Source organism: Paenibacillus dendritiformis (assembly GCF_021654795.1).
Classification (GTDB): Bacteria; Bacillota; Bacilli; order Paenibacillales; family Paenibacillaceae; genus Paenibacillus_B.
This window is the reverse complement of record NZ_AP025344.1, coordinates 4,145,768-4,203,438: the sequence shown is the minus strand read 5'-3', so window position 1 is coordinate 4,203,438 and position 57,671 is coordinate 4,145,768. Positions and strand designations below refer to the sequence as shown.

43 protein-coding genes and 3 pseudogenes (2 of these 46 running past the window's edge) are annotated in these 57,671 nt (G+C 48.9%); 37 read left to right on the top strand and 9 right to left on the bottom strand.

Annotated elements, in window-relative coordinates; translation table 11 throughout:
• Positions 1-578, bottom strand: partial view of a YqhG family protein gene (locus tag L6439_RS18565; protein WP_438822776.1) — the 5' portion only. 520 nt of this gene lie to the left of the window's left edge; the window shows 578 of its 1,098 coding nt (coding positions 1-578); the start codon lies at positions 576-578; its stop codon lies off the left edge, out of view.
• 1 nt (position 579) lies between these two features.
• Positions 580-2,457, bottom strand: coding sequence for a DEAD/DEAH box helicase (locus L6439_RS18560; RefSeq protein WP_374043229.1), 1,878 nt, complete (start codon positions 2,455-2,457; stop codon positions 580-582).
• Between the two features lie 357 nt (positions 2,458-2,814).
• On the opposite strand from L6439_RS18560, the gene L6439_RS18555 reads away from it, so the two are divergent.
• Positions 2,815-5,382 carry an adenosylcobalamin-dependent ribonucleoside-diphosphate reductase gene (locus tag L6439_RS18555; protein ID WP_213471644.1) on the top strand — a complete coding sequence of 856 codons (2,568 nt, stop codon included), beginning with the start codon at positions 2,815-2,817 and terminating at the stop codon, positions 5,380-5,382.
• A gap of 481 nt (positions 5,383-5,863) precedes the next feature.
• Here the strand turns inward: L6439_RS18555 and L6439_RS29735 are convergent.
• Positions 5,864-5,979 (bottom strand): annotated as a pseudogene (locus tag L6439_RS29735) (IS5/IS1182 family transposase); the annotation flags it as partial.
• A gap of 205 nt (positions 5,980-6,184) precedes the next feature.
• Between L6439_RS29735 and L6439_RS18550 the strand changes: the two are divergent.
• The 7 genes and pseudogenes from L6439_RS18550 to L6439_RS18520 all read left to right on the top strand — a co-directional run bounded on the left by L6439_RS18550 (position 6,185) and on the right by L6439_RS18520 (position 14,552).
• Positions 6,185-6,634, top strand: coding sequence for a hypothetical protein (locus L6439_RS18550; protein ID WP_213471645.1), 450 nt, complete (start codon positions 6,185-6,187; stop codon positions 6,632-6,634).
• A 104-nt stretch (positions 6,635-6,738) separates the two neighbouring features.
• On the top strand, positions 6,739-7,881 hold the full coding sequence (locus L6439_RS18545; protein ID WP_213471646.1) for a pentapeptide repeat-containing protein: 1,143 nt from the start codon (positions 6,739-6,741) through the stop codon (positions 7,879-7,881).
• 8 nt (positions 7,882-7,889) lie between these two features.
• Positions 7,890-8,426, top strand: a complete 537-nt coding sequence (locus L6439_RS18540) for a hypothetical protein (protein ID WP_213471647.1) — start codon at positions 7,890-7,892, stop codon at positions 8,424-8,426.
• On the top strand, positions 8,427-9,137 hold the full coding sequence (locus tag L6439_RS18535) for a DUF4280 domain-containing protein (protein WP_213471648.1): 711 nt from the start codon (positions 8,427-8,429) through the stop codon (positions 9,135-9,137).
• A 24-nt stretch (positions 9,138-9,161) separates the two neighbouring features.
• On the top strand, positions 9,162-12,404 hold the full coding sequence (locus L6439_RS18530) for an ADP-ribosyltransferase (RefSeq protein WP_213471649.1): 3,243 nt from the start codon (positions 9,162-9,164) through the stop codon (positions 12,402-12,404).
• Between the two features lie 15 nt (positions 12,405-12,419).
• Positions 12,420-13,415, top strand: coding sequence for an ADP-ribosylglycohydrolase family protein (locus L6439_RS18525; RefSeq protein ID WP_143801598.1), 996 nt, complete (start codon positions 12,420-12,422; stop codon positions 13,413-13,415).
• Positions 13,416-13,538: 123 nt separating this feature from the next.
• Positions 13,539-14,552, top strand: a pseudogene (locus L6439_RS18520) (IS630 family transposase).
• Between the two features lie 125 nt (positions 14,553-14,677).
• Here the strand turns inward: L6439_RS18520 and L6439_RS18515 are convergent.
• On the bottom strand, positions 14,678-15,046 hold the full coding sequence (locus tag L6439_RS18515) for a hypothetical protein (protein WP_006675789.1): 369 nt from the start codon (positions 15,044-15,046) through the stop codon (positions 14,678-14,680).
• A 647-nt stretch (positions 15,047-15,693) separates the two neighbouring features.
• Here L6439_RS18515 and L6439_RS18510 point away from each other — a divergent pair.
• The 18 genes and pseudogenes from L6439_RS18510 to L6439_RS18430 all read left to right on the top strand — a co-directional run bounded on the left by L6439_RS18510 (position 15,694) and on the right by L6439_RS18430 (position 40,413).
• Positions 15,694-16,476, top strand: coding sequence for a DUF1266 domain-containing protein (locus L6439_RS18510; protein ID WP_168179394.1), 783 nt, complete (start codon positions 15,694-15,696; stop codon positions 16,474-16,476).
• A gap of 504 nt (positions 16,477-16,980) precedes the next feature.
• Complete coding sequence (locus tag L6439_RS18505; RefSeq protein WP_168179393.1) at positions 16,981-17,928, top strand: carbohydrate ABC transporter permease; 948 nt, start codon at positions 16,981-16,983, stop codon at positions 17,926-17,928.
• Positions 17,929-17,945: 17 nt separating this feature from the next.
• On the top strand, positions 17,946-18,782 hold the full coding sequence (locus tag L6439_RS18500) for a carbohydrate ABC transporter permease (RefSeq protein ID WP_168179392.1): 837 nt from the start codon (positions 17,946-17,948) through the stop codon (positions 18,780-18,782).
• Between the two features lie 183 nt (positions 18,783-18,965).
• Positions 18,966-20,348, top strand: coding sequence for an ABC transporter substrate-binding protein (locus tag L6439_RS18495; protein WP_168179391.1), 1,383 nt, complete (start codon positions 18,966-18,968; stop codon positions 20,346-20,348).
• Between the two features lie 139 nt (positions 20,349-20,487).
• Positions 20,488-23,703 (top strand): polysaccharide lyase family 8 super-sandwich domain-containing protein, encoded by a 3,216-nt coding sequence (locus L6439_RS18490; protein WP_213471650.1) that lies wholly within the window; start codon positions 20,488-20,490, stop codon positions 23,701-23,703.
• 40 nt (positions 23,704-23,743) lie between these two features.
• The gene (locus tag L6439_RS18485) at positions 23,744-25,234 is read left to right on the top strand and encodes an alpha-L-fucosidase (protein ID WP_213471651.1); all 1,491 of its coding nucleotides are present in this window, start codon (positions 23,744-23,746) and stop codon (positions 25,232-25,234) included.
• Entirely contained in the window at positions 25,231-26,193 is a 963-nt protein-coding gene (locus L6439_RS18480) for a sugar kinase (RefSeq protein WP_213471652.1), read from the top strand. The genes L6439_RS18485 and L6439_RS18480 overlap by 4 nt, the downstream gene beginning before the upstream one ends.
• Before the next feature lie 64 nt (positions 26,194-26,257).
• Positions 26,258-26,923, top strand: a complete 666-nt coding sequence (locus L6439_RS18475) for a bifunctional 2-keto-4-hydroxyglutarate aldolase/2-keto-3-deoxy-6-phosphogluconate aldolase (RefSeq protein ID WP_213471653.1) — start codon at positions 26,258-26,260, stop codon at positions 26,921-26,923.
• 29 nt (positions 26,924-26,952) lie between these two features.
• Positions 26,953-29,095, top strand: a pseudogene (locus L6439_RS18470) (glycoside hydrolase family 95 protein); the annotation flags it as partial.
• 45 nt (positions 29,096-29,140) lie between these two features.
• The gene (locus L6439_RS29500; RefSeq protein WP_331253362.1) at positions 29,141-29,464 is read left to right on the top strand and encodes a glycoside hydrolase family 95-like protein; all 324 of its coding nucleotides are present in this window, start codon (positions 29,141-29,143) and stop codon (positions 29,462-29,464) included.
• Positions 29,465-29,672: 208 nt separating this feature from the next.
• Positions 29,673-30,503 carry a 5-dehydro-4-deoxy-D-glucuronate isomerase gene (gene kduI, locus L6439_RS18465; protein WP_213471663.1) on the top strand — a complete coding sequence of 277 codons (831 nt, stop codon included), beginning with the start codon at positions 29,673-29,675 and terminating at the stop codon, positions 30,501-30,503.
• Positions 30,504-30,542: 39 nt separating this feature from the next.
• Positions 30,543-31,349 carry a gluconate 5-dehydrogenase gene (locus tag L6439_RS18460; RefSeq protein WP_213471654.1) on the top strand — a complete coding sequence of 269 codons (807 nt, stop codon included), beginning with the start codon at positions 30,543-30,545 and terminating at the stop codon, positions 31,347-31,349.
• A 119-nt stretch (positions 31,350-31,468) separates the two neighbouring features.
• Complete coding sequence (locus tag L6439_RS18455; protein ID WP_237096534.1) at positions 31,469-33,286, top strand: DUF2264 domain-containing protein; 1,818 nt, start codon at positions 31,469-31,471, stop codon at positions 33,284-33,286.
• Between the two features lie 130 nt (positions 33,287-33,416).
• Positions 33,417-34,598 (top strand): glycoside hydrolase family 88 protein, encoded by a 1,182-nt coding sequence (locus L6439_RS18450; RefSeq protein WP_237096533.1) that lies wholly within the window; start codon positions 33,417-33,419, stop codon positions 34,596-34,598.
• Between the two features lie 75 nt (positions 34,599-34,673).
• Positions 34,674-36,431, top strand: coding sequence for a cache domain-containing sensor histidine kinase (locus tag L6439_RS18445; RefSeq protein WP_213471655.1), 1,758 nt, complete (start codon positions 34,674-34,676; stop codon positions 36,429-36,431).
• The gene (locus tag L6439_RS18440; protein WP_210429383.1) at positions 36,421-37,998 is read left to right on the top strand and encodes a response regulator transcription factor; all 1,578 of its coding nucleotides are present in this window, start codon (positions 36,421-36,423) and stop codon (positions 37,996-37,998) included. Before L6439_RS18445 ends, L6439_RS18440 begins: the two co-directional genes overlap by 11 nt.
• A gap of 39 nt (positions 37,999-38,037) precedes the next feature.
• Positions 38,038-38,841, top strand: coding sequence for a carbohydrate-binding protein (locus tag L6439_RS18435; protein ID WP_213471656.1), 804 nt, complete (start codon positions 38,038-38,040; stop codon positions 38,839-38,841).
• A gap of 219 nt (positions 38,842-39,060) precedes the next feature.
• Complete coding sequence (locus L6439_RS18430; protein WP_213471782.1) at positions 39,061-40,413, top strand: transposase; 1,353 nt, start codon at positions 39,061-39,063, stop codon at positions 40,411-40,413.
• Positions 40,414-40,468: 55 nt separating this feature from the next.
• On the opposite strand, the gene L6439_RS18425 is transcribed toward L6439_RS18430, so the two are convergent.
• Positions 40,469-41,188: an alpha/beta hydrolase gene (locus L6439_RS18425; protein ID WP_213471566.1), complete on the bottom strand. Its 720-nt coding sequence runs from the start codon at positions 41,186-41,188 to the stop codon at positions 40,469-40,471.
• A 344-nt stretch (positions 41,189-41,532) separates the two neighbouring features.
• Between L6439_RS18425 and gnpA the strand changes: the two genes are divergently transcribed.
• Entirely contained in the window at positions 41,533-43,704 is a 2,172-nt protein-coding gene (gnpA, locus tag L6439_RS18420; protein ID WP_213471567.1) for a 1,3-beta-galactosyl-N-acetylhexosamine phosphorylase, read from the top strand.
• A 274-nt stretch (positions 43,705-43,978) separates the two neighbouring features.
• On the opposite strand, the gene L6439_RS18415 is transcribed toward gnpA, so the two are convergent.
• From L6439_RS18415 to L6439_RS18400, 4 genes are all read right to left on the bottom strand, one after another.
• A complete protein-coding gene (locus L6439_RS18415; RefSeq protein WP_213471568.1) occupies positions 43,979-44,620 on the bottom strand; it encodes a hypothetical protein in 642 nt (213 codons plus the stop codon).
• A gap of 153 nt (positions 44,621-44,773) precedes the next feature.
• The gene (locus tag L6439_RS18410; protein WP_237096938.1) at positions 44,774-45,508 is read right to left on the bottom strand and encodes a sensor histidine kinase; all 735 of its coding nucleotides are present in this window, start codon (positions 45,506-45,508) and stop codon (positions 44,774-44,776) included.
• Positions 45,492-46,073, bottom strand: a complete 582-nt coding sequence (locus tag L6439_RS18405; protein ID WP_213471570.1) for a hypothetical protein — start codon at positions 46,071-46,073, stop codon at positions 45,492-45,494. The genes L6439_RS18410 and L6439_RS18405 overlap by 17 nt, the downstream gene beginning before the upstream one ends.
• Entirely contained in the window at positions 46,070-46,780 is a 711-nt protein-coding gene (locus L6439_RS18400; protein ID WP_168179377.1) for a LytR/AlgR family response regulator transcription factor, read from the bottom strand. The genes L6439_RS18405 and L6439_RS18400 overlap by 4 nt, the downstream gene beginning before the upstream one ends.
• 414 nt (positions 46,781-47,194) lie before the next feature.
• On the opposite strand from L6439_RS18400, the gene ahpC reads away from it, so the two are divergent.
• The 10 genes from ahpC to L6439_RS18350 all read left to right on the top strand — a co-directional run.
• Positions 47,195-47,758 (top strand): alkyl hydroperoxide reductase subunit C, encoded by a 564-nt coding sequence (ahpC, locus tag L6439_RS18395; RefSeq protein WP_168179376.1) that lies wholly within the window; start codon positions 47,195-47,197, stop codon positions 47,756-47,758.
• 11 nt (positions 47,759-47,769) lie between these two features.
• On the top strand, positions 47,770-49,299 hold the full coding sequence (gene ahpF, locus L6439_RS18390) for an alkyl hydroperoxide reductase subunit F (RefSeq protein WP_213471571.1): 1,530 nt from the start codon (positions 47,770-47,772) through the stop codon (positions 49,297-49,299).
• Positions 49,300-49,584: 285 nt separating this feature from the next.
• Complete coding sequence (locus L6439_RS18385; protein WP_237096532.1) at positions 49,585-50,091, top strand: DUF6323 family protein; 507 nt, start codon at positions 49,585-49,587, stop codon at positions 50,089-50,091.
• Positions 50,073-51,509, top strand: a complete 1,437-nt coding sequence (locus L6439_RS18380) for a DUF6179 domain-containing protein (protein WP_213471572.1) — start codon at positions 50,073-50,075, stop codon at positions 51,507-51,509. The genes L6439_RS18385 and L6439_RS18380 overlap by 19 nt, the downstream gene beginning before the upstream one ends.
• A 408-nt stretch (positions 51,510-51,917) precedes the next feature.
• Positions 51,918-52,253: a hypothetical protein gene (locus tag L6439_RS18375; RefSeq protein WP_213471573.1), complete on the top strand. Its 336-nt coding sequence runs from the start codon at positions 51,918-51,920 to the stop codon at positions 52,251-52,253.
• A 422-nt stretch (positions 52,254-52,675) separates the two neighbouring features.
• Positions 52,676-53,641: an ABC transporter permease gene (locus L6439_RS18370; RefSeq protein ID WP_213471574.1), complete on the top strand. Its 966-nt coding sequence runs from the start codon at positions 52,676-52,678 to the stop codon at positions 53,639-53,641.
• 14 nt (positions 53,642-53,655) lie between these two features.
• The gene (locus L6439_RS18365; RefSeq protein WP_168178883.1) at positions 53,656-54,543 is read left to right on the top strand and encodes a carbohydrate ABC transporter permease; all 888 of its coding nucleotides are present in this window, start codon (positions 53,656-53,658) and stop codon (positions 54,541-54,543) included.
• 51 nt (positions 54,544-54,594) lie between these two features.
• Complete coding sequence (locus L6439_RS18360; protein WP_213471575.1) at positions 54,595-56,181, top strand: extracellular solute-binding protein; 1,587 nt, start codon at positions 54,595-54,597, stop codon at positions 56,179-56,181.
• Between the two features lie 69 nt (positions 56,182-56,250).
• Complete coding sequence (locus L6439_RS18355) at positions 56,251-57,393, top strand: ROK family transcriptional regulator (protein WP_213471576.1); 1,143 nt, start codon at positions 56,251-56,253, stop codon at positions 57,391-57,393.
• A 145-nt stretch (positions 57,394-57,538) separates the two neighbouring features.
• Positions 57,539-57,671 carry the start of a MarR family winged helix-turn-helix transcriptional regulator gene (locus tag L6439_RS18350; protein WP_210429337.1) on the top strand. The gene runs 434 nt beyond the window's last position, so only the first 133 of its 567 coding nucleotides appear in the window; the start codon lies at positions 57,539-57,541; the stop codon falls past the right edge of the window.

The following is a 57,671-nucleotide window of genomic DNA, read 5'->3' as shown; positions in this document are numbered from 1 at the left end:
CATGTCTCGTATGGGGCGGATTGCTTCACGCGGCGCCCTCCGCGAACGCCGCCGGCGGCCGGCGGCTCCACGAACAGCTGTACGAACCGGCCCTCCGTATGGGCCGCCTGCATAATCTGTTCGAGGCGCTTGCTCCCGTACGTGACGTCGTCGCGCGGGATGCGCCCGGGGCCGCCCCCGCCGCCGGTGAAGGCGGGCGCCACGCCGAAGTAGCGCCCGAGCACGGACTCGCCGGGCGCCGCTTGCGGAGCGGCTCCGGCGGCGGCGATCGGGCCGGTTCCGCCAGACGGGGCGGCCGGCCCGGGGGCGGCGGGCGCAGGCGCCGATCCATAGGAGACGGCGCGCGGCGGCTCCGGCGGCATCGCGGCCGGATCGAACACGAACGTGAAGCGCATCGTCTCCGCTTCCGCTCCCGTGCGATCGATGAAGCCCCAATAATAGGGGCGGTTCGTCAGCACGCGATCGGCGCGCTCGGACAGCTTCACGGTCACATGGGCCGGCGACTTCTCGAGGATGTGGCACTCCGTCGCCTCCAAATAGCGCAGGACATAGTCGCGAACTTGCTCGGTGTTCATCATGTCAAGCCTCCGCTTCCGTACTGATCTGGTCCAGCAGTTGTCCGAACGCGGATTTCGGCTCGCCGTCCGATTCGGCCTCCACTTCCGCCCGGATGGCGTTGAGGGATTCCCCGAGATGCTCTACATGATGGCGAATCTCCTCGTCGCTCCCCGCCTCCAGCAAAATGCGGGTCAGGCTCTTTTCCAGGGAGTCTTGCTTCTCGAACCGCTCCAGGATCATATCAAGGCGGCCGATGACCATCTCGAACATATTGATTTTTTCATGCAGGAGGTTCAAAATATGCTCCTCGATCGTGCCCCGGGTCGACAAATTGTAGATGCGCACATCATTCATCTGGCCGAGGCGGTGCACCCGCCCGATTCGCTGCTCGACGCGCATCGGGTTCCAGGGCAGGTCGAAATTGATCATATGGTGGCAAAATTGCAAATTGATGCCCTCCCCGCCGGCTTCGGTCGCGATCATGACCTGGGCCCGGCCGCGGAACAGATCCATCATCCAGTCCTTCTTGCCCCGGTTCATGCCGCCGCTGTACGGCACCGCCACGATGCCGGCCTTGCGGAAGTACTGCAGCAAATATTCCTGCGTCGCCCGGTATTCGGTGAACACGATCACCTTCTCGTTCGTCTGGCGGATAATGTCCATGGCCGCCTCCGCCTTCGTGTTGGACGTAATCGCCTTGATCAGATCGACCAGATCCCAGATATGATCGCGGATCGGCGAATCCTCGGGCAGCTTCTTGGCCAGGTTGACGAGGGTCAGGAAGACCGCATCGCGGCTGGAGCACACTTCCCGCTGGAGCGTAATCAGGGAGAACATGCTGCCGATATCGCGGCCGTTCATCTGATACTGCTCCTTGATGAAGCGGGTGACCCCTTCGTACAAGGCCTGCTCGTCCGGGGACAGCGTCAAGGGCACATTGCGGACGATGCGCCGCGTGAATTGAACGCTGCCTTCGCCGCGCCGGTTGCGCACCATTACCTTGGACAGCTCGCCCTGAAGCTGGCCCTCATTCTTCGGAAGGCGCTTGTCTGCGACGAAGTTGCTGCTGAATTCGCCCTGCGCGCCAAGCTGTCCGGGCTTGAGAAGGGTGATCAGATTGTACAGCTCGTTCATATCGTTCTGGACCGGCGTGGCCGTCAGCAGCAGACAATATTTTTTGCGCAAATGCTGAATGAACTGGTAGTTGGTCGTCTTGCGGTTTTTGAGCTTATGGGCTTCGTCGACGATGAGCATGTCGTATTCCTGCTCCATCAGGATCGATTTATGCGGATCGCGCTTGGCGGTATCCATCGAGGCGACGACGATGTCGGATTGCCATTGATATTTTTTCTTCTGGGCCACCGCCGCGATGCCGAACTTGTGATGCAGCTCGCGCACCCACTGCAGCACCAGGGAGGCGGGGACGAGAATGAGCGCGCGCTTGACGAGGCCGCGTATCAAATATTCCTTCAGCACGAGTCCGGCCTCGATGGTCTTGCCCAGGCCGACCTCGTCGGCGAGAATCGCCCGGCCGCGCATCTCGTGCAGCACCTTCTTGGCGGTCTCTACTTGGTGGGGGAGCGGCTCTACATTCGTAATATGGGTCAGGCATTGCAGCTCGTCGAACGCGCGAATGCGCTTGGCCTGCTCCGCCTCATAAGCCAACTGGAACAGGGTCCAGTCATCCCAGGGGCCGTTCTTGTCGATGCGGGCCGACAGGTCCTCCAGCCAGCCGCGATCTGTCGCGATAGGCAGCGAGCCGGATGCCGCGGGCGAGGACAGCGGCCAGGAATGCGCGGCGGATCGCATAATATGGCCGCTCGCCGGGCTGACCGGGCCGGCCAGAGCCGATGGCGGCGGACCGGCCAAGCCGTCATGCGGCTGCTGATGTCTGTTCATCCTCTCGACCTCCTCTATAGAGGTAGTATGGACGTTATTCCAGGCTTTCATAACCGGGTGCAAGACGGGATCGGGGTGCCGGCAAGAGGGGCGGGACCCGGAGTGCTATGCGTTCCTCTGGAAAAAGCAAGAGACAAAATAGAGAGATTGCTAGAGAAAAACGAAGCATGGTGTTCCCCGGTTCTCATCCATTCGCTATATTTCCTTTTTTCTTATTAGAAATTCTATATGTAGTATAGTACAATGATTTTCGCACACAATATATTGTGGAAAATACATACATTGTACAATGCTTCAATTGTCGTGTGCGGTGACAATCATTCAAGTAGCGATCACTATATAGGAGGTTGTGTTCTTTTGAATACGGGGCATAAGCAGCGCTTGGAAGGCTTGAGCGAGAAAATATTTTTGGATCGGTACGCATGGAAGGATGCGGACACGAACAACGCCAAAGTAGGGGATGTCGTCCTGGTACTGACCAAAGACGATCCGAAGTTCCCGGCGAAGGAAGTAGGGGAAGTGGTAGCGCGCGACGGCCGCTTCGTCTCGGTTAAGCTGCGAAGCGGAGAGGTGGTTCAATCCACGATCGAGAAGCTGACCTTGACGATAGAGAAGACGCCGGAAGAAATGTGGGACCGGCTGGCGGCTGCGATGGCATCGGTAGAACCAACCCCGGAAAAACAACAGGAATGGACGGAGAAATTCCGTTATATATTGGATGACTGGAAGCTTGTCCCTGGAGGGCGGATCGCGGCAGGGGCCGGGGCAAGCGAGGAATTGACGCTGTTCAACTGCTACGTGATCCCATCGCCGAAGGACAGCCGCGGCGGCATTATGGAGACGCTGTCGGAGATGACCGAGATTATGGCCCGCGGCGGGGGCGTCGGCATCAACCTGTCGTCGCTTCGTCCGCGGCGCGCGATCGTCCGCGGGGTGAACGGCTCCTCCAGCGGCGCCGTCTCTTGGGGCGGCTTGTTCAGCTATACGACCGGATTGATCGAGCAGGGAGGCAGCCGCCGCGGCGCGCTTATGCTGATGATGAACGACTGGCATCCGGACGTCGTCGATTTCATTACGGTGAAGCAGACGATGGGCCAGGTGACGAACGCGAATCTGTCCGTCTGCGTCAGCAACGCCTTCATGAAGGCGGTCAAGGAAGATCTCGATTGGGATCTGGTCTTCCCGGATACGTCCGATCCGGAATATGACGAACTGTGGGACGGAGATCTGGAGACATGGAAGAAGGCCGGGAAGGCGGTTATTCCTTACCGCACCGTGAAGGCGCGGGAAATCTGGCATACGATTATCGAATCGGCGTGGAAATCGGCCGAGCCGGGCGTCGTGTTCATGGAATATTACAACCAGATGTCGAACAGCTGGTATTTCAACCCGATTATCTGCACGAATCCATGCGGGGAGCAGGGCTTGCCGGCCTGGGGCGTCTGCAACCTGTCCGCGCTCAATCTGTCCAAGTTCTATGACGAGGAGAAGCATGATGTGGCGTGGGACGAACTGTCCACCGTGACGCGCTATGCGGTGCGCTTCCTGGATAACGTAATCGACAAGACTCCATACCATTTCGAGAAAAATAAAGAGAATCAGCAGAACGAGCGCCGCGTCGGCTTGGGATCGATGGGCTTGGCCGAACTGATGATCAAGCTGGGCATCCGCTACGGCAGTCCGGAATCGCTGGAATTCCTCGACAAGCTGTTCGGCTTCATCGCGCGCGAATCGTATCTCGCGTCGGCGGATATCGCAGGCGAGAAGGGGGCGTTCCCGGCATTCGAGACGGAGCCGTACCTGCAGAGCGGCTTCATGAAGAATATGCTCGAGGTGTATCCGGAGGTCGGCGAAGCGATTCGACGTCAGGGCATGCGCAATGTGACCGTCATTACGCAGGCGCCGACGGGCAGCACCGGCACGATGGTCGGCACCTCGACCGGCATCGAGCCGTACTTCGCCTTCAAGTATTTCCGGCAGAGCCGCCTCGGCTTCGACGAGCAGTTCGTGCCGATTGCGCAGGAATGGATGGACGCGCATCCGGGCGAGGAACTGCCGGATTACTTCATTACGGCGATGGATCTGTCCGCCGAGGATCATATCCGTGCGCAGGCGGCCATTCAGCGCTGGGTGGACAGCTCGATCTCGAAGACGGCGAACTGCCCGAACGACTTCACGGTGGAAGAGACGAAGCGGCTGTATGAGCTGGCCTTCGATCTCGGCTGCAAGGGCGTGACGATCTACCGCGACGGCAGCCGCGACGTTCAGGTTCTGTCGACCGACAAAGGAGACAACAAGGAGGACGGCCGGACCGAAGAGGCGGCACCGGCGGCAGAAGCGCCGGCCGCTCCGGCGGGCGCACAGGCTGCCGCGCCGAATAACGGCGGGGGCGGCAATGTGTACAAGCGCCGTCCGCAAGTACTGCGCGGCGCGACTTATAAGGTGAATACGCCGTTCGGCATGGCTTATATTACAATTAATGATATGAACGGCATTCCGGGCGAGATTTTCCTGAACGTGGGCAAGGCCGGTTCCGATGTGTTCGCGATGGCGGAAGCGCTCGGCCGCGTCTGCTCGCTGTTCCTCCGCTACGGCGATCACGGCAACAAGGTCGAGCTGCTCATCAAGCACTTGAAGGGCATCGGCGGCTCTGGCGCGATTGGCTTCGGCGCCAACCGCGTCGAGTCGATTGCCGATGCGGTAGCCAAGGCGTTGGAGATTCATCAGCAGGAAGCGCTCGGACTCGGCGCCGAGACGGACCCGGCTCCGATCGCCGCGACGATCGAGGCCCCGGTCATCGGGCTGAAGGAGAGCGGCAGCGCATCGGCCTCGCGCGACCTGTGCCCGTCCTGCGGCACCGCCTCGCTCCTGAACGTCGAAGGCTGCAAGACCTGCGCGAACTGCGGTTACAGCCGCTGCTCGTAGAAGACGGAAGTCCCCCTGAATGGGGATATATATTGTGATTCTGCATAAAAGACGAGAATGAATTTATGCTTAATAGGTCAGAATATTTCGTCACATATATTGAAAATTAGAGTTATATACAGAATTACGAATATTTATGCAGAGATGAATGCAACTGTATGTTTATAAGCTCAAAAAAGCCTGTACCGGCAATGTTTGCCGGCTACAGGCTTTTTGAGCTTTTTTAGTAACTCGTCAATTCAACTAAGTATGAGGAAATCTTACAGTTTACGGGTACGTTATTCCGATCATACCTTTTGCATGCATTTGTTGCCTGGTGCAGCTTAGTTACTTCACACTCTATTATTTCTTGAACGGAGCATTGTTTTGGTCCCATTTTCAAAAATGAATCCTTAGGTTTTGATTTATGTTCTTTCCTTTTCACCTTTTTTGGCGTCTTACTGCCCTTTTTTACTGTTGGTAGCGTCTTATCCTGTTTATTAAGATGGAAGCGTAGCGGATTGCCAAGTCCGTCTCTACAACGGCATGAATCTTGCTGGTTAAGCCTTCGCGTGATCGTCCGATGGGTTGGAATCGCTGCCCCCTTTTGCCCCCGCGCATGTTGGTGAACACGAACGATGGAGGCATCGAGCATAACACTTTCGTCATCGGGATCGGCCGCCAGAACGTCTATACCAGATTGAGAACTCGACTACTGTAAGTTCATGGATTGTTTATTTGGAAATTTTGGGTGGAGTGTAAATAAAAATATGGTAAAAGTCGATAAGAAGGTAATAAAATTTTTTCAGCGGGTGGGGAAGGTATGTCTCTAACGACAGTCAGTTACGAGCAACTGCAGATTCAGCCATTTGAGATCCGTATCCATAAGGTTGCATTACATATGGCCGTTAACGATCATGGGAAGCTCAGCTTCGCCGGAGTGATTCCAGAAGAGAAGGAAGAACAATATGTGCGCATGGCGGATGAGAGCACTCCGGTTGAGCTGTGCTATACGGATGAAGAGGGGAAGAAGCAGCGATTATTTCACGGTGTCATTCTGAAGCTCCAGGTGAGGGTAGAGAATCAGGTGTATTGGCTTGAGGCGGAAGCGGTGTCCCATTCGCATGTCATGGATCTTCGGCGCGAGACACGCTCTTATCAGAACGCGGCCTTATTGATCCCGGACGTCATGCAGAAGATTGCCAGAATCTATCCGGACGGACAAACTCGAGATGGTGTCGGAGTCCGTGACCCTGCTTGCCAATCAGATTGACATGTCCACCAAGGGGGGAAATGGGGGCCTGACGATTGATCAGGGGCAGGTCGTCATTAAGGGAATCGAGATATTAATGAACCAGTAGGAACGCGGGGGACGGGATGATGGACCATATGGAGTTGTGGCAGCAGTTCCTGGAGCAGGAAGCGCTGCCGCTTCGCAATGCCAAAATACACGAACTGCATACCTATTATGCAGGACATAAAAGAGAGATAGTAGAGGGAATTGTCCCCTTGTTCGATGCCTTCTGTGAACAAGTGAAGTCGCAGCAGGAACGGGGGGAGCTTCAGGCATGCAGCACGCTGCACGTGTCCCTGATGCGGACCAGGTTGCAACAGGGCGATCCCGCCTATATGCTGCACGCGAGCGGCCGGAACAGTGAAGGCGATGCGGCTGACACCGGATTTTGGTATGACGCGGGCTGTATCTATCGTTATGCGGATCAATGGTTTGAGGAATGCGAGAACATCCGCAGGCGATATATGAATCGGCTTGATCGGGCCGTGTTCGAGACCTGGCGGACGGGGCAGTTATACCCTTTTCACGTCTATATGGTTCACGCTGTTCGTTATGCGATGGATGTCATTCGAGCGCTGGATTCATTTCGAGGCATCGGCAAGGATATGCAATTTGAAGTCCGCGTGGGTGAGTATCGGGACCATGAAGTGACCGAATCGGTATTCCGGATCAATGCTAACCAGCGAAGTCCTGTCACCTGCAAGGGATGGCTGGAGAAGCGGCTGCCCGATGAATACATCTATGAACACATTGCAGGAGTGAATTTGACGCAGGGAGATTATAGGGAGCTGGATTTGAATTACGCCCGATTCGAAAAAGCTGCATTAACCGGCAGCTGCATGGAGGGAGCGAGCTTGCTAGGAACCCGATTTGAACAGTGTCGATGCGAGCATGTCGATTATGGAAAGACCTTGCTGTATGATACGGACTTTCGCGGATGTGACCTAACTGGGGCCAGGTTCGACGGAGCATTGGGCGGGCGCGATACGTTCGTGGAGACGCATGGTCTGATATATGGCATGAACGGCGTTCAGTTCCAGGGAGCGAACCTGAGCCATGCAACCTTTAGATATGCGAAGATAGCCGGCGATTTCACGGGGGCGGAGCTGGAACAGGCGGATTTCACGGGAGCCGATCTGACCGGCAGCCGGATGCTTGCGCAGGATCGATTTCGGGTAGTGTTGACCCCCGAGCAGCGGGCTGCAGTGGAATGGGTGGAGGCATAGGGCGATTCATGAAGGAAAAACGGGAAACGCAATACCATGTGATTGAATACGACAGAGGACTTCCGGTGAATGGAGGCAGTCTGCAATGGCCGGAGCGCATGCTTCTGGGCTACGAATATGCTGCAGATGAAGAGATCGTCTATGTCAAGCAGAGTCAGCCTTTTGCCTTCCCCTGTATTCTGGCGCAGCCTCCGGTGCTGCTGCTTGGCGAAGAACTGTCCAAAGTCATCTTGAAAGCCGCGCCTGATACTGCCCGCAAAAGAGTCGCAATCATGAACCTGGAGCAGCAAAGGCATTCGTTCTATAACTGGGTGAATCTGCCGAAGGCGATGTGTACGAATCCTGAACGGGCTTTGATCCAGGGGGGACAAATTATGGGGATGACGGCTGATCTTCGCGGGTTGGAAGAGGCTCCGGTATTTAGCATTTCCTATTTCCCTGCCCAACTGGTGATTGTCCGTCTTGATATTGCCGAAGCTCTGCTGAGGGCGGGCATATATGGGCTGACTGTAAGACCAATTCAGATCACCGAAGGAGAAATGTAGATGGGAGTTACAGATACGATATTATCCAAAGATACGCTGAACAAGCTGCTCACCTCTCCCTGGAGGAGTGAAGATACATATGTAACGGCAGGAGCCTACATGCACTGTTCATTCGGAACACATGAGGAGGTGCTCAACAAGCTTGAGCCGAACGGGGTGTACATTAACGGGAAACCGATGCTGACGGTGGAGGATTGCGTACCTTCGACTTCGGAGCCGGGGACGATATACGGTATTCCCTATCAGAAAATGGGAAGGGAAATCGACGGGAACTTCTATTCTTTCGGTTTTTGCCGGAGTGAGCTGCATCCGATGAAACAGGCTGAACGTATAGCGGGCCCGTATTCCGATCCATCGTACATCATTGACCCCGATCCAACGGAGCCGACCTTTCAGCAAGCCATTTATCCGTGTGCGCCGCAAATCATGCCCACGGTATCGGCCGTATCGGCATCGGCGCCTGCGAAGGCTCCTTCTGCAGCCCAGGGGACGGCTCAACAAAGCGCATTAAGCATCATGCCTATGTTGGGCTCCTTGCTTGGCGCGTTGGCCGGAGCGAAGCTGCAGTGGACGAACGGAAGCCCCAATGTATCCATTCAGGGGGTACCTGCGCTCACCAGCAAGTCCTGCCTGTTCTGTGCGTGTGGCGGGCAGCTTCGTTTGTTGACCAATGGCATGGATCCGGCTCCCCCGGAATTCGCCGCCAGGTAGCCGCCCAGGGGGGAGATGTAGATAATGAATGTGATCTATCAGGGGGATGGATTTGAGCTGCAGTGGCCTTACCAGATCAAGGACCTCCGCAGCTTCCGGGTTGAGCGGACTTTTAATGCGCATGCACGATGCGTATTTACAGCCCGGATGAGTGAAGAGGAGGCCGAGCAGTGCCTTCTTCACAGCAGCTTCAACGACAGTCTGGTACTGCAAATGAGAACGGAATCCAGACCCGAGAGCTGGTTCGCCGGGGGGATTGCCAAAGTGGATATCCAGATGGAGGATGGAATTCCTCTGGTAGAAGTCCATGCGCTCTCACGGACTCACATCATGGATATGAAGCCGAAGAGCCGGTCGTACCAGAACAAGCACCTCACCTACACCGATGCGATTCGGCAGCTCGCCAAGGACTATCCCGGAGGGGATGCCCAGAACATGGCGACCCGTGACGAGGCATCGACTGGAGCCCTGCTGGTCCAATATGAAGAGACGGATTGGCAGTTCCTGAAGCGGCTGGCTTCCCGGGTCGGCACAGTTATTTTACCGGATGTCGCAATGGATGCTCCCCGTGTCTACTTCGGCGTGCCGGATTTATCCTGGGGCAAGGAACTGCATGCCCGTCGATACACGGTGATCAAGGACCGGGCGCTCTATCAGGAGTTCAAGGCCCTTGCGGAGGGCGAGGATGCTAACAAGCTCGTCGAATCCGATTTTGTAAGCTACCGGGTAACCAGCGAGCAGTATTTTCATGTCGGAGAAGACGTATCGTTCAAGAACCGGATATGGGTGGTCTCCGAGTCTGTCATCAGCTATGCCTCCGGCGGCTTGTTGCAGTACGAGTATCTGCTGGTCCAGCGCCAGAGCTTGCGCCGTAAATCCCGCCGCAACGATAAGCTTCAGGGCAGGTCTCTGGAAGGACGCGTAGTCAAACGGGCCAACAATATGGTGAAAGTGCACCTGGACATCGATGATCAACATGATGAGCAGGGCAATTGGTGGTTCCCGTATTCGGGGGAAGGCAACAATATTTTTCACTGTTTGCCGGATGAGGGGGCACGAATTAAGGTCTACTTCCCTAACGGCACGGAGAAGCAGGCAATCGCCATCAACTCCGTTCGTGGCGGCGGCGAGGAGATGAGGAGCCGGACCGTATTCCAGAAGCCCGCGACGAAGGTATTCGAAATGCCGGGCGAGGCCAGAATGCAGCTTGGCGAGGACGGGGTGCTGTTCGAGAAGGGAACGGTCCGTCTGCATCTGGATGAAGGGAATATTACCCTGAATGCCAGCGAGGATCTGCTCGTTGTCGCGGGCAACCAGATTGAAGCAGGCAGCGGAAGCGAGCAGGGGATTCTGGAAAGCTTCCGCATTCGCGCTGAGGAGCAGATCGTGCTTCAGACCAATACGGACCAGTATGTTGTACTGAACGGCAATCGGGTGGGAATTCAGAGCGCCCATGTCGATTTCCAGAAGGTCGAAGTGGACTTTATGGAGCTGCTGACCGAAAAAGAGCTGGAAGAGTTGTATCTGGATACGCTGGCTCAGGGAGAAATCATGAAACAGGAGATTGAATTGTCGTTACAATTAAAGGCGGCAGTTCAGTTAACGGATAGTCAACGAGCCGACATTCGCAGCAAGGTTGCCGAGGAGGCAAAGAACGATCCCGGTCTGGCAGAAAAGGCGCGGAACTGGATGAGCAGCAAATCGCCGGACGAACAGAAGACGATCTACCAGCAGAAATATGTGAAACCACCCGCAGTCGAGCCTGAGAAGAAGAGCAAAAAGGAGAAACAAGCGGAACTGGAAAAGGAGCAGCAGGCCTATGACCAGATGGACCGGGATCGAACGGCTATCTATGAGTGGCAGCAACGCTCGAAGCAAGTCATGGCACAAGGGGTAGCTGCCGGCAAGTCGCAGTCCGAAATTCAGGTAATGTTACCGGCTCCTCCGGTATTGGGCGGTCAGGGCTCATCCCATCAGGGGACCTCAAGCGGGAAACCTGGACTGATCGAGCGATTCGTAGAGTCCACCGGTATAAGGGATACGCTGCAGCAGATCAGCCCTTGGCTAGAACAAATGGAACTCGAATATATCATTCCGCAAAAACCAAATTATGTGAGCAAGCAAAGTCAAAAAACGGTATACTTATCCCGATACACATTCCAGGTTCTTATTATAGACCCGCAAATACTGGTTGCCGAATTTAACATTCTCTTTGGCGTAGTGGCTATCATTGCTGCGATTCCGACGCAGGGAGCCTCCCTGTATTTACTGGCCGTGGCCGATGCGGCCCTTGGAACGTCCATGATTATCGTGAACATGGAGAAGCTGTCGGATCTGAAGAACGGGAATGCGTATACCAATCCGAAGTTCCTGGGAATGGACCAGGAGCGGCTGGATCAGTTGGGAACCGCTCTGATGGTAGTGAACCTGTCTATGTTGGCCAAGCACGGGTTGTATAAGGCAGCGGACAAGCTGGCAAACAGCAAGACCATGTCGGCGATGGGTGATTCATGGGCAGCGTGGAAGAAGCAGGTTGAACATGAGCTGGGTACGGCGAGGGTGAAGCCTCTCAAGGGTAAAGGAGAAGCACCGCCACAGATTGAAGGTACGGCGAGGGTGAATCCTCTCAAGAGTAAAGGAGAGGTAGCGCCACGGACTGAGGGGATGGGGGAAGGTAAAAAAGGAGTTAGTGAAGAAAAACTCCCCCTTAATAATCTTGAACAAGCCGATCAATGGGGAAGCAAATATTATGATAGCTGGCTTGAATCATTAACTGTGAACGAAATAAAAGCTATTAATCAGTATACAGGGGATGATTATAGTAAAATAAATGCCTATCTGAGAGGATATAGCGATTCTTTAGATGGTGTAGAACTACAAGTGATTAAGGATATCGAAAGTGGACTGCGTAAAGCGAAAGTCCCACATGATATGCAAGTATATAGAGGAACAGATCTTAAACCCTTTGAAAATTTACTTGAAATAGATAAGAATGGGAAAATTGATTATAATTCACTAGTAGGGAAGATATTCAAAGATGATGCGTTTGTTAGTACTGCAATTGTAAAAGAGTCTTCATTTGATTTTATGACAGTCGCGTGGGATATAAATGTTCCAAAAGGAGCTAATGCCGCTTATATTGGAAAGATTAGTAACTATTCTGATGAAGCAGAGTTGCTTTTTAATGCTGGACAAAAAATGATAATAAAAAGTGTAAAAGTGGTGCGTGACGATAAACTACATGTTGTTTTAGATTTGATACTATAAAAGCAGGTGGAATAAATGACAGGTAAAAGAATGGTAGACAGATGGGAAGAGGATAATAAGATGTTTCATGCCCTCAATATAAAAAAACGAATACTCCCTACTATATATGGTGGTATTATTGGAGACTTAATGGGCGTACCTGTTGAATTTAGGCAAAGAGGTACATTTCACATACAAGATATAGTCGGATACGGCACATATAATCAACCTCCTGGAACATGGTCTGATGATACTTCGTTGACATTATGCTTGATAGAAAATTTAATGAATAAAGAAACTGTCGCAAATTTAATGGAGAAGTTTGTTAAATATCAAGATGAAGGATACTGGACTCCTTTTGGAAAAATGTTTGACATTGGTAGAACTACAGCTGAAGCAATAACTAGATTTAAAGAAGGGAATCTACCGAAAAATTGCGGCGGTCAGTATGAGAATGATAATGGCAATGGTGCCATTATGAGAATTTCACCATTGGCATTTATGTTATTTAATGAGTTTGATTTTATAAGAAAGACAGAAATAATTAAGCAATATACAGAAATTACTCATGCACATCCTCGTGCAATAGTAGGCTCCATTATTTACATTGAGTTTTTAATTAGGCTATATCATAATAATTCTTTTGAAAAGTCAATAAAAGAGATACATGAACTTTTCAACGAAAATTTCGGAGAAGAGCATGAGTATCGAAAGGAATTAAGATATTACAACAGAATTTTTAAAGAGAATTTTTTTGAAGTGCCGCAAGATGAAATTTTATCAGATGGATATGTTGTTCATACTTTAGAAGCAGCAATTTGGTGTTTAGGGAATACAACTTCATTCAAAGAAGCTGTATTAAAAGCAGTGAATCTAGGTGGAGATGCGGACACCGTGGCTTCGATAACGGGATCATTAGCGGGGATGTTTTATAAAATGGATGAAATTCCTGAGGAATGGTTGAGGAAAATAGTTAGAAAACAAGATATTGATGAATTGATAAAAAAATTCTATGAATTTTGTTCTATATAGATTGAACCATTGAACTTCCATACCAGAAGGTTTTAACCTATCTCTGTCGAATTTAGAAAGGATCTAGATGAGGCGGTGATTGGGACGCATAACAAGCAAGCGCTGGGAATGATTGAAGAATGAATGAGAGCGATGAAGGATCGCCGTATGTACGAGCGACTTCAAACAGTACGTTTACGATTAGTGGGTATGTCTGTACGCGAGATTGCCACGATTATCTGTCGTTCGGAGAAAACCATTCGCCTCTACATCCGCGCCTATGAAAAAGAAGGTTTGTCGGGTCCGGTCATGCGTTTCTCACCCGAGCGCTCCCCACGACTAACGAAAGAGAGCAAGACGCTTTAAAGCAAGTGATTGTGAATCAGGTGCCAGCGGACGTTGGATTCACTGCCAAATTCAATTGCAACTGATTGCAGACTACATTAAGCGTACGTATGGATATAGCTATTTACCGCGCGGCCTGTCGAAACGTAGGGGCCTGAGCTACATGAAACCGACGTATACGCTTGCCGCTGCAGACCCTGTTAAACAAGAACAGTTTGGGTCGAAGAAACGTTTCCGGATCTAAAAAGGGGTTGAAAATGGCGGAATTCGTCATCTTTTGTTTGAAGATGAAAGCATGATCCGTGCCCTCCAACTAACGTGGTTTGAGAAGGGGGAAACACGGGTGATTCGGACAACCGGTAAACATCGCGGCGTAAAGCTGCTCCCCACCGTCGATTATTGCACCGGAAAATTGTCTGGCATGAAGACGAAGAGTACACAGCAGAAACGTTTCTCAAATTCTCGAACAAAGTGCTTGAAGCGTATCCTTCGGGAACCATTACCATGATTCTGGATAACGCGCGAATCCATCACGCCAAGCTGCTCGAGTCGTTTCTGAAGGAAACAAGCGACTGACCTCTATCTTTCTTCCACCGTACAGTCCACAACTCAATATTGTGGAGGGACTCTGGAAGTGGATCAAAGCTGACGAAGTGAAAAACGTCTTCTATCACACTGTAGATGAGATACGGAAGAATGTCTGCTCTTTCATGAATGTAGTGTGTTGAACAACCTCAAGCAATCATTGACCGTCTCTGTGTGCGAATGGAGTCTGATGGCTTGTCACCCAACCAATATCGGCGAGTTGTATAACGATAAGAAAACCCTCAGTTCTGTTCAATTGAACTGAGGGAAATAGGCTAATGTTTTGTTTTTCCCCTGTCTGCTTGGCAGGGGCACTTCACTGACCGCTAGGGGGGCTTATTTGACGTTTACCTTTACACCATACCGCCCGCATCTTCAATAATTCTCATGGCTTTGTCAAAAGATTCCTCCTCCACTACAACAGTCAGCAAAATATCCCTTCCGGTGGGTCCGCCCTGCCCCCCGTCACTCATTCCGCTTGCCGATACATTTGTAGCAGCTAGAACGTTGGTGGAATCACCTCCGAGCGTGTCCCCGAAGGTCACGGAGGTTAAACTGCCCATGCTGCCAGTTAGATTCGGCGAACCGTATGAATCACTGGCTGGATACATGCTGAAACGATCAATTGACATGTCCACGACATGCAGCGCCTGCAGCTTTTTGGACACACTTTCGGCTTCTTCCGGACTTTTAAAATAGGCCAAAATATTTTTTTCTGCCATAACCTTCACCTGCCTGTGTTCATGGTCTGTTTTCTCAACCAGTAAAATAGGCTTTTCATGCCTTTCATTAGATTCTGCCTAACCCGGAATGAATATGCGCATACGTCGGGAAAAAGCAGCCGTCCGGGTTCAAAACCGGGACGAACCTCGATCCGGGCAACGCCGACTTGAATCTGAAGGGACTCGGTTGCTTCGATTCGGCCAGCGGCAGCAACTGGACGAAATGTAACAGGGGCTTGCTTTTCGGAGTAACCAGCCAATTCCCCAAAAGGAACCATCCAAACGGCAACAACCGGGCGAGGAGTTCGCATGCTATTTTCATTCCCAAAGGGGCAGTACTTTTTGAGGCAGGTTCAACACGAAAATATTGATTGAAGTTTCCGGAACAAACCTCTATTAAAATATGATTTATCTTTTTTAGCCTTCTTTCAGTCCAGAACCATAATTCCTCAAATCTCGTTATGAGGTTATGAATAGCACAATATTCATCGACCTTCCTCCGGCTAGGTAATTCAGGGAACAAGAAATCGAAGAAAATGTTTTCTGAGTTGGTAGTTGAAACCAAAAATTATTGTGTTACAATATCATGAGGTATTTTTTTAATCATTTCAGGCGGCCAAATAAAACAGCGAGAGGAACGTGGTGATTTGAAGACGATTCTACTGATTGTGGGAATTATTGCGGCGATTGTGATTTTACTTATCGTGGGTTTGGTTACAGCGAGCAAGCGAATGGAGAAAAAGAATAAAAAAGCGCGAGCAGAAATGGAGATGGCCAACTCGTTACCGAAGGAGAAACAGCATTTGCTTGCCTACGGCGCCAATCTCTCTCTGTATCGGTCTGAGTCGCCACGGATACTGCCGGTGAAGGTAGATCATGAAATTTTGAAAGAAGGCCTTTCTTCAGCCTGGGACGTTCGTAATCCGGAGGAGGCTGTACAAACCCTGGAATGGCTGCTTACGGAAGGGCATCGTGCGAAGTATGACCAGCTTCTTATGGCGTTGCAAGCAGGCCAGACTTTTACCGAGGAGGAAGTGGGGAAATCGCAGGAATGCTATGAGTCCGCCCAAGATGCGATGATGAAGAAGCTTTCCTTTGCGACATCCGATTTTGACCGGGTGAACACCATTGCTGCCTGGGATTTTGACCGCGCTGTAAATATTGCAAGATGGAGCTGCATACTTGGCTATCTCACCGAAGAACAGGCATGGGGGTATATCGAGAGAGCTGCTGATGCCGCCAGCCATACGTTCCAATCCTGGAAGGATTATTTTATTTCCTTTGCATTTGGCCGAGCCATTGCTTACGAGGGTGACATTTACGATATCCTTTGGAATGGCAAAGAATTGCTGACAGAACAGGACTCGATCTGGAATGAATTTAGCATTAAGCGCTCCGGAACAGGAAATGTTGCATTTGCCAAGGTCTGAGAGAGTGTCTGCTTGCTGTACATAAGACCCTCCAACCATGGGAGCCGTGTGGCCCCCGGGGTTAGATGCTGGTAGATTAGCAGATTGGCTTTTTCGAGCAATTGCTCCATCCCGATTTAAGCTTGTAGCGGCAACGTTTGCCAGCTACAGGCTTTTTCATGTTTCGAGTGAGAGGATCAAGCAAAAGAGATTCTACAAGCTAGTTCCACACGATTTTGTCTACTTCCGAGCGTGATCAATGTGAATATATCTAACACCCTCGTTTCTTTCATCAGCTGCCTTTTCGAGTGATCCAGATCTCTCCATGTCCGACTTATCCCATCAAGGCATTCATCTAAACGATAGCGCCTATATCACTCCTCTTTAGTCAACCCGATTCCATGTTTCATTACCACGACAAAGGTCAAAATTTTACCCGCACAAGGTCATAATCCATCCTTTGTTCTCTCTTGTCTGCCGCTTATGATGAAGTCAACAAATTATTAAGCTGAGGTGACATCCTAAGTGGAAGAGACAAAATCAAGTTATCAGCTCCCAAAGCAGCAAGCGGAGCGCGTAGGGAAGAAATTTTGGTCGCCGCGGAGAAAGGAAGCATTGGTTGGCTGGCTGTTTTTAATGCCGGAAATTGTGGGCATGTTGATGCTTAATGTATTTGCCCTTGGGTTTTCGTTGTATTTAAGTTTTACAGATTGGGATTTATTGTCTGGGGTATCAGGGATTAAATTCGCCGGTTTGCAAAACTACATTCATTTATTTCAAGACCCGACGATATGGAAGGCATTATACAACAACCTGGTGTATACGGTGTTAACCGTGCCATTGCCGATTGCGATTGCGCTTGTGCTGGCGGTTGTTATTCATAGTAAAGTCTACTTCAAAGATTACTTTAAGGTCGTATTCTTCATCCCTTACATTTCCTCGATTATCGCTGTGGCAGCCGTGTGGAGCATTTTATTCCACCCTTCGCTAGGCCCTGTCAATCAATTTCTAATGGATCTGGGTGTATCGAATCCCCCGAAATGGCTCGTTGATCCGAAAACATCACTCATCTCGGTCGCCATTATTAGTGCGTGGGCCGGGCTCGGTTATACGATTATTATTTACATGGCGGGACTGTCCAATATTTCCGAAGAATTGTATGAAGCGGCAGAAATTGATGGGGCGACGGGGATGAAGAAATTTTTCAATATCACGGTCCCGATGCTCCGGCCAACGACGTTTTTCTTGCTTATTACGATGCTAATCGGCTCATTTAAAGTGTTCGATATTATTTCGTACTTGACCGAAGGCGGCCCTGATAATTCATCAACGGTAATCGTATTCCGCATCTATCAAGAAGGTTTTGTCAACTACAATATGGGCTATGCATCTGCAATATCTTGGCTGTTATTTGCGATTATCGGTCTGATTACAGCGGCAACGTGGAAGATGCGTCAAGAAGAATCATTTTAATGGAAAGGGAGAGTAGGATGCTAACCTTACGCAATAAGATTTCTAAAATTACCGCTACCGTGTTCATGGGGATATTGTCCATTTTCTTTATCTTTCCGTTATTATGGATGGTATCGTCGGCATTCAAATTTGAAAAAGACGTGATGCGCTTTCCGATTGAGTGGATTCCATCTTCCATCAATGTTGTCAATAACTTCAAGGCCGTATGGATGGAAAGGGTACCGTTTGGTCAAATTTATATGAACTCTCTGAAAGTGGCGATTATCGTTACTTTACTTTCGCTGCTTATATCAACGATGGCAGCCTATTCATTTACGAAGCTGAAATTTCGCGGTCGAAACCTCGTATTTGCCATGTTGCTAGCAATGATGATTATTCCTGATCAAGCGACGCTCATTCCTCGCTTCATGCTTATTCGCTGGCTGGGATTATACGATACCCATGCGGCACTAATTTTGATGGGTATGTTTTCGATTTATTTTACATTCTTGTTGCGTCAATTTATGGCCGGCGTGAGTGATGAAATTTTGGAAGCGGCTAGAATTGACGGTGCAGGGCATCTGCGTACCTTCACTTCGATTATGCTTCCGCTCTGTCGTCCTGTCATAGCGACGGTGGCGATTATTAAGTTCATCTGGTCGTGGAATGATTATCAAAATCCGTTAATCTTCCTGCAATCGAAATCATTGTATACCGTTCCGCTAGGCATGACATTGTTCAGGGATGATTACACGACCAACGATGCGATTATGATGATGGCGGCATTGTCAGCGATTATTCCTCTGCTGATTGTGTTTATTGTTTTGCAGAAACAAGTTATCAGCGGGATTGCCCTTGGTGGCGTGAAAGGGTAAGCCAATACGGACACACGATCAATCCGTAGATATCTTTAGCGTCTTCTAATAGGTCAAAATCGTTATCGCACAAGCACAAAATTATACACGCAAGCAAGTTGCAAACGTTATATACTGGCTGCAAGCGCTAACAAGAAACTTTATTACAACAATACGATAATTAATTTTAGGAGGAAGCTGCACATGGCAAGTAAAAGAAAACGCTATTTTCTTATTTCCACATGCATACTGCTGGCATTCATGATGTTTACAAGCGCTTGTGGAAGCAAAGCTGCTGACGAATCAGCACAATCGAACGATTCTGCAGGTACGGGGGCGAAGGAAGTGACGCTCAAGTACTATAACTGGGATAATGAGGCCCAAGAAGGGGCTACAGACGCAATGCTGCGTGAGTTTGAAGCAGCCAACCCTGGCATTAAAGTTGAACATGTCGTGCTCGTCCCGGGTAATTCATTAGAAATGTTGAAGAAATTAGACTTTCTTATTTCGTCAGGAGATGAAGTTGACGTCGTTCAATTACCAAGTTCATCAGCAGTCGTGGAAAGAGCGGTTCGCAGCGCATTTATGCCACTCAATGAATTCTATGATAAAGAAGGTTTGAAAGCGGAAGATGAGTATTATGTAAATCCGCAAGTAGACGGCAAATATTACGGGATGCAATATACATCAGGTTATACCTATGTAATGCTCAATAAGGATGCGTTGGATGAAGCGGGACTGCCTGTTCCCAAATTCGGCTGGACATGGGATGACTATCGCGACTATGCGAAGAAGCTGACAAAAGGCGAAGGCGTAGATAAACGGTATGGGACATACTTCCATACATGGGAGTTGTATATGAATGCGCCAGCGCAAACGGTAATGAAAGATCCGTTCCGCTATGACGATGGCAGTACAATTCTGTCTGACCCAACCTATCCGTACTTTTTCCAACTGCGCAAAGACATGGAGAGTGTTGATAAGTCAGCGAAAACATACGCGGATGTATTAGCGGCTAAGCTTAACTATCGCAGTGAATTTTTCGGCGGGAGTGCTGCGATGATCATGTCAGGCAGCTTCACGATTCCTGATCCAGGCAATCTTGAACAGTACCCGCATGATTTTGTGACTGCTTTCGCGCCAGTTCCTTTGCCTCCGCAGAATGCTTTGCCTAAAGACTATGAGGGCGGTAAATACTTTGTTGGCGGTTCACAATTAGCAATGGGTGCAACAACGAAGCACAAGGAAGAGGCATATAAGCTGATGCGCTTTATGTCTACCGCAGATTCAACCAATAGACAAGAGTTTTCCGGTTGGAAGAAAGCAGATCAAACAGCACTTCTGGAGCGTATGATCGGTAAAAACACGGACAAGTACGATGTAGAGTCGTTAAAGTACACGCTGTTCGGCGACGATATTAAGTATTTGGATGCTTCCAAGGTGCTTACCGTTTCGAGTGCTGACTTAACAAAAGTTATTGCCGATGGCTTCAGCAAATTTATGCTTAGCAACGAGCCAATTGACAAAGTACAAGCATGGATGGTTGAAGAAGCAACGAAGATTATTAATGAGAAAGAGAATAAGTAACGATTAGTAAGTAACCTAATAAATAGCAATCCGCTGCAACAGGGCGTCTCTATCTTCCATGCTATAGAAAGAGTAAATAGTGGGAAGAGGGGCGCCTTTGCAGTCAGGTGCTGAGGGATGGAGGGAGGAGTGATGAAAAATGAAAAGGATACTGCGTTTGTTACTAATAGTTGCGATAGCAGTGACGTTGTTGCCTGTTGGCACAGGTGTGGCGATGTCATCGGATGCTGATAATTTAGTACCGAATGGTGATTTCGAAATGACAGCGGCGCCGAGCGGTACTTGGATTCAATATACGGATACGAATCCTGTACCTGTTCATTGGGACACGTGGATTCCAGCAGGTTCTGGCAAGCCCGCTAAAAAAACAGTAAATGTAACGGTCGACACCTCTGCTTATTATAGCGGCCGGCAATCGATGCTGATTGATGCTTCCCGCACAAGCCGCGTATCTATTCATGCCAAGGCGCCTGTTGAATCAGGGAAATCGTACCGCTTGCAAGTGTGGTATAAAACCGAAAATATTGCAGGCGGCAGCGGCGCTTATTTTCGCACTTCTGTGCTGAATGCTTCTAACACAAAATTAATAGATGGACCTGGTTCAACTAAGGTGTATGGTACGAACGGTTGGAGAATGCAGCAAGTCTTTATAACGGTGCCAGCTGGCGGTGCCAAATTTTTGGTCGAATTGTTTTTGGAAAATGGCACCGGCAAAGTGTGGTTTGATAACATTCGGCTGGAGGAGTATGACGGCATAACGATGTTGACGCTTGAACCGGCGGCAATGACGATGACGGTGGGGGAGACGAAGCCGCTTACCTTAACCCGCACTCCACAGGACTTACTATCTCCCAAAGTAATATGGAGCACTAGCGATGAGCATGTAGCTACGGTTGATAACGTTGGTAATGTAACCGCAGTTGCTGCGGGTGCGGCAACAGTCACTGCTGCAACAGATGACCAGATGATAAAGGCGCAAAGCAACATTGAGGTAGAATCCGCAGAAACAGCAGCTGCCTACAAAAAATTGCGTGAACGCTGGAAGCAGAAGTTAGTTGGAGCTGCAGACACTTCCCTCGCTGATGACCCCGTTATTCAGGCACTGGTAACTGAGATGGATAACCGTGTATCCAATGCCGCTAAGACGGGTTATCTCGATACACTTCGCGCTGATGATGGCAGCCGCCGATACTTATGGTCAGATCTTGTCGATAACGCCGATACGAAGGAGCAGCATGCCAACAATATAGTGAGTGAGTTTACGCGGATTAAAACGTTGGCAACCGCTTACAACACAGAATCCTCCCGTTTCTATCACAATCAAGAGTTGCGGGATGCAATTCTTGGCGCACTGGATTGGATGTACGCTAAGCGCTATAACGAGCGTCTATCCTACGGCAGCGCCAGCAGCTGGTGGGGATTTGAAATCGGTGCGCCGCAGCTGTTAAATGATTGTTTGATTCTTATGTATGATGAGTTGAACGATCAACAAATAGGCAACTTTATGCGGACAATTGATAAATATTGTCCGAACCCAACCAAGAGGGTGCAAAATAGCTCCGTTATCGAGACGGGCGGCAATTTGCTGGACAAAGCGTTTGTCGTCACTTTGCGCGGCGTAATTGGCAAAAATAGCGATAAAATTACGCAAGGACGGGATTCGATTGGTTCAGAATTTAACTATGTCACGAATGGCGATGGTGTCTATGAAGATGGTTCACTGGTGCAGCATGCGAATATCGCCTACACTGCTGGCTATGGCGCAGTGTGGCTCAGCCGCACGGCGGACATCACGTATTTGCTCAACAACTCACCATGGCCTGTGACCGACCCGCGTGTGGCTAACATTTATAAGTGGGTAAGTGATGCATTCGAACCGGTTATTTACAAAGGGCTGTACATGGATATGGTGAACGGCCGGGGGATTTCGAGAGACGGATCGGGTACGGCTCGCGGCACGATTGTAGCGTTAGCCATGTTAGCCGAGGGCGCGCCGCCGGAAATAAGCGCGAATATTCGCAGTATGGTGAAGGAATGGGTAAGCAAGGACACAACCTTTGATGATTACTATAAAGGCTTGCCGATTTATAGTGTGATGTTGCTGAAGCAAATAATGAACGATGATCGTGTTGCAGCGCGCGGCGAGTTAACGCGCAGTTATATGCTCAACGGTATGGCTCGTGTTGCGCATCATCGTCCGGACTACGCTTTTGGTCTCAGTATGTTCTCAGACCGCATCTCTGCCTTTGAAATGGGCAATAAAGAAAATTTAAAAGGTTGGGATACCGGTCTTGGCATGACCTATATCTATAACGAAGACTTATTGCAATATCGCGACGGATTTTGGGCAACGGTGAATAGTTTCCGCTTGCCAGGCACGACGACAGACGGCTCTGGAGAAGGAAAGATGCCGGGCGAATGGGCGTACTATTACAATACGAAAAGTCATGTTGGCGGTGCAACACTAGATCATTTGTATAGCGCAAGCGGCATGGATTTCTCATTAACGAAAGTAACGGGCAGTAATTTAAGCGGCAAGAAATCATGGTTTATGTTCGATGATGAAATTGTTGCCCTCGGTACAGCTATTCGTAAAACATCTGCCGCCACAAAAACGGTGGAAACGATTGTTGATAACCGCAAGTTGAATAGCAACGGTGATAACGCATTTTTGATTAACGGTGAACAGGTGCCTGCAGCATTGGATTACGCAGCGGAGATTAAGGATGTAAACTGGGCGCACCTGGCAGGCAATCGTGCGGGTTCTGGCGCGGATATGGGCTATTACTTCCCAACTGGGCCTACATTATATGTCGTACGTGAGGCCAGAACAGGCTCTTGGTATGACATTAACAACGGTCAATCGAAAGAGAAGCTGACGCGGAACTATGCTAGCATCGCCTTTGAACATGGGAATAATCCACAAGAAGCTAGTTACGAATATGTGTTGCTCCCGGGGAAGACTGCAGCACAAACACAAGCTTACAGTGAACAAGCAGCAATAGAAGTGCTGAGCAACACATCCACAGTACAGGCTGTTCGCCATAAGCAGCTTGGCATCACCGCTGTGAATTTCTGGAGTGCAGATACGGTGGAAAGCATCAGCGCTGCATCCGCTGCCACTGTCATCATGAAGGAAGACAGTGATGAACTGAAAATTGCGATATCCGATCCAACGCAACAGCAGAACACAGTGACGATTGAAGTCCGTCAGCCGGACTTGACACTGCTGACTGCAGGTACTGGGATGCAAGTTACACCGATAGAAGATGGAGTTAGCATTGAAGTCAACACTTCGGGATCGCTGGGTAAGACGCATACGGCAACATTCGTTCCCGGAAGTAACTGTCAATGAGAGATGGAGTGTTCATAAAGTGACGAATAGAAGTAACGTAATGAGTGCGGAGCAGGTTAAGGCTGCGGCGTTGGTGCGGCCGTCGGAGCGGCAGTTGGCGATACAAGAGATGGGGTTTTATGCTTTTGTGCATTTTTCAGTAAATACGTTCACGGACCAGGAATGGGGCAGCGGGCTGGAGCAGCCGGATATTTTTAATCCGACGCAGTTGGATGCCCGACAGTGGGTGCGCGCTTGTAAGGCTGCAGGGATGAAAGGGCTGATTCTGACTTGTAAGCATCACGACGGGTTTTGTTTGTGGCTGAGCGAGTATACAGAGCATTCGGTGAAGAATAGCCCGTGGAAAGACGGCAAGGGTGATGTCGTTCGTGAGGTGGCTGACGCTTGTCGTGAAGGCGGGTTGAAGTTCGGGATTTATTTATCACCTTGGGATCGTCATGAGGCTTGTTATGGGGATTCGCCAGCATATAATGAGTACTTTACCAATCAACTGCGCGAACTGTTGACAAGGTATGGGGATATTTTTTGTGTGTGGTTGGACGGGGCTTGCGGTGAAGGTCCTAACGGCAAGCGGCAAGTGTATGATTGGAATGGCTATTATGCCCTGATTCGTGAATTGCAGCCGGAGGCGTGTATTTCGGTTTGTGGACCGGATGTGCGCTGGTGCGGCAATGAGGCGGGGCATTGCCGCAAATCGGAGTGGAGCGTAGTGCCTGCGCAGCTGCAGGATAAGGAGAGAATTCAGGAAAATTCACAGCAGGAAGATAATGCCGAATTCGCCAAGCGTTTCACTTCAGAGGATGAAGACTTGGGCAGCCGCGACATTATCGCAAATGTATCGGAGCTTGTCTGGTACCCTGCGGAAGTGGATACGTCGATTCGTCCGGGATGGTTCTATCATGCGAGCCAAGATGATCAAGTCAAGTCGCTGGATGAGCTGCGGAAGGTGTACTATGGTTCGGTCGGAGGAAATGCCACGCTCTTGCTTAATATTCCTGCTGATACGCGCGGTCTGCTCCACGAGAATGATGTGCAGCGGTTAGAGGAGTTGGGGGCTTGGATTCGCCATACGTTTGAGACGAATGTGGCGCGCGATGCATCTGCTGCGGCTAGTGAAGCGATGGCTGGACATGAAGCGGCCAATGTACTGGATGGCAATCGAGATACATTTTGGGCTCCTGAGCAAGGCACAGAGGTGGCGAGTATCACTGTCGACTTAGGAACGGAGCGCACGTTCGACCATATCGTACTGCAGGAGTATCGCTATACGCAGAGGATTGAAAGTTTCAGCTTGGAGTATTGGCAAGCCGATACGGCTGCAACGACAGAGGCAAGCGCGGATATGCCTGCTGACAGAGGGACGTGGCAGCCAATTTTGAAGGGTACCATTATCGGTCACAAGCGAATTTGCCATTTTCCAGCCATAAGCAGCAGGCGCTTGCGTCTTCGAATCACGGGCTCGCGCTGGTGGCCAAACTTGTCGGCATTCGAAGTGTACAATAGCCAGGTTCAGGATGGTGAAGGTGAATGACGAATCGAAATTCTCATCCGGAAGTGGTCACCTTCGGGGAAAGTATGGCCCTATTGATCGCCGAGGGAGGAAAAGGTCTGGAATACGCATCGAATTTGACGCCATCCTTTGGCGGAGCGGAGACGAATGTAGCGATCGGTTTGTCAAGGCTTGGACATTCCGCAGGCTGGTGCGGCCGGCTTGGAGATGATCCGTTCGGGCAGCGGATTTATAAGACGGTGCGGGGAGAAGGCGTGGATGTTACACGCGCCTCGTTCACGGATGAAGCTCCGACAGGACTCATGATTCGAGAGAATGCGGCTGGAAGAAGCTCTGTTTATTATTACCGCAAGCAATCGGCGGCCAGTAAAATGACTCCGGAGCATTTGGATGAGGAATATATTGCTGGAGCAAAGATTTTGCATATTACCGGGATCACGCCTGCGTTAAGCCCATCCTGCGCGGAGACGGCGGCGGCAGCTATGGACATCGCGAAGCGGCACGGAGTCAAAGTGAGCTTCGATCCGAATTTGCGCTTAAAGCTATGGGATGTTAAAGCAGCCCAAAAGGTTCTTTTGCCATTGGCGCGAAAAGCGGATTATTTCTTGCCGGGATTAGATGAATTGAAACTGCTGTATGAGACGGAATCGGTGGATGAGATCGTTGCCAAGCTCGGTGAACTGTCCGCTGTAAGCATTATGAAAGGCGGCGAGGACAAAACCTATATTCTGGAGAACGGTAAACTGTCCGCGGTTCCTTACTATAAGGTTGATCATGCAGTCGATACGGTAGGAGCTGGAGATGGCTTCTGCGCCGGATTTCTAGCTGGTCTGCTGCGGGAATATAGTCTTGAGGAGGCGGTTCGTCTCGGTAATTTGATCGGCTCGCAGGTAATCCAGACGGTTGGTGATTGGGAAGGTCTCCCTAGTGCAGCGCAAATCGAGCGATTGCTTGCCGGTAAGATGCATGTTGAGCGATAAGGGTGATTTGGGAACGGAAATGAATGTCCGATGAAGTGAAATAGAGATGGGTGAGGAGAACGATATGAAGAAAATGCAGCTTATTCAGAAGATTGTGCAGGAAGGTGTCGTTGCCGTACTTCGCGGAGAGACGGCAGAAGAAGTTGTGGCCATGGCCGAGGAAGCGATACGCGGCGGAATTAAAGTGATAGAGATTACGATGACCGTTCCGTTGGCGTTGAAAGCGATTGAGAAACTAGCTCAAAAATATAAATGGAATTCATCGGATGAATCTGCTTATGCCATTATTGGCGCAGGGACCGTGCTGGATGCTGAAACGGCATGCGCGGCCATTCTCAGCGGCGCCCAATTCGTAGTGTCCCCTTTCCTTAGCGCCGAGACCGTCACCTTGTGTAACCGGTATCGGGTACCGGTTATGCCAGGAACAATGACCATCAAGGAAATGAATGAAGCGCTTGAGCTTGGAGCCGATATCGTCAAGCTGTTCCCAGGCAACCTGTATGAGCCATCCATAATCAAGGCGATCAAAGGCCCCTTGCCGCAGGCTAACATTATGCCAACCGGCGGTGTGTCGTTGGATAACCTTGGCGAATGGATAAAAGCCGGAGCGGCAGCGGTAGGGATCGGCTCCGATTTGACGAATGAAGCCGTAAAGAACAAAGATTTATCGTTGATTCGGAAGAAAGCTGCCGCTTATGTACATGCCTATCGCCAGGCAAAAGAAATATAATTTATAAAGAGCAAGTTCTGAGGCCATATATGCCTTGCTGCTTGCTCTTTTCTCTATATCTGCGAGCGATTACACAGGATTTTTATAGAAATGAGGGTAGCTTAATGAAGCATATGAGCAGCTATTATTTGCTTGAGCGGACAGCGGCCAGCAAATGGACGGAAGCGTTTCCGATCGGTAACGGGCGCTTAGGGGGAGTTGTATATGGTGGCATACAGCGCGAGCAGATTCAATTGAATGAAGATTCGATGTGGTATGGCGGTGCAAGGGATAACGATAACAGAGGCGCGCAAGCGGCGTTGCCGGAAATTAAAAACTTGTTGCTTCAGGGTAACGTGCGCAAGGCAGAAAAGTTAGTGTTAAAGCATATGACGAACGTACCGCAATATTTCAACCCCTATCAGACATTAGGCAACTTGTTTTTGGATTTTGAGACGAATCTAGAAGTTCATGCAATCCATCATTATTGTCGTGAGTTAGATTTGGATAATGCTTTGGTTCAGGTGAATTATGAAGCGGGACGGCAAGATAAGGAAGGAAGAACGGCAACGAAGGCAACGGGTGAAGTTCTGCAAGATGCAATTCAGTACAGCCGCGAGATATTTTCTAGTGCCGCCGATCAAGTGCTGGTCATCCGGTTGACAACGACCGATGCCGCAGGTTTAACCTTTGCAGCTAAAATCGACCGTAGACCATTCACCGGTGAAATGGTTCAGACAGAGGATAGACAGGCTATTGCCATGCAAGGACAATTAGGAGCAGATGGCGTACGTTATGCCGTTGTGTTGCGGGCCGCAGTTGAGGGCGGACAGTGTCAGACGGCGGGCAATTATCTTGATATTCGCCAAGCTCGTGCCGTCACGCTTATTGTAGCGGCGCAGACTTCATTTCGCTGTGCTGATGCTTACGCTGTTGCTTGGCAACAAGCGAAACAGGCAGCTATCGTGCCCTATGAGACATTGAAGCAGCGGCACTTGGATGATTATAAGCCGCTGTTTACCCGTGTGACGCTGGATTTGGAAGGGGAGGAAGGAAGAAGAACGGAGCCGCAACAGCAGATTCCTGAACCGCAATGCTTGTCCACGTCGCAGCGGCTGGAACGATACCGGCAAGGCGCAGCTGACAATGGGCTGGAGGCTCTGTTTTACCAGTACGGGCGTTATTTACTGCTTGCCAGCTCCAGACCGGGAACTCTGCCAGCCAACTTGCAAGGGATTTGGAACGATAGCTATACTCCGCCATGGGAATCGGACTATCATCTAAACATTAACTTGCAAATGAACTACTGGCTCGCCGAGACGGGGAACTTGCCGGAATGTCACATGCCGCTATTTGACTTTATTGAACGCTTAGTCATCAATGGACGCCGCACAGCGCGCAACATTTATGGCGCGCGCGGATTTCTTGCCCACACGAGCAGCAATCTGTGGGCGGATACAGGCATTTACGGTGAATATGTAAGCGCCAATATGTGGCCGATGGGCGGCGCATGGATTGCGCTGCATATGTGGGAGCATTATTGTTATAACGGCTCGCTTTCGTTCTTGCGCGAACGTGCGTATCCCGTGTTGAAAGAAGCGTCGTTATTTTTCTTAGACTTCTTAATGGAGTTGCCCTCAGGACAGCTGGTGACCGTACCATCCCTATCACCAGAAAACTCGTATCGCAGTGAACAGGGAGAAGTCGGGGCGCTATGCTATGGACCGTCGATGGACTCGCAAATTTTGCATGCGTTGTTTACGGCATGTATCCGTGCTGGCGAGCTGTTGCAACGGGATGCGGAAGGGCAGATGGAACAGGGGTTCCCAGAGGACAAACATTTGTTGGCACAGTGGAAGCAAGTGCGCAGTAAGCTGCCACAGCCGCAAATCGGCCGCCACGGTCAAATTATGGAGTGGGCGGTTGATTATGATGAAGTAGAGCCGGGTCATCGCCATATTTCTCACCTCTTTGCTTTGCACCCAGGGGAACAGATCATTCCTCATCGCAGCCCTGAACTTGGACAAGCGGCGAAGTTCACGTTGCAGCGGCGCCTGGCCCATGGCGGAGGACATACGGGTTGGAGCCAAGCGTGGATTGCCAACTTCTGGGCAAGGCTGGATGAAGGAGAGCAGGCACATCAGGGTTTACGCAATCTATTAAGCAAAGCGGTACATCCGAACTTTCGGCGACCATCCTCCATTCCAGATTGATGCCAACTTTGGTGGAGCGGCAGCAATGCAAGAGATGCTATTGCAGTCGCACGGGGATGAAATCCGGCTGCTGCCGGCTCTTCCGCTTGCGTGGCGGCAGGGTCATGTTACCGGCTTGCGTGCCCGCGGTGGGTTTACCATTGATATGGCTTGGCAGGAAGGCAAGCTGCAACAGGCGCAGATAACGTCTGCGCTTGGTAAGCCTTGTGTCATTTATAGTACGGTTCCGCTTACTTTTCGTACTGGGAAGCCATCAATGGCAATGGCCGTGGCCGTAACACAGCCCGCGCCCCATACGTATCGGCTGGATATCCCGCTTGGAGCTACGGTTATAGTCAGTGTAGCGTAGATCACTCTTGCGTTAGTATACACAAGAAGGAAACAGGAAAGCCGAATCGGCAAAAAAGTCAAAATTGTTCACGATCGAGCAAAATAATTAGCTTACTATTGTTGGGTGCATTCACTATGATGGTTGTATATTCAATATCGAATGATGGGATTGTTCATGGTGATGATTCCAAGTCTATGAAATCGGGAGGACTAGAAAAATGCAAACTATGGAGACGCGCTACGCGTATGCGCCGCAATCGATCGCACGCATGACAACGGAAGAATTGCGCAAGGAGTTTTTAGTGGAGCAGGTGTTTGTTCCCGGTGAAATTCGCTTGACTTACTCGCATAATGACCGTTTGATTTTTGGTGGCGTAACGCCTGCGAAAGAGCCGTTGGAGATTAAGCTTAGTAAAGATTTGGGTGTTGAGTATTTTCTGGAGCGTCGTGAACTCGGTGTCATTAATATCGGCGGTCCTGGATTTATTACGATAGATGGTGTACGTGAATCGATGAACAATCAGGATGGCTATTATATCGGAAAAGAGACGAAAGAAGTGCTGTTTGCTAGTGCGGATGCCAGTAATCCAGCGAAATTTTATATTGCTTCCAGTCCGGCTCATCACAAATATCCGAATGTGCGTATTGCCATTGATAATATTAAGCCAATGGAGACAGGTGCTGATAACACACTGAATAAGCGCAAAATTTATCAGTACATTCATCCGAATGTGTGTCAGTCATGTCAGTTGCAAATGGGCTATACGCACCTGGAAGAAGGCAGCGCTTGGAATACGATGCCATGCCACACGCATGAGCGGCGCATGGAAGCGTATGTATATTTCGATTTGGAAGGGGACAACAAAGTATTTCATTTCATGGGCACGCCGGATGAGACGAAGCATCTCGTTGTCGGCAATGAGCAAGCGATTATCAGTCCAAGCTGGTCCATTCACACCGGCGTCGGCACTAGCAACTATACGTTTATTTGGGCAATGTGCGGCGAGAATATCACGTACACCGATATGGATATGGTCGCTATGGACGATCTCAAGTAGACAGAGGCGTAGATATGGCATAGAGAGGGGAGCAGTAAGATGTCACAATTTTCGGTAGATCGTTTCCGTCTTGATGGCAAGGTAGCTCTCGTTACTGGTGCGGTGTACGGGATCGGATTTGAATTGGCATGCGCTATGGCGCGTGCGGGTGCAACAGTTGTATTTAATGATCGCAAGCCAGAAGGCGTAGAGCGCGGTATCGCTGCTTATAAGGAACAGGGAATTGAGGCACGCGGATATGTATGCGACGTGACCGACGAGCCCGGTGTGCAGGCGATGGTGCAGCAGATTGAAGCGGAAGTTGGAGTCATTGATATTCTTGTCAACAATGCTGGCATTATTAAGCGGATTCCTATGACAGAAATGAGTGCGGAGGAGTTCCGTGAAGTGATTGATATTGACTTGAACGGGCCATTTATTGTCTCCAAAGCGGTGATTCCAGGGATGATGAACAAAGGCGGCGGCAAAATTATTAATATTTGCTCGATGATGAGCGAATTAGGGCGGGAGGCGGTGTCTGCTTATGCTGCGGCCAAAGGCGGTCTGAAGATGCTAACCCGCAATATCGCTTCTGAATATGGCAAATATAACATCCAATGCAATGGTATCGGACCCGGCTACATTGCAACGCCCCAAACAGCGCCGTTGCGTGAACGTCAAGCTGATGGCAGCCGCCATCCTTTTGATTCGTTTATTCTTGCCAAGACACCTGCGGAGCGTTGGGGCGAAACGGAGGATTTGGCAGGTCCTGCGGTATTCTTGGCTTCACCAGCCAGCGACTTTGTCAATGGGCATATTTTATATGTTGACGGCGGGATTCTTGCCTATATTGGCAAGCAGCCTTAATTTCGAATAGCAAGACCCAAATAAAGACTAACAGGAGCATGCAGCTGTTAGTCTTTTGTGCTAGGGGAGCAATGAGGTTTGTTGTACTGTGAAACGAAATAGAGGGAGGGAGAATAATCGTGATCGAGGAAATGCGCAGAATTCAGTGGAATCATCGTGACGATATAGCGGCAGCACTACTGACGTTAGTGAAGCCGCTAAGGCCGCGGTTAGCGGAACAGCCTGGACACTTGGCATTAGGAACCCACGGCACGGTCTATACCGCAAGCCGCCGGGATGCCGAAGGATTTTTAAGAATATTGTGGGGATTGGGACCTTTTCTCGTCCATTATGATGACGAGCAGCTTCGGCTGCAATGGATGCAAGGACTTGCGGCGGGCTGCAACCCGGACAGCGAGCATTATTATGGCAAGACGATGGACGGAGATCAGCTGCTGGTCGAGATGGCATCTGTCGCTGCTGCCCTGCTGCTTGCACCGCACAAAACTTGGGATGTTCTATCCGAGACGGACCAGCAGCATGTGGCAGACTGGTTATGGCAAATTAATGAACGCCGTTTGCCACCGAATAACTGGCACTTCTTTCGCATCTTAGTGAATGTGGCACTGAAACGGCTAGGCAAGACTTATTCTCAGGAGATGATTGAGCAAGATTTTGCCCTGATTGAATCGTGCTATGTCGGCGATGGCTGGTATTTTGACGGGGTGGATCAGCAGTTTGATTATTACATCCCATGGGCGTTTCATTACTATAGCTTAATCTACGTTACGTTTATGGCGGATGAAGACCCGGAGCGGGCAGCCAGGTTGAAGGAGCGGGCCATTCTTTTTGCGCGCAGCTATCAGTATTGGTTCGATAGCAAGGGAGAGGCGGTTCCTTTCGGCCGCAGTCTAGCATATCGCTTTGCGCAAGCAAGCTTCTGGAGCGCGCTTGTGCTGGCCGATGTTGAAGCGCTGCCATGGGGCGTCATTAAAGGTTTGTATGCGCGCAATATGCGAAGCTGGATGAACCATCCTATTTTTACGGCAGATGGCGTGCTAAGCGTAGGCTATCATTATCAGAACTTGGTGATGGGCGAGGGCTATAACGGAGCGGGTTCCCCGTATTGGGCGTTCAAAAGCTTCCTATTGCTTGCGGTTTCGGATGACCATCCTTATTGGCAGGCAGAGGAAGTAGAGCAAAAGGTAGCGCCGGGCCGATTGTCGCTGCCGAGCATGAAGGCGATGATTGAACATACGCATGAGTCCCGGCATGTGCTTATGTATCCGGCAGGTCAATTTATTGGCTATCAGAACCATGCTTGCGCCAAGTACTCTAAATTTGCCTACTCGACTGTGTTTGGCTTTAGTGTGCCGCGCAGTAATTATTACTACTACGAAGGCGCTTTTGACAGTGTGCTTGCCGTTAGCGAGGATGGCGTGCATTATCGGGATAAGCCGCTGGATACGAGCTATGAGCTGCATGAAGATCGGCTTGTACATAACTGGCAGCCTCAAGCCGGAGTGACAATTCGCAGCACGATTGTCCCTTGCGGCGACAGCCATGTACGCATTCACGAGTTGGAAACCAGCCGCGCCTTAATTGCCTATGATGCCAGTTTCTCAGCGCCGTTCGCCACGGTTAGCAGCGACGGCACAGCCGTAGCCGAGACAAGCTGGGCGAGTTACGATTCGCCTGTCGGAACCACCATCGCCAAGGCGGTTACCGGATTCACGCAAGCGGAGATGATTCGAACAGAGCCTAACACCAATCTATTCTATGAGCGGACATTGATGCCTGCACTGCGTGCTGAACTTCAGCCAGGCACCCATGTATTAGTAAGTGTGATGGCAGGGGTTCCGGCTGGTTGCGTGTCGCAGTTGCCTGAGGTGAAGCTGACAGAAGATCGGGTAATTGTGCACCATAACGAGCAAACGATAACGGTGAAACTTAAATAGAAGGAAAACGAATCAAATGAAAAGGTAAAAATTGTTCACATATCAACAAAATAAACGCTTACATGATGTGAGATGTATCCGCTATCATAGAGTTGGCGTTGAGTTATTCTGAGAGAGGACTGAACTGCAGATGTCTACAGAGGGAATGCAAACAACGGTAATGCAAGCAAATCAACTTTACACCCAAGCAATTGAGGACATTCTGGCAAAAACGCTAAGGAATATTGAGAGGTTTGGAACTCAGTTTCCGCATGTCAGCCTGAATGGGAAATATCAACTGAATGATAACAACGACTGGACCAATGGCTTCTGGTCGGGAATATTGTGGTTATGCTATGAATATTCACAAGATGAACGCTATCGGCAGGCAGCAGAAGCTGCGGTGGCTAGTTTTCGTCAGCGGTTAGAGCAAAAAGTGGTATTGGATCATCATGATATTGGATTCCTGTATAGCTTATCTGCCAAAGCGCAGTGGATCATTACAGGCGATGATCGCGCTCGCGAGCTGGCATTGGCTGCAGCTGATCATTTCATAAAACGTTGGCGAAACACGAGCGATGGCAGCGGCTATATTCAAGCTTGGGGAGCGCAAGATAACGAGCAAGAAGCGGGCAGAATCATTATCGATTGCTTGCTTAATTTACCTTTGCTGTATTGGGCAAGCGAGCTAACGGGCGATCCGAAGTACCGGGAAATTGCAGAAATCCAAGCAGAGAAAACGCGGCGCTATCTCGTTAGAGGCGATGATAGCTCGTATCATACTTTCTTCTTTGATGCCAAGACGGGCGTTCCAATCGGCGGCGCCACTCATCAAGGCTATAGCAACGGTTCGACGTGGACGCGGGGGCAAGCTTGGGGCGTATATGGCTTTGCACTATCCTACCGTTATACGGGAAATGCGGCATTTTTGGAGACTTCTAGGCGTATGGCGCGCTACTTCCTGGAGCACTTGCCTGAGGACAGTGTTGCTTATTGGGATTTCAATGCGCCTGTAACTGCCGATACGTACCGCGATAGTTCAGCTTCTGCGATTGTAGCTGCCGGCCTGGCGGAGCTTCTCTCCCATATGGACGATGCTGACCCCGATCGTCCTTATTTCGAGAAGAAGCTGGCCGCCAGTATGGAATCGCTGATTAACAACTATGCTACGATTGGCGACGATGCAGCGGAAGGATTGCTTAAGCATGGCTCGTATTATGTCCATGGCGGTTTGTCCCCTGATGATTATATGATTTGGGGCGATTATTACTACTTGGAAGCGCTAATGCGTCTTGTACGCGGTCTTCCCGGCTATTGGTATGAGCGTAAATAGAAATAGATGATAAAGTCGATGATTTGGCCTGAACAGCAATAGACATTATGAAGGCAGGGAAGTGACGTTAACCTCATGTTCCATTTAACTTACTATAAACGAATGTTACTTTCCTTCATGTTATTTATTATCGTGCCGATGGTTGCTGTATCTCTGCATTCTTTTTATTTAATTAAGGAATCGATGCTGGATAAGCTGCATGCAACGAACGAAAACATGTTGAACGTCATCGGTGCAGAATTTAGCAAAACGATCGATGATGCTACGTTTGCCTCCCATTATATTGTAAACGATACAGGCTTCAAAGCTAGCTTGCGTCAATTCGCGGATGTGAAGCAGTTAAATAGTTTTGCTGATTATGAGAATTTCTCAGAAATCAAAGCTGTTTTTTCGCTTATCAATTCGAAAACGTTGAATCGGCAGACGCACATGTACTTCATTAACCGCCAGCAGTTTATTATCCCTTCAGGAGATGATGAACCGGCTAAATTATTGCCGCATTTACCTCAATTGTACAGCAAAATTAATTTCCAACAGCCAGAACGGCTGCAGTGGCTAGGACTGCTCGAAGACGAAGGAGAGAGTAAATATTATATTGCTCGTGTCATCTACGATCATGCCAGTAAAGAGTATATGGCCGTGCTGTTGATAGGAATTGAGCAGTCTTATTTCGAAAATGCATTAAAATCGGTCAAGTCATGGGACGTTGCTCTCTTGGATGATCAGGGTGACCGGATTGCCGGCTCCGCACAATTGCTTGCATCCGCTGCGCATAAGACGGACGATCGTATGCGTTCGGAAGTCGTGCTGAGCAAAAACGGATGGAAGCTTGTGTATGAGATGAGCAACAACACGTTTAGAGGTATCCTTTCAAGGACACTTTATATCGGTTTTGCCGAAGTCATGCTTTTTGTCGTGATATTCTCTTTGTTTGCCCTGATGATCTCAAAACGATTGCATCGTCCGATTGAGCAATTACAGCAGGTGGCAAGACAATTTGGCAACGGCAAACTGGATGTCAGGCTGCAAGTGAAGGGAAAGGATGAGCTGGCGGCGGTTAGCAAGACGATTAACTTGATGCTGGATCGGCTGCAACAGTCCATTAAGGAGATGGAACGGCAACAGGAGCAGAGACGTGTGATGGAACTGGAGGCGCTGTTCATGCAAATTCGTCCCCACTTTCTGTTGAATACACTCAACTCAATCAAGTGCAGCTTGATGCTGCAGGATGATCGGCTGCATAGCGGCATGATTGACTCTTTAATGAGCTTGCTGCGTGCCTATATGAAATTCAATGAACTGGCCACACTGCAAGAAGAATGTGAGTTAATGGCTCACTACATTGATATTATGCAAATGCGCAGTGATATTCCAATCCAACTGCAAGTCGATGTAGAGCCGCAATTGCAGTTGCTTCAATTTCCAAAGTTATTACTGCAACCGATAGTTGAAAATGCAATTATACATGGCTTCGTAGACACGGACGCAGATATAGAGGGCAATGAGACTAGGCGCCAGCAATCTCAAATTTGGATCTCCGTCTATCATGACGCAGATACCATCGTCATTGAGGTTGCCGACAATGGAGCGGGTATGGATGAGTCCCTGTTGCATCGGCTGAATGAAAGGGTGTTACGTTGCCGTGATGAACCCGATCCTGGGTATAAGCGGGTCGGATTGGTTAATGTTGCCCAACGCTTGCAACTATCTTTCGGCTCAGAGGCTGCCCTTTCTTTTGCTCATAATAAGTATGGGGGTATAACGGCACGGATGCAGATTCCAGCGACATCAAGCGGGGTGACAACAAGTGATATACACAGTGATGCTTATTGATGATGATGTGCCAATGCTCAAATTATTGCAGCAAATGATTGATTGGGAACAATTACAGCTGAAAGTGGTAGCTGCCACCTATTCCAGCGTAAAAGCAGTACACCTGTTTCAGCAGACCGTTCCAGATATTGTGATAACCGATATTGGCTTGCCGCAGACGAATGGAATTGAGTTAGCAGAACAGTTTCGCCACATCAAACCTGAGGTGCGCGTCATTTTCTTAACCTGTCATGAAGACTTCAACTACGCGAGACAGGCGCTTAAGCTTCATGCCGACGATTATTTAATTAAAGATCAGTTAACGGCAGAGCAGTTGCAACAAAGCTTGTCGAAGTCGCTATGCTCACTCAAAAAGCAATCTTCGTCGGTAAGTGTACAACCTTCAAGCTACAATCGACAGTTATTCAAACAAGGCTTATTACAGAGTGTCCTTGATCGAACGAATGTTGACGAGATCCTTAAATATGCTGCCGGCATTGGAATAAGGTGGAACTGTCCTTGGTGTATGCTCAGTCTTGTGCATGTACAATATGCTAGCTACGATGAGCATTACTCACAGCAATCGTTATCGTTAATTTGCTATGCCATCTACAATATTGCGGAAGAGCTGGCGCGCGAGTATGAAGGGATCACGCCATTTTTGCAGCAACAGCATCTTGTCATTGTGTATAACTATCACGATAATTTAGCCGCGAACAACGTGCTGCACTTCAACGGCTATTTGCAAAAATTGAAAGCGCGAGTTGCGCAATATATGAAATTACGGCTGGTAAGCGTCACGGTTAGTGATAAGTTGCAGCTTAAGCAACTGGGCACGTGTTATCACTCCTTATTACGCCATAAATATGAGTTTTATGTTGAGGAGTCGATGCTGATTGACCGGCAGCAGGCGATGAGACCAACATGGCTGCAATTGCCTTCAGGGGAGTTGGACAACTATAAAGATGAACTGAAGCAGGCACTGGCTATTCATGATATTGATGGTATACGGCGTATTATTAGGGATATGAAGCATCATTTTCAAGCGAGAATGATTGAGCCTGCTTCATTCATGCATGAGCTGCAAGCTTGCTTACGCGAGCTGACGATTGCCGCTTCGGTCAGACTCGATGAAGCGATCTACGATTATATGGAGCAGTCGCGCACCCTTGATGATGTGCTTGCATTAGCGGAACGTCCGTTAACAGCGATGGCTATGCCTAGCGAAAAACAGGGGAGACAAGGGCGGGGCCAACTAGCTGGCGGCTATGAACCTAAGTTACAGCAAATTCAACATTATATCGAAGAAAACTTAGCCGAGAGCATTACTTCCATTGATATCGCGCGCCATCTGTTTTTGAATCCAAGTTACTTCTCACGCTATTTCAAACGCTTGACGGGCAGCAACTTCACTGATTATGTACATCAGTTTAAAATGAACATTGCTTCGCAAATGTTGAAAACATCCGGGCATACGCTGGAACAGATAGCCCTGGCACTAGGTTACTCCGACCGGACCTATTTCTCTAAAGTGTTCAAGAAGTATATGGGCGTAACGCCGAGCGAGTATAAGAATGAATGTTCGTAGATCTTTCAAAAAATAGATGAGGAAAGAGATGATCATCTGATGACATTACAAACGCAGCTCACGATTGAAGTTCACGATGTGAATGGTACCGTATTGGCAACCGCTTCTGATCAGGGACAAGCCCAGCTTGTATATTATCAACCCTATCAAGAGGGTGACCGCATTGTTGTGAAGAGCGAGCATCCCAATCAATATGTAATGTTGCAGCTTGATGATACGATGCCGGCAACGTTCGTATATTTAGCGACAACGAGCTATCGGCTTATCATTCCATTTGGAGAGAAGAAAATTTCCTATAATCCGAAATCATACAGTGGCGATATCCATGCGCTTAGCGTGCGTCTAGCGACTGCAGCGGAAATCTCCAGCTACAAAAATGTAGCTCTTAATCCGTTCGACCAACATGAGAATGACAGTTGTTATCCGCATGCGGTTGCGAATGTGGAGACACGCGGCGAGTCTGTGTTTGCTGCCCGCAATGCCATTAATGGCAATTGCTTTAATGCGGGTCACGGGGCATGGCCATTTGAGTCGTGGGGCATTAACCAGCAAGATGACGCTGAAATGAGCGTGCAATTTGGGCGCACGGTAGAAATTGACTGCATCGCTCTTACGTTGCGGGCAGACTTTCCTCACGATAACTATTGGGAGCAAGCAACCGTCTGCTTCTCTAATGGGGATTGTGAGACGCTTCATCTAACGAAAACGAATGCAAAGCAGGTCATTAAGCTGACGCCGCGCCGGGTAGAGTCGCTGACATTAAAGAACTTAATCAAGTCGGCTGACCCGTCGCCGTTCCCTGCCCTAACGCAAATTGAAGTTTATGGCTATGAAGTAAAGTGAGCGAAGAAAAGATATAGAACGCAGCCTGTCGCGAGCCGGGAGTTCTATATCTTTTTTTATGCATCAATCATTTTTTATTATCATTTAACGTGAATCAATTTCATAAATCGAAAGTCTTGCTATGACTGGGTTTTTAAGGTACAGAAAAAGGAGTACCTCCCCAAATCTCGAATAAGTAAAGTATCCACACAATACCCAAAGAGATGAGGCGAACTCCCTATGCCCTATATTCGACATGAGAGCTTATTTACCCTGCAAGAGCTTTATGAGATGGAACAAAAAGATCGTTTTCGTGAGATTTTTTCTACAATCGACATCACTCCGATCTTGCGTTTGGTCAGGAAAACATCTTTTTATGGTGCCCCCATTGAAGTGAATTATAGGGCGATGGTCTATTCCTTGATTGTTAGAATCGTTGAACGTATTCCTACGATTAAAGATTTAATAAAGAGACTTCAACATGACATCTTATTCCGCATGGATTGTGGCTTTATGCTTTCAGAAGCGATTCCTTCGGCCTCTTCCTATTCCCGGTTGGTGCGCAAGATGAGCCAAAGCCATGCACTGGAGGACATGCAAGAGCAGTTACTCGAACAAGCCATGGCAGAAGGATTCATTACAGACGATACGGTTGCAATCGATGCGACCCATATCGAAGCTCGGGATCAGGCACCTGCGAAGCAAGAAAAGGAAAAACCTGAGCCAAAAAAGCGTGGGCGAAAAACAAAAGCCGAACGTGAAGCTTGGCTCAAACAAAAGCAAGAAGAAGAGGAACAAAAACCAATCTTCGAAAAAGAAATTGCCGCTCAATTAAATGAATCATTCCATGTTTTGCGAGATCAAATGCCTCTTGATCCGCAGTGGGGAGTCAAGAAAAATAGTGATGGAAAAAATGTCTTTTGGTATGGCTATAAAGGTCATCTTGCCATTGGAACGCAGAGTCAGTATATCCTCGGAGCCTTGCTCTCTTCCGGAAGCTTGAATGACGGTAAAGCGGCCATTCCACTCCTAAAAGGGGTTGCTTCACAGCATCCGAATTTCAGTTTCAAGTACGCAACCATGGATGCTGGATACGATTATGAACCTATATACAAGCAAGTTCGAGAAGCAGAGGCACATGCTGTAATTGCGTATAACCGTCGCCGAGAACCAGAACACGACGGATTTGACGAACACTTCGCCCCAACCTGTGTAAGGGAGCATTCTTATCGTTATGACAGCTACGATTCAAAATATGGAACACTCAAATATGTTCGACCGAAAGAATGCGAAAGCTGTCCATTGGCGCATGATTCACTTTGCCAGAAAGTCTATAAAATGAAGATAACAACTGATCTTAGAAAATATACCGCCCCGGCCAGAGGCTCAAAGCATTGGAAAGAAATCGCTAAGAGACGTTCTGCAGTCGAAAGAGTGAATGCTTACTTGAAGGAATTCTTCCAATTGAACAATGTGAGACACCGAACGGGTCAAAAAGCTAAGGTTCATTTTAACTTGGTTACTTTGGTTTACAATTGTATAAAATTAGCATGTGATCGTTTAAATCGTCAATTCCAAGAGCAAGCTGCATAATTTTCAAAAAAGGAAATACTTTAATTCGGTTAATCTACAGTTTTGTAATTATGCATTATGAAATTGATTCAACGTATATATGTTTTTTCAGCCATTGTCTGAAATACTGCAACTGTTCCTCCGTATGGAAATAGTGTTCTCCATTCTCCATTACTTGCAAATTACAGTTAAAACATTGAGTAAATTCAGATACAACGTCAAATTCACATACGTTATCTTCTGAACCATAGAGAATGGAAGTTGAAATATTCCAAGCAACAATAGGATGTTCTTTCACATAACAGTAGTAATCCCAATAGAGAGTTTGTCCAATAGGGGTAGAAATTTCTTTCTCTATTTTTAGTCTGCTCTCACTTACGTTAAACCATGTCATCATATTATTTATGATGCGTTCCATATTTACCACAGGAGAGAGAAACAAGCACTGCTTCAACGGCTCATGGCTATATTCTAAGAGACTAAAATACGCTCCCATGCTACAAGCAAAAAGGCTTATATGATTTGATAATGATTTTGCATAGGTCATCATTGTATTGAGGTCTTGAACACAGTTTTGAACTTTGCAAAGATAAGTCTCATCCTTGCGATCACCATGTTGAGGTAAATCAAAACTAAGCACTTGATAACCTGCTGCTGTTGCTTCTTCTGCAAATACAATAATCGAGTCATCTGCCTTGTGTGACATGCTACCATGCACCACCACAAATAACTTATCTGATTTGTCACCCCACAATATCGCTGGAATATTTTCTACTTTAAAAATATTTTTCATCATTACAATTTATCCTCCATGAAATACAAATCATTCATCATTCCTACTATTATATCCTCTTGGTGGTCATTCTACCTCTACATCGTAACCCGATAATTTGTTTTGAATGAAGTCAGAGAATTAACACTTCCCATATAACGCCTCCAAACCTGTATGTATATATGGCTTAATTATAGTATGTTTTCTATTAATATATTGATTTTCAACATCTATTTAAAAACATAGCCTTTTTTTGCAGCAAAGGTCAAAATTTTACCCGCGGAAGGTCATAATCCGTCCTTGGGTCACTCTTTCTGACTGAGTATGATGTAATCAACAATCAGTTATTTGGAAGGAGCATGTTACAAATGGTCGAGCAGAACCAGAACAAACAAGGCAGAGGGCGCCTCACCATCCCGACCGATCTTGATGTCGTAGGAGAAACGCTGAAAACGATGGAGTTGTGGGGCGCTGATGCCGTGCGCGATGCCGACGGCACAACGTTTCCGCAAGAGCTGGCTGATTGTGGAGCGAAAGTATACGCTACTTACTATACAACCCGCAAAGACAACAATTGGGCGAAAGCCAACCCTGACGAAGTACAGCAATGCTATATTTCAACGAAATTTGTTCCTGCTACAGGGGCTGAACTTTCCATTCGTTTATTGGAGGGGATTAGCGAAGACTTATTGCAAGTCAACAGCCGCGATGATATTTATCGTTGGTGGGAAGTTATCGATCGTACCACTGGCGAGGTCGTACCTACGAATCTCTGGAGCTACGATGAAGCTACCGGCTGTGTAATTATTAATAACACGATACCTTACCATGAGTACAGCGTGAGCTTCTTAACCTATCTGATCTGGGATCCCGTTCATATGTATAATGCCGTCGTCAATGACTGGAAGGATTTCGAACGACAAATTACGTTTGACGTTCGTCAGCCTAAGACACGGGAATTTTCGAAAGGCAGACTGCGTGAATTTTTGCGGGACAAGCCTTTTGTAAATGTCGTACGATTCACCACGTTCTTCCATCAGTTCACGCTCATCTTCGATGAACTGCGCCGGGAGAAATATGTAGATTGGTATGGCTATTCCGCTAGCGTCAGCCCTTATATTCTCGAGCAGTTCGAGCGTGAAGCCGGCTATAAGTTCCGTCCGGAATATATTATTGACGAAGGTTACTACAACAACCAATATCGGATTCCATCCAAACAATACCTGGACTTTGTGGCCTTCCAACGGCGCGAAGTAGCCCAACTGGCTAAAGAGCTCGTCGATATTACCCATGAAGAAGGCCGCGAAGCGATGATGTTTTTAGGCGATCATTTTATTGGCACAGAGCCTTATATGGATGAATTTAAAACCATCGGACTGGATGCGGTCGTCGGCAGCGTCGGCAATGGTTCAACACTGCGTTTAATTAGCGACATTCCCGGGGTGAAATATACAGAAGGGCGCTTTTTGCCATACTTCTTCCCTGATACGTTCCATCCTGGCGGCAATCCAACGGCAGAAGCTCAAGAGAACTGGTTAACGGCACGAAGAGCTATTTTGCGCAAGCCTGTAGATCGCATTGGCTATGGCGGTTACTTGAAGCTGGCGCTCGACTTCCCGGACTTTGTTGATTATGTCGCGCAAGTTGCCGATGAATTCCGCAATTTATATGAGAAGGCACGCACGAAGCCGCTGTGTTTAGCGCAAGTTGCCGTCCTGAACTGTTGGGGGAAAATGCGCTCTTGGGGCTGCCATATGGTGCATCATGCTCTGTACCAGAAACAAAACTACAGCTATGCGGGCATTATTGAAATTTTGAGCGGAGCTCCTTTCGATGTATCGTTCATTAGCTTTGACGACATTCGCGAGCAGCCGCAGCTGCTGAATGATATCGATGTCATTATTAATGTCGGTGACGCTGACACCGCACATACCGGCGGCGATAACTGGAAAGATCCGTTTATTGTTGAGCAAATCCGTGCATTTATTGCTCGCGGAGGCGGCTTTATCGGTGTGGGTGAACCTTCTGCCGTTCAACATCAAGGTCGTTTCTTCCAGTTAGGCGATGCTCTTGGCGTAGAGCTGGAGCGCGGCTTCACCCTCGGCTACGATAAATACAATTGGGATGTAACGCCATCGCACTTTATTACCGCCGATATGGACGGTGACATTCATTTTGGCGAAGGCAAGAAAAATGTATATGCGACGAGCGCTGATATTTTAGCTTGCAAGGATAAAGAAGTGCAGTGCGCAGTCAATCAATACTTTCATGGCCGAACTGTCTATATCGGCGGACTGCCGTATAGTGCGGAGAACGCCCGCTTGTTGCATCGTGCAATATTATGGTCGTGCAGCAAAGATAGCGAATTGTACAATTGGTTTAGTTCGGATGCCCATACGGAAATCCATGTTTATCCGGAGACAGGCACGTATTGCGTTGTCAATAACACGGCAGAGCCGCGCAACACGACAGTGTACGCAGGCGGCAACAAATTCGAACTTGAGCTCAAGGGCGGCGAATTGCGTTGGTTTGATATGTAAAAGTTAGCGTCGCTTGGGTGCTCCAACCGCTCTCAGGTTTTTAGCTCGTTCGAGCTCCATTTACTGTCCGCCCTCTTCTGCTTGTTCTGGTTCAATGGGGATTGTGACCTCCAAGTCCTTCAAATAGGTGCGATCCCCGTCTATAATGAATAACAATCTTGAACGGCTATTTTGTGACACGATTTTTTTCGTCATGAACCCAGACGACAAAAAGGCAGACACATCAATATGTCTGCCTTAATCAATTGGCTCAATTATGCAGGGGCAAATTGCTTTATTTCTTTTTTGTCCCTGCCAGAGAGAGCAGATATTCTGCTGTCTTCGCGGGCACTTTGGAGTAGACCTTGCGGACGGGGGAAAGGGAAGGTTCCGGTTCTATCACCAGATAGTATCCATCCTTATTTTTGTATAAAGTGTTTCGACTGGTTTCGTAAAGTTCCCCCGAATTGTTGCCAAACACCGTTTTCGTCTTTTCCGACCAAGTTACATATACAAGCAAGTCTTTCGCATCTTTCGGGATGGAACCAAGGTATTTCCAACGCACAATATGCAGGTTTTTTGTAAATTCGAAGATTTGCTGATTGTCTGTGATCGTATGCAAGACGCTATCATCCGTAATGGAGCGAACTTCTATTTTCTGTTTTCTTTGTGCCATACTATCCTTGACATCATCCCATTCTATATTTTGTATATCCTCATCTTCCTCAATCTCTGTAGCGACTTCATCCCAGACAGCGCTTCGTACGGCCTCATCTACCAAATTGGCTATATCGTCTGATTCCTCAACACCTTGGACACTTTCTGCAATCTGGCTTGTTATTATGGCTGATGAACAACCGCTCAAAAGCAATGCTGCCGCCATTCCGCTAATAAGGAGTACATTTTTCTTGTTATGATTGTTTTTCTTGTTACGCATCGTTTTCCCCCGTCCCTTTCTTGCCAAAGAATAATCAATAACCAACAAAATCGTTCGCACAGAAAGAGTGCTGCAACCATTCGGATTGTAGCACTCGATCCCATTCAGATTATGCACTTGTAAAAAATCGACGGGGTTGTTGTCAAAATTGGGTTACAAGTCATACAAAGCTATCCGGACAAGAAAAGAATGGGCCGTGCTTTCTATATCCATGGTGCCAAGTTCATCCACCGCTTTTTTAACGTTCTTTAATCCTAATCCATGAAAACGCGGTTCGTTTTTCGTAGAGACAGGCAATCCGTTATTCCACATCTGAATGGGAGTCGCTGAATTCTCTATGCGAATGAATAGCGTGTGGTTGATGTAGGACAGACGTAACCGCACCCACCTTTCCCCATCCCTCAATTTCCTGCACGCCTCCCAGGCGTTATCCATTAGATTTCCTACGATAATGACAGCTTGTTCAAATGACAGCTTTAATTCTGATGGTACATGAATATCCGTCTCGACGGTTACGCCCTCGCGCAGCATTTCGGCGATTTTGATGTTCAATATGGAATCCAAGTATTGGTTCCCGGTTGAAATCACGGTTTCAATTTCTTTGAGCTGGCCGGACGCAGCGTTTAAAAAACCAATGAGTTCGTTGTTGCTGGTCTGATTTGCCGCCAACTGCTGGGCTGTTCTGATATAATTCCCCATATCATGATGCAGTGCCCGGACCTGCTGATGGGCGGCCTCCAGTTCCTTGTAATGCCTATGCTGTAATTGCACTTGCTGTTCCAGCATGGTGTTTTCCCGCTCCGTATGCATTAGGGTAGAAAATTTGTCAAAAACCACAAACAGCGAAAGGTTAATTAACAAGAATATGAGACTAAATGGAATTTCCACGGTCAGCAAGTAGGGATCGTCCCTGTTGGAAATATAATATTCCATAACGCTTAGCCCGGCCGCACTTGCTACGGTAATGGCCATAAGTAAAAGCCAAAGATGAAAAGGGATAGACCACTGTTTCCCTTTGTCTGTTTTTCGGATGCTCCAATAAAAGATAAAATCCCAAGTGACATAGAATAAGTGTTAGCCAAATATTCTTATCTTCTATTGGTGTGGCGATCAGATCGTATAATAGAATCCAGAAGCTGGATACCGTTAAAAGTATACCGATATATAACACCTTTTTTTGACGATTCGGCGGATAGCATCGTAAAAAGAACATACTGCATAGTACGGTGACGGGTGGAAGCGCCGCAGGGCGTATGGGACTCAGAACCGCTCGCAAACCGCAGGTTATCGTCAGCATCGCAACAACGGCTGCTGCATACAGCTTGATGCGACTGATTCGAGCCTCTCCAAACACTTTGTTAAAGAGGAGCAGGATAAAGAGAATTTCGATCATGCTAAAAATGGCCTCAAGCCCAAAAAAAATCGTATCGGTCGTTGTCTGAAAATAAGTCATGGATTGCCGCATCTCCGTTCTATGAAGGACAGATGGGCCTGTTTCACCACGTTCAGATATCGCTTGCTGATCGGCAATTGCGTTTCGTTTTGCAAAAGAATAGCCATTTTTTTAATGGAGCGGATGTACTCCATATTCACCAGGATTGAGGCGTGAATCCGGCAAAACAAATTTGTATCCAATTGAGGCAGGATGTCCGCGATTTTTCCGTAAAACTCATAGGTATCCTGATTGGCATGGATAACTACTTTTCTTCCTGCCCCCTCAAAATAAAGAATATCACTGCACCGAAGCTGGTATTTATCATGTCCGATCTGAAAAAAGAATAGCTGCTTCGACACCTGGATGTGTTCCGCGGCGTCCAGCAAGATGCGGGACAACTTTTGTGCGGTTACAGGCTTTCTTAAAAAGCGAAACGGCAAAACTTCAAAAACTTCATATACATACTCTTTATGGTCTGTGATAAAGATAATGATCGCATCTCGATCCTGCTCCCGGATAACCGAAGCAATTTCAATACCATTTTGGCCAGGCATTTCAATGTCTAGCAGATAGATATTATAATGTGACCCGGATTGCAAACACCTTAGCAAGTCACCGCCACTTAAGAACACATCGCTGGAAAATTCCATAACGCACATGTTTGAAAGTATATCCTCAATCAAATTCGCAACGTTTATATCATCATCACATATCGCTACATTCATTACAGCCACTCCGTTAAGAACCAGATAGCTTGATTCTATAATATTTTTATGAAGCCTACAATTTTGTGTCCGTTTTTTAGAATGAAGAAGTAAAGGGTTTAATGGATGGACTTATTGGGTAATATGCATTGATGATGAAAATGAATCATCCTTCATCTTGAACATGGGTTAAAAACGACATATTATATAGGTGCAATGGACAAGACCCGAATACTTTGGTTCCGTTCGCAGCATACTGTAATTGGTGAGAAATGTCACTGAAAAAAGATCTCATTTTATAATTATTATAAAATAGCTTGACGAATTTAATTAATTAGTTAATAATAATAATTACAAAGTGTGTTCGGAATACGCAGTCTGCAAGTTCTGAGTATACTTTGATTTATCAAATATAAGGGTAAAGGAGATATGACCATGTCACTTATTGGAACAGAAGTACTTCCATTCAAAGCATCCGCATTTCACAACGGTAAATTTATCGAGGTGACCGAAGAAAATTTCAAAGGGAAATGGAGCATTGTGTGCTTCTACCCGGCGGACTTTACGTTCGTATGCCCTACGGAGCTTGAAGATCTCCAGAACCACTACGAAACCTTTAAGCAACTTGGCGTTGAAGTATACTCCGTTTCGACGGACACGCATTTTACACATAAAGCATGGCATGAAAGCTCTCCTGCCATCGGCAAGGTTGAGTACATTATGATTGGCGACCCATCCCATGTGATCTCCCGCAACTTCGATGTCTTGATTGAAGCTGAAGGTCTGGCGGACCGCGGTACGTTCATCATCGATCCGGACGGGGTTATCCAAGCAGCCGAGATCAATGCCGGAGGCATCGGCCGCGATGCAGGTTCTCTTGTGAACAAGATCAAGGCGGCGCAATATGTTCGCCAGCATCCAGGTGAAGTATGCCCGGCGAAATGGCAGGAAGGCGGTAAAACGCTGAAGCCAAGCCTCGATCTCGTTGGCAAGATTTAAGGTGTGACAAAATGACACTAGACCAAGACATCAAAAATCAGCTAGCACAGTATCTCCAGCTCCTGGAAGGCGATGTCGTGCTCAAAGTCAGCGCAGGCGATGACGCCGCATCGGAAGACATGCTGGCCCTGGTCAATGAACTTGCCGGCATGTCCTCCAAGATCACGGTGGAGCGGACGCAATTGTCCCGCACACCGAGCTTTAGCGTCAATCGTCCGGGCGAGGATACGGGCATCGCCTTTGCGGGAACTCCTTTGGGGCACGAGTTTACTTCCCTCGTATTGGCTCTGCTGCAGGTGAGCGGCAGACCTCCAAAGGCGGAGCAGAGTGTCATTGACCAGATCAAAAGCATTCGCGGCGAATATAAGTTCGAAACTTATGTCAGCCTGAGCTGCCATAATTGTCCTGATGTGGTGCAAGCCTTGAACTTGATGAGCGTCCTCAATCCCGGCATTACGCATACGATGATTGACGGCGCCGTATTCAAAGAAGAGGTGGAAAGCAAGGACATTATGTCGGTGCCAAGCGTTTACCTCAATGGCGAATTTTTCGAAAGCGGCCGTATGACCGTGGAAGAAATTCTTGCCAAGCTGGGCAGCGCTCCGGATGCATCCGAGTTCGAGAATAAGGAGCCTTATGACGTGCTTGTGGTCGGGGGCGGCCCGGCAGGCGCAAGCGCGGCCATTTACGCGGCCCGCAAAGGGATTCGCACAGGTCTCGTGGCCGAACGCTTCGGCGGTCAGGTCAACGATACGTTGGGCATTGAGAACTTTATCAGCGTGAAATATACGGAAGGTCCTCAGCTCGTCGCGAATATTGAGCAGCAAGTGAAAGAGTACAACATCGATGTCATGAAGCTGCAGCGTGCCAAGCGGTTGGAGAAAAAGGACCTTATCGAGCTGGAGCTCGAAAACGGCGCCGTGCTGAAGAGCAAGGCGGTCATCGTATCGACAGGCGCTCGTTGGCGGAATATCGGCGTGCCTGGGGAAGCGGAGTTCAAGAACAAAGGGGTCGCATATTGTCCGCATTGCGACGGGCCTCTCTTCACAGGCAAAGACGTTGCCGTGATTGGCGGCGGTAACTCCGGTATCGAGGCGGCGATTGATCTCGCAGGCATCGTCCGGCATGTAACGGTTCTCGAGTTCGCGCCAGAGCTCAAAGCGGATGCCGTACTGCAAGACCGCCTGTACAGCCTGCCGAATGTTACGGTACTGAAGAACGTGCAGACACAAGAAATTACGGGAACCGACAAGGTGAACGGCATTTCCTATGTCGAGCGGGATACAGGAGCAACGAAGCATATTGAACTCCAAGGCGTGTTCGTACAAATCGGCCTTGTTCCGAATACGGATTGGTTAACGGACACGGTGGAACGCACGCGTACCGGCGAGATCGTGGTAGACAGCCATGGCGCTACCAACGTCCCTGGCGTGTTTGCGGCTGGCGATTGCACGAATAGTCCGTATAAGCAAATTATTATTTCGATGGGATCCGGCGCTACGGCAGCTTTGGGTGCGTTCGATTATCTCATCCGCAATTAAACGTATTGTTCACAAGCGAACGAAGAGCCCTCGCTTTTCATAGAGTGGGGGCTCTTTCTTTTGCAACAATACGACTTCGGGCGAACACCACAAAGGTTGGGTCAGAATGATCTTCTGCCCAACCTTTTTATGTATAAACAAAAAAACCACCAACTCAATTGACAGGGGTGGAAAGCGAGAGTAAAATATTTAAATAATCTATTAATTTTATATTATACCATATATTTATCGGAAAGTCAAGTGTTTTTTTCTTTTTCTCGAAAAATGATTGGCAGGGGGAGAGCGATGCACGAGAATAGCCGCATGGATTTGTCACGCCTTTTCAACTCCATGAATACGTCCGCGCAGGAGCAGGTCATGACTGAATTGCTGGAACTGAACGAGAAGACGAAGGAATACGGCTTGGTTCTGACCCCGCAGGAGATCGAACGGATGATGGCAGCGAGAAGCCAGATCCTGCACGGCTACGGGCGGGTGGAATTGAGCATTCAAGTGACCAAAGAGCTTATCGAATCGTTCTCGGATTCCTCGTTCATCCAGCAGGAGAGCTATGCGGATACCTTGAATGAGCTGCATGAGATTTTTTATTATCTGAAAAATGAAACCGAAGACAGAATCAGCGACAGGAAGCTCCTTTACAGGATGAAGGAAATGTTCGAAGACGATTGCGAGGGCTCCTTGGACTTGCTGAAGAGCAGACTCGAAGAGTATGCCGAAGCGTTCCGAAGAGAATTGCAGAAGCTTGAGTTTTTGCGTGAAGGAGAGGATGACGATTGGGATCAGACCATATAAATGACAGGCGTGAGTTGAGCGCTCAGCGGGGCATTCGCAAATCCCGGCTGCAGCGAAATCAATATACGATCTCCTTGATGAACGAAGGCTTGCGGACGGGGATGCTGACGAGCCGGGAAATCTTGCGCATTCAGCACGGGTTCATGCAGATTTTGCGGGAGCTGATTCAGAAATATACCCGGGGTGAAAGCAGCTCGGTCGCCGCGGAAACCGCAGAGAGCATCCTCGCCTCCATCATGTATGCGGCAGACGCCTATCTGATCAGATTCGAGGAGCCAGAGAAGGCGCTCACGTATCTGAAAACGATTGAGGTTCGCAAAATCTATGACAGAGGCGTGGACAAGGTCGGTCAATGCTTTGCAGAGACCAAGCAGCTATATAAGGAAATCAGTGCCAATAAGCTGGAGGTTCCGGTCGATGCCTATAACCTGACCATCGACGAGTCCCTGCCTGTCTTTCTCCGAAAATACGGCATCATCTTTGATGCCCACAACACGATGGCCAGTATCGATTACCCGCTGGCTGTCGATGACATGCGGCTTCAGGGCGTTTTCTATATCAAGCAGTATCTGGAACGGCTGAAGCTGGAGACCGAGTTCTGCGCGATGTTCGAACCGCGGCAGCTGCTGGATTTGCTGGTCCATTACGGCAGGGAATGCAGGTTGAATTACCGGATTGAGCTGTTCAATATATATGAGCTCATGCTGAACAATGCGATATTTTCGATATTATCCGGGGGAGATGCCTGTCGTATCAGGATTTCCGAAAATCAATTTGCGCGGCTGGAACAGCAATTCATGAGCTTGGAGGAAGGGCACATTCGCTCCGTCATCTCCGATGCGATGGAAAGGCTTCAGCAAGAAATGGCGCTTCATTCGCAATTGGTGGGGTATATGGACCGATCCAAGGAGGAGCTCGTTCAGCGAGTGGCGAACGCCGCCAAGCACAGCAGCTTGCGGACGGTCATTATTGCCGAGAGGGAAGCGGAAGCGAAGTCCATGGTCATTTCCTTCAGCGAAGAGGATAGCATGAGCGACGTCCAATTAAGAAGACGGCTGCATGAGATCATGGCATGCGAGAGGAAAGAGGAGAAAGTGAAGCTGATCTTGTCCAGCTTCCACTCCTTCCATGACTACATCGATATGCTTGAATCCGACTGCTTGTACGGAGATGAATATGTTGCCCTCTTCCAGGCGTTTGGCGATATGGAACTGGCAATTCTGGCGACAATCGTGTTCTATGAAGAGGTACGGAGCATGCCTCCGGATTTGCCGTCTTTTCTGTTGGTAGAGAAGGAGTATCCGATGGAGTGGCAGCTCCAATTGGTTCAATGTCTGCGGGGAATGAGCCGGGAGCGCCTGCAAGCCGTTGCGACGTATATGAATGAGATGGACTATGAACCAATAAAATTCCATTGATCAGCAGAGCCATTCCTTTCGGACCATGGAAAAAACGGCGGGTCGACTGGCGGAAGCGGGGAAGTCAGCAAATCCTGCATGGATCAGGCTGTTGGAAAACCCCTGTTTTTTGTGAAGGGGTGGAGAAGGTCCATTTTCCTCATCCAAACTTTGGCTCTCAGAGCGGTTTAAATCGATTTTTTTCTACCGGGAGAAGAGATCCACATCACAGGTGAAAAGTCCCATAGACTACTCAATGGCCTGATTTTACGGGATCCAACCGACCGCGTCGGATGCTGGGGGCATCATCGCCTTCAGGAAGCATTATCAGCCTGCTGGAAGCACTATCGGCCTGCTGGAAGCATCGTTGCCTCCTGGGGCTTGGACGTGCGGAGGAAATTGCTGCTATTTTACAGGAATTTCGGCTTAATGAGTCCCCATCCCGAGGAATTGCTGCAAATCTACATCATTTTAGGCCCTTTTGCTTCAAACCGAAGCGAAACGGGGGAAATTCCTGTAATTTTGCAGGATTCCCTTTCTGGAATAGTCGTCCCTATCGAATTGCTGTATTTATGCAGGATTTCGCTTAGCGAATCGGCGTGTCTGGAGAAATCGAGGAGTTTGCGGATTTCGCCTGCCGGATGGGCGTGTCTAGGGAAATGGTGCAGTTTTCAGGATGGTGGAAATATCCATTTTCCTACTCAAAACTTCTTTCTCAACAGCCTGATGGATGCAGGAATTTTCGGTCTTTCAGGGGCAACATGATAAGATTCCTGCAAAAGTGCATCATTTTCCCCGATTTTTGCTTCACATCCGCTGGCATGGCTTGGATTCCTGCAGTTTTGCAGGAATTGCTGTGACGGAGTAATCCGTATAAAGGAATACTGTAGTTTTGCAGCTTTTTTGAAGCGTTTCCGGCAAACTGCACTGTAAGAAGCAGGGAGCTGTCACACTGCCGCAGAAAACGGCGCATGGGACAGCCCCCATTCAAATTAATTAATAAAGACACTGTACAAATTAATTGTTCCAGTTATATAATGGGATACAAACAAAGGAAAAGGGCGGGGAAAAGAGGAGATTATCCTTCCGATGCCTGAAATGTAATCGCTAACATGAAAACGATTGCAAATTATGCGAGCCACTCCGGGATACGCGAATGAGAAGGCTCGTCAGAAGGGAGTATGAACATGGCTAGCTCAGAATCGACTTTACGTCAGATGGACACGAAGCACAACAAGAAGTCCCGGCTTCAGTTTTGGGCCAAAGAACTCGTGCATAACAAATGGCTCTACCTTATGTTCCTGCCTGTGTTTCTATGGTACTTCATCTTTGCCTATTGGCCGATGCATGGCTTGTTAATGGCATTTCAGAAGTACAACGTGGTGAAGGGGATTAGCGGGAGCGAATGGGTGGGTTTGAAGTATTTCAAACAGTTCCTGGAGGATCCTCATTTTTACCGGCTGATCAAAAATACGCTGCTGCTCAATATTTACAGCCTGATTTTCGGTTTTCCGGTGCCGATTATTTTGGCCCTTTGCTTTAACGAACTCCGAAGCCTGATGTTCAAAAAAATTGCGCAGACGATCAGTTATTTGCCTTATTTTATTTCGACGGTCGTCGTATGCGGGATGGCTCTCACCTTCCTGTCGCCAAGCACCGGCGTCGTCAACATTATGCTGAATAAGCTTGGGATGGAGAGCATCTTCTTCTTCCAAGACCCGGCCTATTTCAGAACGATTTACGTGCTGCTCGGGATTTGGCAGGGAGCCGGATTCTCCGCGATTATTTATATCGCCGCCCTCTCGGGCATCAGCCCCGAGCTGTACGAAGCAGCGAAGATCGATGGAGCGGGGAGATGGAGTCAACTTCGGTATATTACCTTTCCCAGCCTGGTCCCGACGATTATCATTATGCTGCTGTTGAATCTGGGAACCATTTTAACGGCCGATTTCGGCAAAATCCTGCTTTTGTACAATCCAACCATTTATGAGACCGCGGACGTGCTGAATACTTACGTGTACCGTAAAGGCCTCATTGACAACAACTACAGCTATGCCACCGCCGTTGGCCTGTTCCAGGCCGTCATCGGCTTCATCCTGGTCTATGTGGCCAATTACTTGAGCAAAAAGGCCAACCAGACTTCGCTTTGGTAAAGGGGGGAGAGAACATGCTTAAGACCAAAAAAAGAGTGGACGCCGGCGATGCCCTTTATTTTGCTTTTATCTATCTGTTTATTATCGTCATGTGCATCGTGATGCTCTACCCGTTTATTTATATCCTGTCCGTCTCTATCAGCGATACCGATAGCGTCATGCGCAATGAAGTGCTGCTCTGGCCCAAAGGACTGAATTGGTCCGCTTATGAGGCGGTGTTGAGCTACAAGGGAATGATCGTGGCCTATGCGAACACGATTTTCTATACGGTGGCGGGCACATTGCTGAGCTTGCTGCTGACGACGATGGCGGCCTATCCGCTGTCCCGGAAAAACTGGAAGATGCGCAATTTCGCGGCCATGTTCCTGGCGGTTCCCTTATGGTTCGGCGGGGGCATGATTCCGTTCTATATGGTGATGAGGGATCTGCACTTGCTCAATACGCGCACCGGGATATTGCTGTATGCCGCGCTGTCTACGTTCTATATCATCATCGTGCGGACCTACTTCGAGAGTCTGCCGAAGGAGATTGAGGAATCGGCGAAGATTGACGGGGCCAGCGATATCCGGATCTTTCTGCAAATCGCCCTGCCTCTGTCGAAGCCGGTCCTGGCGGCCATTGGCTTGTATTATGCGGTCGGCAAATGGAACTCCTTCTTCTGGGAGCTGATCCTGTTGAGCAAGGAATCGCTGATGCCGGTCCAGGTCCTGTTGGTCCGGATTATCCGGGACAGCACGTTCGATAAGGAAATGGAGGCGGCGCTCGTACATAGCTCCGGCGTGCTGCCGATTACGATTCAATATGCGGCTATCGTAGTGACGGCTCTGCCGATCATTATGGCTTATCCGTTTCTGCAAAAGTATTTCGTGAAAGGGGTGATGATCGGCGCGGTGAAAAGCTAGACCGAATCCTGAAACAGAGAGCATGAATCATGTAAAGTGGAGGTCGTAAACATGCACAGACAATGGAGAAAGAAAAGAGTATCTGTATTGATCATGGCGATGATCCTGGCTCTCCTGACATCGGCCTGCGGGGGAGGGGCCGAAGGGGAAGCGCCGTCGGACAATCAGAGCGGCGGCTCTGACGGCAAGCCGGTGAAGCTGGCGATGTTCATTGCCAGCCGGGCTACGGATGAAATGTATTCCAATGAGACGTTGGTCTGGAAGGAGATCGGGAAGAAGTTCAACGTTGAATTCGAGTTTATTACCGGCGACGCCAAGACGATGCGCGACAAGTTTCCGCTTATGATTTCTTCCAATGAATATCCGGATATCATCGCGGATGCGCCTGCCAACTTCAACAAGTACGGTCCGCAGGGCGTGTTCATCCCGCTTAACGATCTGATTAAGGATAAGCCGAATCTGCAAAAATATTTGGTCGATGATAAAATCGCGAGATCCCAGATCGTCAATGCGGATGGCAATATTTATTCCGTTCCGATGCTGTCCGCCGTTCGGACGTCGGAAGGACCGCTCATTCGGCAGGATTGGCTCGATCGTCTGAACTTGCCGGTTCCGGAAACGATTGACGACTGGTATAATACGTTAAAAGCGTTCAAAGAGCAAGACGCCAACGGCAACGGAGATCCGAATGATGAAGTGCCGTTTGCTACGGCCGGCAATTTTTATTTGAACTTCGCCGATGCCTGGGGCATTGATATGAACGAGGATGGCCGCTGGATGGAGGAGAATGGCAAGATGATTTATACGCCAATCGATCCGCGCGCCAAGGAATTTTTGACGACGATGAATAAATGGTATAGTGAAGGACTGCTGGATAAAGAGCTTCTGTCTCGCCAGGACAAGGATTACACCTCGATGGTATTCAATGACAAGGTCGGCGCCACCAATCACTGGATCGGCTATGTGGCCGGCTTTAATGCCAGACCGGAAGTGGAGAACATCCAGGGCTTCAACTTCCAGGTTACGCCTCCGCCTGTCATGAACAAGGGCGACCGGCCGCTGACCAGCAGACAGCAGCAAATCGTGGTGCCGGTCGCCTGGGGCATCAGCAGCCAGAACAAGAATGTCGATAAAACAATAGAAATATTCGAGTACGCTTACAGCGATGAAGGCCAGCTGCTGTTCAACTTCGGCATTGAGGGCGACTCTTATACGAAGGAAGCGGATGGAACGCTCAAATATACCGACAAGATTTTGAAGAATCCGGACGGCGCGGCCAAGGCGCTGCACCGGATCGGCGCCCAGCCTTGGGTTGGCTTCCGCCAGGACCCGCGTTATGAGATCGCTTCGGCGGTCAGCGAGGACGCGGCCAAGCAGCTGTTCTGTTATGTCGAGCAGGATTATTTCCGCGATCCGGCGCCTGCCTTGAAGTATATCGAGGACGACTTCGAGACCAGCACCGAGATCAAGACGCAGATCGATACGTATGTCAACGAGATGATCAGCAAGTTTATTATCGGACAGGAGCCGTTGTCCAAGTTCGATGAATTTGTGGAGAAAGTGAAGTCGATGCGTTTTGACGAGCTGGAGGCGATCCAGAACAAAGCGTATGAGGCGAATAAAGAACTGATGAAGTAACGAGACGCATGATGGGAACTGGGGGTTTCTTTTATTGCGAGCAACATTACCTAGAAGGAAGGCACGAAGATGAAGCATGTAAGAGGTAACGTCTATCTCATGAAAGAAATCAACCGGGCGACCATATTAAGCTTGCTTCACCGGGAAAAAGCGATGTCCCGCGCCGATATGGCGAAGGTGACCAAATTGAGCGCCACGACGGTGTCATCCCTGGTCGATGAACTGATCGACGAAGGCTATATTGTCGAATCGGGCGCCCAGGCATCGGCTGGCGCAGGGCGCAAAGCCATCCGGCTGGAGATCAGCAAAGATAAAGGCTTTGTCATCTCGGTCGGACTGGGCAATCAACGGTTTTATTGCACGCTGTCCAATTTCCACAGCGAGATTGTGGCTGAACTTGCCGTTCCTGCCGTCAAAGGCAATGATGAGGTTCTCCAGACGATTTTGCATTGCATCGGCGAGATTGTCCGGAAGGCGGGCATCAGCGATTTGTCCCTGATTAAAGGCATCGGCATCGCTTCACCGGGCATTGTGGATGAGAGCAGCGGCACGATAACCTATGCGCGCTTTTTACGGTTGAAGGACTTCGAGATTGTGAAGCTGCTCCGAGCCCGCTATTATGATCTGCCTGTGTACGTCATGAATGACACGAATGCCGCGGCGTTCGCGGAATATTACCTGGAGACGAGTCCCGGCGTGAAGCACGTCCTGTACGTATGGGTCTATGAAGGGGTCGGGGCGAGAATGATCGTGAATGGCCAGGTGTATTCCGGATACAAAGGAAGAGCGGGCGAGGTATCCTTGCTCCAGGACAGATGGTTCAGCAGCGCATATGTGGTGGAGCAGGCGCAAAAGAGGGCGGCCAAGCGCGGCCTCCCTGCCCCCCTTGCGATCGAGGATGTGGTTCAAGCCTATGAACGCGGAGAGGACTGGGTCGAGCCGTTAATGAACCGGAGCTTGTTATTCTTGAGCAGAGCCCTGGCGGTGATGATGAATCTGATCGGCCCGGAAAAGGTCATCTTGGACGGCTGGTTCATGGAGTCGCCCCAATGCATGCAGAGGATACATGCGCATCTCGCCAGATATACGGTGGACGGGGGATATGACTCCAGTTGGGTCGCTCCGGCAAGCTTGGGCCAACGCAATTATGTCATCGGCGTCACGACGATGGTGCTCCACCAACTGTTTAAAGGAAAAGTGTCGGTAACGTAACCGTTGCGGGCGCGAACAAGTTCATCCTTCCAACGCGAAGTGGCTTCCCGCATCGGGAAGCCTCTGTTTTGATGTGCCGAGATTTATTCAACCATTCGATACCAGCAACTGGTATAATGGGAATGATTGTTTTATCCTGGCAGACATGTCTATAAGGTGGCGATTCCATTTGGATAATGTGAAGGAATTATATCTCATTCAGCAAATTTACGGCACGCTCTTCGCGCTGGCCAACAAACTGCAAACCAAAGGAGACGCATACTTATCCGACATCACAT

Coding starts and splice junctions, on each gene's coding strand:
- L6439_RS18560 (WP_374043229.1), bottom strand. CDS start 2,457: ATGAACAGACATCAGCAGCCGCATGACGGCTTGGCCGGTCCGCCGCCA.
- L6439_RS18550 (WP_213471645.1), top strand. CDS start 6,185: ATGTCTCTAACGACAGTCAGTTACGAGCAACTGCAGATTCAGCCATTT.
- L6439_RS18545 (WP_213471646.1), top strand. CDS start 6,739: ATGATGGACCATATGGAGTTGTGGCAGCAGTTCCTGGAGCAGGAAGCG.
- L6439_RS18540 (WP_213471647.1), top strand. CDS start 7,890: ATGAAGGAAAAACGGGAAACGCAATACCATGTGATTGAATACGACAGA.
- L6439_RS18535 (WP_213471648.1), top strand. CDS start 8,427: ATGGGAGTTACAGATACGATATTATCCAAAGATACGCTGAACAAGCTG.
- L6439_RS18530 (WP_213471649.1), top strand. CDS start 9,162: ATGAATGTGATCTATCAGGGGGATGGATTTGAGCTGCAGTGGCCTTAC.
- L6439_RS18525 (WP_143801598.1), top strand. CDS start 12,420: ATGACAGGTAAAAGAATGGTAGACAGATGGGAAGAGGATAATAAGATG.
- L6439_RS18515 (WP_006675789.1), bottom strand. CDS start 15,046: ATGGCAGAAAAAAATATTTTGGCCTATTTTAAAAGTCCGGAAGAAGCC.
- L6439_RS18500 (WP_168179392.1), top strand. CDS start 17,946: ATGCTAACCTTACGCAATAAGATTTCTAAAATTACCGCTACCGTGTTC.
- L6439_RS18495 (WP_168179391.1), top strand. CDS start 18,966: ATGGCAAGTAAAAGAAAACGCTATTTTCTTATTTCCACATGCATACTG.
- L6439_RS18490 (WP_213471650.1), top strand. CDS start 20,488: ATGAAAAGGATACTGCGTTTGTTACTAATAGTTGCGATAGCAGTGACG.
- L6439_RS18485 (WP_213471651.1), top strand. CDS start 23,744: ATGAGTGCGGAGCAGGTTAAGGCTGCGGCGTTGGTGCGGCCGTCGGAG.
- L6439_RS18480 (WP_213471652.1), top strand. CDS start 25,231: ATGACGAATCGAAATTCTCATCCGGAAGTGGTCACCTTCGGGGAAAGT.
- L6439_RS18475 (WP_213471653.1), top strand. CDS start 26,258: ATGAAGAAAATGCAGCTTATTCAGAAGATTGTGCAGGAAGGTGTCGTT.
- L6439_RS29500 (WP_331253362.1), top strand. CDS start 29,141: ATGCAAGAGATGCTATTGCAGTCGCACGGGGATGAAATCCGGCTGCTG.
- kduI (WP_213471663.1), top strand. CDS start 29,673: ATGGAGACGCGCTACGCGTATGCGCCGCAATCGATCGCACGCATGACA.
- L6439_RS18460 (WP_213471654.1), top strand. CDS start 30,543: ATGTCACAATTTTCGGTAGATCGTTTCCGTCTTGATGGCAAGGTAGCT.
- L6439_RS18450 (WP_237096533.1), top strand. CDS start 33,417: ATGTCTACAGAGGGAATGCAAACAACGGTAATGCAAGCAAATCAACTT.
- L6439_RS18445 (WP_213471655.1), top strand. CDS start 34,674: ATGTTCCATTTAACTTACTATAAACGAATGTTACTTTCCTTCATGTTA.
- L6439_RS18440 (WP_210429383.1), top strand. CDS start 36,421: ATGCTTATTGATGATGATGTGCCAATGCTCAAATTATTGCAGCAAATG.
- L6439_RS18435 (WP_213471656.1), top strand. CDS start 38,038: ATGACATTACAAACGCAGCTCACGATTGAAGTTCACGATGTGAATGGT.
- L6439_RS18430 (WP_213471782.1), top strand. CDS start 39,061: ATGCCCTATATTCGACATGAGAGCTTATTTACCCTGCAAGAGCTTTAT.
- L6439_RS18425 (WP_213471566.1), bottom strand. CDS start 41,188: ATGATGAAAAATATTTTTAAAGTAGAAAATATTCCAGCGATATTGTGG.
- gnpA (WP_213471567.1), top strand. CDS start 41,533: ATGGTCGAGCAGAACCAGAACAAACAAGGCAGAGGGCGCCTCACCATC.
- L6439_RS18415 (WP_213471568.1), bottom strand. CDS start 44,620: ATGCGTAACAAGAAAAACAATCATAACAAGAAAAATGTACTCCTTATT.
- L6439_RS18405 (WP_213471570.1), bottom strand. CDS start 46,073: ATGACTTATTTTCAGACAACGACCGATACGATTTTTTTTGGGCTTGAG.
- L6439_RS18400 (WP_168179377.1), bottom strand. CDS start 46,780: ATGAATGTAGCGATATGTGATGATGATATAAACGTTGCGAATTTGATT.
- ahpC (WP_168179376.1), top strand. CDS start 47,195: ATGTCACTTATTGGAACAGAAGTACTTCCATTCAAAGCATCCGCATTT.
- ahpF (WP_213471571.1), top strand. CDS start 47,770: ATGACACTAGACCAAGACATCAAAAATCAGCTAGCACAGTATCTCCAG.
- L6439_RS18385 (WP_237096532.1), top strand. CDS start 49,585: ATGCACGAGAATAGCCGCATGGATTTGTCACGCCTTTTCAACTCCATG.
- L6439_RS18375 (WP_213471573.1), top strand. CDS start 51,918: ATGAGTCCCCATCCCGAGGAATTGCTGCAAATCTACATCATTTTAGGC.
- L6439_RS18370 (WP_213471574.1), top strand. CDS start 52,676: ATGGCTAGCTCAGAATCGACTTTACGTCAGATGGACACGAAGCACAAC.
- L6439_RS18365 (WP_168178883.1), top strand. CDS start 53,656: ATGCTTAAGACCAAAAAAAGAGTGGACGCCGGCGATGCCCTTTATTTT.
- L6439_RS18360 (WP_213471575.1), top strand. CDS start 54,595: ATGCACAGACAATGGAGAAAGAAAAGAGTATCTGTATTGATCATGGCG.
- L6439_RS18355 (WP_213471576.1), top strand. CDS start 56,251: ATGAAGCATGTAAGAGGTAACGTCTATCTCATGAAAGAAATCAACCGG.